General features: G+C 71.3%; 59 protein-coding genes and 4 tRNA genes (1 of these 63 running past the window's edge). 41 read left to right on the top strand and 22 right to left on the bottom strand.

The genetic code is table 11. The features are described from left to right. Positions 1–892: the 5' end (the start) of a C40 family peptidase gene (locus ABD652_RS03105; protein ID WP_344718080.1), read on the bottom strand. The gene continues 2588 nt to the left of window position 1, outside the view; 892 of the gene's 3480 nt are visible here — the first part of the coding sequence; its start codon is at positions 890–892; its stop codon lies beyond the left edge, outside the window. 413 nt (positions 893–1305) lie between these two features. Beyond that, entirely contained in the window at positions 1306–1671 is a 366-nt protein-coding gene (locus ABD652_RS03100) for a metallopeptidase family protein (protein WP_344718078.1), read from the bottom strand. A gap of 126 nt (positions 1672–1797) precedes the next feature. Between ABD652_RS03100 and ABD652_RS03095 the strand changes: the two genes are divergently transcribed. The 3 genes from ABD652_RS03095 (at position 1798) to ABD652_RS03085 (ending at position 2211) form a co-directional block, all read left to right on the top strand. Then, positions 1798–1873, top strand: a tRNA-Glu gene (locus ABD652_RS03095). A gap of 131 nt (positions 1874–2004) precedes the next feature. Next, positions 2005–2078 (top strand) — tRNA-Asp (locus ABD652_RS03090). Between the two features lie 60 nt (positions 2079–2138). Further along, a tRNA-Phe gene (locus ABD652_RS03085) sits at positions 2139–2211 on the top strand. A gap of 88 nt (positions 2212–2299) precedes the next feature. Here ABD652_RS03085 and ABD652_RS03080 read toward each other — a convergent pair. Beyond that, positions 2300–2716: a hypothetical protein gene (locus tag ABD652_RS03080; RefSeq protein WP_344718076.1), complete on the bottom strand. Its 417-nt coding sequence runs from the start codon at positions 2714–2716 to the stop codon at positions 2300–2302. Between the two features lie 210 nt (positions 2717–2926). On the opposite strand from ABD652_RS03080, the gene ABD652_RS03075 reads away from it, so the two are divergent. Next, on the top strand, positions 2927–3403 hold the full coding sequence (locus ABD652_RS03075; protein WP_344718074.1) for a DUF4282 domain-containing protein: 477 nt from the start codon (positions 2927–2929) through the stop codon (positions 3401–3403). Positions 3404–3542: 139 nt separating this feature from the next. Here ABD652_RS03075 and ABD652_RS03070 read toward each other — a convergent pair whose 3' ends face one another. From ABD652_RS03070 to nadE, 4 genes are read right to left on the bottom strand one after another with little or no spacing between them, the layout of a single operon-like run. Continuing rightward, positions 3543–4346 (bottom strand): exodeoxyribonuclease III, encoded by an 804-nt coding sequence (locus ABD652_RS03070; RefSeq protein ID WP_344718071.1) that lies wholly within the window; start codon positions 4344–4346, stop codon positions 3543–3545. Between the two features lie 34 nt (positions 4347–4380). Continuing rightward, positions 4381–4692: a superinfection immunity protein gene (locus ABD652_RS03065; RefSeq protein ID WP_344718069.1), complete on the bottom strand. Its 312-nt coding sequence runs from the start codon at positions 4690–4692 to the stop codon at positions 4381–4383. Positions 4693–4728: 36 nt separating this feature from the next. Then, complete coding sequence (locus ABD652_RS03060) at positions 4729–4932, bottom strand: superinfection immunity protein (RefSeq protein ID WP_344718067.1); 204 nt, start codon at positions 4930–4932, stop codon at positions 4729–4731. 56 nt (positions 4933–4988) lie between these two features. Beyond that, the gene (gene nadE, locus ABD652_RS03055; protein WP_344718065.1) at positions 4989–5813 is read right to left on the bottom strand and encodes an ammonia-dependent NAD(+) synthetase; all 825 of its coding nucleotides are present in this window, start codon (positions 5811–5813) and stop codon (positions 4989–4991) included. A 158-nt stretch (positions 5814–5971) separates the two neighbouring features. Here nadE and pyrE point away from each other — a divergent pair, with 158 nt between their 5' ends. The 3 genes from pyrE to ABD652_RS03040 all read left to right on the top strand — a co-directional run bounded on the left by pyrE (position 5972) and on the right by ABD652_RS03040 (position 9263). Next, the gene (gene pyrE, locus ABD652_RS03050) at positions 5972–6568 is read left to right on the top strand and encodes an orotate phosphoribosyltransferase (RefSeq protein WP_344718063.1); all 597 of its coding nucleotides are present in this window, start codon (positions 5972–5974) and stop codon (positions 6566–6568) included. Between the two features lie 82 nt (positions 6569–6650). After that, positions 6651–8309: a dihydroxyacetone kinase subunit DhaK gene (locus tag ABD652_RS03045; protein ID WP_344718061.1), complete on the top strand. Its 1659-nt coding sequence runs from the start codon at positions 6651–6653 to the stop codon at positions 8307–8309. 39 nt (positions 8310–8348) lie between these two features. Beyond that, positions 8349–9263, top strand: coding sequence for a LysR family transcriptional regulator (locus ABD652_RS03040; RefSeq protein WP_344718059.1), 915 nt, complete (start codon positions 8349–8351; stop codon positions 9261–9263). A 24-nt stretch (positions 9264–9287) separates the two neighbouring features. Here ABD652_RS03040 and ABD652_RS03035 read toward each other — a convergent pair whose 3' ends face one another. Both ABD652_RS03035 and ABD652_RS03030 read right to left on the bottom strand, forming a co-directional pair. After that, the gene (locus ABD652_RS03035; RefSeq protein ID WP_344718057.1) at positions 9288–9485 is read right to left on the bottom strand and encodes a hypothetical protein; all 198 of its coding nucleotides are present in this window, start codon (positions 9483–9485) and stop codon (positions 9288–9290) included. A 309-nt stretch (positions 9486–9794) separates the two neighbouring features. After that, complete coding sequence (locus tag ABD652_RS03030) at positions 9795–10202, bottom strand: MerR family transcriptional regulator (RefSeq protein ID WP_344718055.1); 408 nt, start codon at positions 10200–10202, stop codon at positions 9795–9797. Positions 10203–10413: 211 nt separating this feature from the next. Between ABD652_RS03030 and ABD652_RS03025 the strand changes: the two genes are divergently transcribed. The 3 genes from ABD652_RS03025 (at position 10414) to ABD652_RS03015 (ending at position 13872) form a co-directional block, all read left to right on the top strand. Further along, positions 10414–11925, top strand: coding sequence for a SulP family inorganic anion transporter (locus ABD652_RS03025; RefSeq protein WP_344719021.1), 1512 nt, complete (start codon positions 10414–10416; stop codon positions 11923–11925). A gap of 184 nt (positions 11926–12109) precedes the next feature. After that, the gene (locus ABD652_RS03020) at positions 12110–13039 is read left to right on the top strand and encodes an endonuclease domain-containing protein (RefSeq protein ID WP_344718053.1); all 930 of its coding nucleotides are present in this window, start codon (positions 12110–12112) and stop codon (positions 13037–13039) included. A 125-nt stretch (positions 13040–13164) separates the two neighbouring features. After that, complete coding sequence (locus ABD652_RS03015) at positions 13165–13872, top strand: TrmH family RNA methyltransferase (RefSeq protein WP_344718051.1); 708 nt, start codon at positions 13165–13167, stop codon at positions 13870–13872. A gap of 4 nt (positions 13873–13876) precedes the next feature. Here the strand turns inward: ABD652_RS03015 and ABD652_RS03010 are convergent, their stop codons facing one another. Then, on the bottom strand, positions 13877–14728 hold the full coding sequence (locus ABD652_RS03010; RefSeq protein ID WP_344718049.1) for a hypothetical protein: 852 nt from the start codon (positions 14726–14728) through the stop codon (positions 13877–13879). Between the two features lie 168 nt (positions 14729–14896). Here ABD652_RS03010 and ABD652_RS03005 point away from each other — a divergent pair. Then, positions 14897–14969 (top strand) — tRNA-Ala (locus ABD652_RS03005). A 64-nt stretch (positions 14970–15033) separates the two neighbouring features. Here the strand turns inward: ABD652_RS03005 and ABD652_RS03000 are convergent. Beyond that, entirely contained in the window at positions 15034–15291 is a 258-nt protein-coding gene (locus ABD652_RS03000; protein ID WP_344718047.1) for a glutaredoxin domain-containing protein, read from the bottom strand. A 16-nt stretch (positions 15292–15307) separates the two neighbouring features. Here ABD652_RS03000 and ABD652_RS02995 point away from each other — a divergent pair, with 16 nt between their 5' ends. The 12 genes from ABD652_RS02995 to ABD652_RS02940 all read left to right on the top strand — a co-directional run bounded on the left by ABD652_RS02995 (position 15308) and on the right by ABD652_RS02940 (position 25698). Next, positions 15308–15706, top strand: a complete 399-nt coding sequence (locus ABD652_RS02995) for a helix-turn-helix transcriptional regulator (RefSeq protein ID WP_344718045.1) — start codon at positions 15308–15310, stop codon at positions 15704–15706. Between the two features lie 43 nt (positions 15707–15749). Beyond that, the gene (locus ABD652_RS02990) at positions 15750–16430 is read left to right on the top strand and encodes a TetR/AcrR family transcriptional regulator (protein ID WP_344718043.1); all 681 of its coding nucleotides are present in this window, start codon (positions 15750–15752) and stop codon (positions 16428–16430) included. Between the two features lie 164 nt (positions 16431–16594). Continuing rightward, complete coding sequence (locus tag ABD652_RS02985) at positions 16595–16912, top strand: 4a-hydroxytetrahydrobiopterin dehydratase (protein ID WP_344718041.1); 318 nt, start codon at positions 16595–16597, stop codon at positions 16910–16912. Between the two features lie 286 nt (positions 16913–17198). Then, positions 17199–17606, top strand: coding sequence for a YciI family protein (locus ABD652_RS02980; protein WP_344718039.1), 408 nt, complete (start codon positions 17199–17201; stop codon positions 17604–17606). Beyond that, complete coding sequence (locus ABD652_RS02975) at positions 17603–18811, top strand: RNA polymerase sigma factor (RefSeq protein WP_344718037.1); 1209 nt, start codon at positions 17603–17605, stop codon at positions 18809–18811. Before ABD652_RS02980 ends, ABD652_RS02975 begins: the two co-directional genes overlap by 4 nt. Before the next feature lie 39 nt (positions 18812–18850). After that, on the top strand, positions 18851–21274 hold the full coding sequence (locus ABD652_RS02970; RefSeq protein WP_344718035.1) for an ATP-binding cassette domain-containing protein: 2424 nt from the start codon (positions 18851–18853) through the stop codon (positions 21272–21274). Next, positions 21271–21648: a DUF488 domain-containing protein gene (locus ABD652_RS02965; protein ID WP_344718033.1), complete on the top strand. Its 378-nt coding sequence runs from the start codon at positions 21271–21273 to the stop codon at positions 21646–21648. The genes ABD652_RS02970 and ABD652_RS02965 overlap by 4 nt, the downstream gene beginning before the upstream one ends. A 140-nt stretch (positions 21649–21788) precedes the next feature. Then, entirely contained in the window at positions 21789–22340 is a 552-nt protein-coding gene (locus tag ABD652_RS02960) for a carboxymuconolactone decarboxylase family protein (protein WP_344718031.1), read from the top strand. Positions 22341–22473: 133 nt separating this feature from the next. Continuing rightward, the gene (locus ABD652_RS02955; protein WP_344718029.1) at positions 22474–23697 is read left to right on the top strand and encodes a bifunctional alpha/beta hydrolase/OsmC family protein; all 1224 of its coding nucleotides are present in this window, start codon (positions 22474–22476) and stop codon (positions 23695–23697) included. A 135-nt stretch (positions 23698–23832) separates the two neighbouring features. Continuing rightward, positions 23833–24861 carry a zinc-binding dehydrogenase gene (locus ABD652_RS02950; protein ID WP_344718027.1) on the top strand — a complete coding sequence of 343 codons (1029 nt, stop codon included), beginning with the start codon at positions 23833–23835 and terminating at the stop codon, positions 24859–24861. Positions 24862–25006: 145 nt separating this feature from the next. Then, on the top strand, positions 25007–25321 hold the full coding sequence (locus ABD652_RS02945) for a DMT family transporter (protein WP_344718025.1): 315 nt from the start codon (positions 25007–25009) through the stop codon (positions 25319–25321). Beyond that, the gene (locus tag ABD652_RS02940; protein ID WP_344718023.1) at positions 25321–25698 is read left to right on the top strand and encodes a DMT family transporter; all 378 of its coding nucleotides are present in this window, start codon (positions 25321–25323) and stop codon (positions 25696–25698) included. Before ABD652_RS02945 ends, ABD652_RS02940 begins: the two co-directional genes overlap by 1 nt. Here ABD652_RS02940 and ABD652_RS02935 read toward each other — a convergent pair. The 3 genes from ABD652_RS02935 to ABD652_RS02925 all read right to left on the bottom strand — a co-directional run bounded on the left by ABD652_RS02935 (position 25679) and on the right by ABD652_RS02925 (position 29826). Continuing rightward, on the bottom strand, positions 25679–26860 hold the full coding sequence (locus ABD652_RS02935) for an MFS transporter (RefSeq protein ID WP_425574544.1): 1182 nt from the start codon (positions 26858–26860) through the stop codon (positions 25679–25681). The two genes, ABD652_RS02940 and ABD652_RS02935, sit on opposite strands and share 20 nt — an antisense overlap. Before the next feature lie 282 nt (positions 26861–27142). Then, entirely contained in the window at positions 27143–27631 is a 489-nt protein-coding gene (locus tag ABD652_RS02930; RefSeq protein ID WP_344718021.1) for a MarR family winged helix-turn-helix transcriptional regulator, read from the bottom strand. Positions 27632–27699: 68 nt separating this feature from the next. Beyond that, positions 27700–29826 (bottom strand): heavy metal translocating P-type ATPase, encoded by a 2127-nt coding sequence (locus ABD652_RS02925; RefSeq protein ID WP_344718019.1) that lies wholly within the window; start codon positions 29824–29826, stop codon positions 27700–27702. 209 nt (positions 29827–30035) lie between these two features. On the opposite strand from ABD652_RS02925, the gene ABD652_RS02920 reads away from it, so the two are divergent. After that, positions 30036–31310 (top strand): MFS transporter, encoded by a 1275-nt coding sequence (locus tag ABD652_RS02920; RefSeq protein ID WP_344718017.1) that lies wholly within the window; start codon positions 30036–30038, stop codon positions 31308–31310. 55 nt (positions 31311–31365) lie between these two features. Beyond that, positions 31366–31920, top strand: coding sequence for a dihydrofolate reductase family protein (locus tag ABD652_RS02915; protein WP_344718015.1), 555 nt, complete (start codon positions 31366–31368; stop codon positions 31918–31920). 33 nt (positions 31921–31953) lie between these two features. Here ABD652_RS02915 and ABD652_RS02910 read toward each other — a convergent pair whose 3' ends face one another. After that, positions 31954–32400, bottom strand: coding sequence for an Lrp/AsnC family transcriptional regulator (locus ABD652_RS02910; RefSeq protein WP_344718013.1), 447 nt, complete (start codon positions 32398–32400; stop codon positions 31954–31956). A gap of 80 nt (positions 32401–32480) precedes the next feature. Between ABD652_RS02910 and ABD652_RS02905 the strand changes: the two genes are divergently transcribed. From ABD652_RS02905 to phnE (ABD652_RS02870), 8 genes are all read left to right on the top strand, one after another. Beyond that, on the top strand, positions 32481–33323 hold the full coding sequence (locus ABD652_RS02905; protein ID WP_344718011.1) for an AzlC family ABC transporter permease: 843 nt from the start codon (positions 32481–32483) through the stop codon (positions 33321–33323). Next, positions 33316–33642, top strand: a complete 327-nt coding sequence (locus ABD652_RS02900) for an AzlD domain-containing protein (RefSeq protein ID WP_344718009.1) — start codon at positions 33316–33318, stop codon at positions 33640–33642. The genes ABD652_RS02905 and ABD652_RS02900 overlap by 8 nt, the downstream gene beginning before the upstream one ends. 81 nt (positions 33643–33723) lie before the next feature. After that, complete coding sequence (gene fbaA, locus ABD652_RS02895; RefSeq protein ID WP_344718007.1) at positions 33724–34746, top strand: class II fructose-bisphosphate aldolase; 1023 nt, start codon at positions 33724–33726, stop codon at positions 34744–34746. A 155-nt stretch (positions 34747–34901) separates the two neighbouring features. After that, positions 34902–35690, top strand: a complete 789-nt coding sequence (locus ABD652_RS02890) for an HAD family hydrolase (protein WP_344718005.1) — start codon at positions 34902–34904, stop codon at positions 35688–35690. A 189-nt stretch (positions 35691–35879) separates the two neighbouring features. Beyond that, positions 35880–36938 (top strand): phosphate/phosphite/phosphonate ABC transporter substrate-binding protein, encoded by a 1059-nt coding sequence (locus ABD652_RS02885; RefSeq protein ID WP_344718003.1) that lies wholly within the window; start codon positions 35880–35882, stop codon positions 36936–36938. Positions 36939–37064: 126 nt separating this feature from the next. Beyond that, the gene (gene phnC / locus ABD652_RS02880) at positions 37065–37850 is read left to right on the top strand and encodes a phosphonate ABC transporter ATP-binding protein (protein ID WP_344718001.1); all 786 of its coding nucleotides are present in this window, start codon (positions 37065–37067) and stop codon (positions 37848–37850) included. Then, positions 37847–38920 (top strand): phosphonate ABC transporter, permease protein PhnE, encoded by a 1074-nt coding sequence (gene phnE / locus ABD652_RS02875; protein WP_344717999.1) that lies wholly within the window; start codon positions 37847–37849, stop codon positions 38918–38920. The genes phnC and phnE (ABD652_RS02875) overlap by 4 nt, the downstream gene beginning before the upstream one ends. After that, complete coding sequence (phnE, locus tag ABD652_RS02870) at positions 38917–39873, top strand: phosphonate ABC transporter, permease protein PhnE (RefSeq protein WP_344717997.1); 957 nt, start codon at positions 38917–38919, stop codon at positions 39871–39873. Before phnE (ABD652_RS02875) ends, phnE (ABD652_RS02870) begins: the two co-directional genes overlap by 4 nt. On the opposite strand, the gene ABD652_RS02865 is transcribed toward phnE (ABD652_RS02870), so the two are convergent. Further along, on the bottom strand, positions 39803–40528 hold the full coding sequence (locus ABD652_RS02865) for an ABC transporter ATP-binding protein (protein WP_344717995.1): 726 nt from the start codon (positions 40526–40528) through the stop codon (positions 39803–39805). The genes phnE (ABD652_RS02870) and ABD652_RS02865 overlap by 71 nt on opposite strands. A 49-nt stretch (positions 40529–40577) precedes the next feature. Continuing rightward, on the bottom strand, positions 40578–41687 hold the full coding sequence (locus ABD652_RS02860) for an ABC transporter permease (RefSeq protein ID WP_344717993.1): 1110 nt from the start codon (positions 41685–41687) through the stop codon (positions 40578–40580). 179 nt (positions 41688–41866) lie between these two features. On the opposite strand from ABD652_RS02860, the gene ABD652_RS02855 reads away from it, so the two are divergent. After that, on the top strand, positions 41867–43147 hold the full coding sequence (locus tag ABD652_RS02855) for a sensor histidine kinase (protein WP_344717991.1): 1281 nt from the start codon (positions 41867–41869) through the stop codon (positions 43145–43147). After that, positions 43144–43827 (top strand): response regulator, encoded by a 684-nt coding sequence (locus tag ABD652_RS02850; protein WP_344717989.1) that lies wholly within the window; start codon positions 43144–43146, stop codon positions 43825–43827. The genes ABD652_RS02855 and ABD652_RS02850 overlap by 4 nt, the downstream gene beginning before the upstream one ends. Before the next feature lie 98 nt (positions 43828–43925). On the opposite strand, the gene ABD652_RS02845 is transcribed toward ABD652_RS02850, so the two are convergent. After that, the gene (locus ABD652_RS02845; RefSeq protein ID WP_344717987.1) at positions 43926–44669 is read right to left on the bottom strand and encodes a spermidine synthase; all 744 of its coding nucleotides are present in this window, start codon (positions 44667–44669) and stop codon (positions 43926–43928) included. Positions 44670–44850: 181 nt separating this feature from the next. On the opposite strand from ABD652_RS02845, the gene ABD652_RS02840 reads away from it, so the two are divergent. Next, entirely contained in the window at positions 44851–45276 is a 426-nt protein-coding gene (locus ABD652_RS02840) for a DUF3151 domain-containing protein (RefSeq protein WP_344717985.1), read from the top strand. A gap of 126 nt (positions 45277–45402) precedes the next feature. Here ABD652_RS02840 and ABD652_RS02835 read toward each other — a convergent pair whose 3' ends face one another. Genes ABD652_RS02835 through ABD652_RS02820 form a run of 4 tightly spaced genes read right to left on the bottom strand, consistent with a single transcriptional unit; the run spans position 45403 to position 49091 of the window. Continuing rightward, positions 45403–46824, bottom strand: coding sequence for a hypothetical protein (locus ABD652_RS02835; RefSeq protein WP_344717983.1), 1422 nt, complete (start codon positions 46822–46824; stop codon positions 45403–45405). Further along, positions 46821–47306 carry a hypothetical protein gene (locus ABD652_RS02830; RefSeq protein WP_344717981.1) on the bottom strand — a complete coding sequence of 162 codons (486 nt, stop codon included), beginning with the start codon at positions 47304–47306 and terminating at the stop codon, positions 46821–46823. Before ABD652_RS02830 ends, ABD652_RS02835 begins: the two co-directional genes overlap by 4 nt. Positions 47307–47326: 20 nt before the next feature. Next, entirely contained in the window at positions 47327–48760 is a 1434-nt protein-coding gene (locus tag ABD652_RS02825; protein ID WP_344717979.1) for a hypothetical protein, read from the bottom strand. A gap of 1 nt (position 48761) precedes the next feature. Continuing rightward, the gene (locus ABD652_RS02820; protein ID WP_344717977.1) at positions 48762–49091 is read right to left on the bottom strand and encodes a DUF6507 family protein; all 330 of its coding nucleotides are present in this window, start codon (positions 49089–49091) and stop codon (positions 48762–48764) included. A gap of 228 nt (positions 49092–49319) precedes the next feature. Between ABD652_RS02820 and ABD652_RS02815 the strand changes: the two genes are divergently transcribed. From ABD652_RS02815 to ABD652_RS02795, 5 genes are all read left to right on the top strand, one after another. Continuing rightward, complete coding sequence (locus ABD652_RS02815; protein ID WP_344717975.1) at positions 49320–49964, top strand: thymidine kinase; 645 nt, start codon at positions 49320–49322, stop codon at positions 49962–49964. Between the two features lie 61 nt (positions 49965–50025). Further along, entirely contained in the window at positions 50026–50577 is a 552-nt protein-coding gene (locus tag ABD652_RS02810; RefSeq protein WP_344717973.1) for a DUF421 domain-containing protein, read from the top strand. A 62-nt stretch (positions 50578–50639) separates the two neighbouring features. Beyond that, on the top strand, positions 50640–51185 hold the full coding sequence (locus ABD652_RS02805) for a DUF421 domain-containing protein (RefSeq protein WP_344717970.1): 546 nt from the start codon (positions 50640–50642) through the stop codon (positions 51183–51185). Between the two features lie 189 nt (positions 51186–51374). Then, the gene (locus ABD652_RS02800; protein WP_344717968.1) at positions 51375–52661 is read left to right on the top strand and encodes an adenylosuccinate synthase; all 1287 of its coding nucleotides are present in this window, start codon (positions 51375–51377) and stop codon (positions 52659–52661) included. 379 nt (positions 52662–53040) lie between these two features. Further along, positions 53041–54521, top strand: a 1481-nt coding sequence (locus tag ABD652_RS02795; RefSeq protein ID WP_344717965.1) for a choice-of-anchor G family protein, incomplete at its 3' end; no start/stop codon positions are given.

The following is a 54521-nucleotide window of genomic DNA, read 5'->3' as shown; positions in this document are numbered from 1 at the left end:
CGGACGGCGAAGCTTCCCCTTCTCCGCCGTCCGCCGGATCCTCGGCGTTCTGGTCGCCGGCCGCCTCGGCCGGCTGGTCCTGGGAGACACTCGCCATATCACTGCGGAGGTGGTCGATCCGATACCCGAGCTGAGTCAGGTCGAGTTCGCCGTCCTCGTCGACGAACGCGGAGTTCGCCCGGACCTGCTCCAGTGTGAAGTCGACGTCCCAGTCGTTGAGCTCGGCCAGCTGCGTCACCAGCTCGAGGGCGGTCTCGCCGATCTGGCGGGCTTCGTCGTCGGTGTCCTCGCGAGCGTCCTCGAGCTCGTCCCGCGCCTGCTCGGCGGCCTGGCGCCGCTCCTGGGCCTGCGCGGCCAGGTTCTCGGCCTCGGCGGCCTCCTGCTGGGCCTGCTCGGCCTCCTGCTGAGCCTGCTCGTCGAGCTTCTCGCGGGTCGCGGAGTCGGCCAGCGCGTCCTCGTCCTCGGAGAGGAGCACGTCGCCGGCGCCGGTCTCGCCGTCCTTGTACTGCTCGGCCTGGCTGCGGTCGGCCTTCTCGGAGGCCTCCTGGGCCTCCTCGGCCTTCTGCTCCGCGGCCTCGGCGGTCTGCTCCGCCTCGAGGGCCTCCTGCTGTTCGACCTGCGTGGAGGCCTCCAGCTCGAGAGCTCGCTGGTTGGCCTGGGACAGGCGCTCGGTGATCTCCTCGATCATGCCCTCGCGCGCCTGCGGGGATTCCTGCGCGGCGTCGATCTCCTCGCCGGAGGGGGCGTCGGGCAGCTCGGTCTCGACGATCGAGCCGGCGTCGCCCCGGTCGGGGTTCTGCTGATCGGAATGCGCGGCGCGGTCAGCCAGCAGATCAGGCAGAGTCGTGCCGACCAGAGCAGTCGTCACGACTGCTGCGGTCACAGCTGCCACGCCGAGATTGCGGCGATTCGTCACGGTATGTCCTCACTTCTCACTCACTGGAGCAACGCCACGCACAGGGGCCGGCCGTCCGCCGAGGGAGGGGTGCGGGGCGACGGGGGCCGGGGCCGTCCGGCCGGTCTGCTCGGCGAGTGCCGATCAGGCCGGGCGCGATGGGAATGACGGCGTCCGGGCGTCTGCTCCGCGGCGATGGGAAACACGGCGGCGACCCAGCGGCGTTGCAGACCTCACGGTAATTGCAGGAAGATCACGCGAGCAATGGTCCGTGTCGTTCCTGTGATTCGCCTGTGATCGCCCGATCCGCATGATGCGGGGGATGCGCGGGTCACGAGAAGGTTGCGACAACCTTCAAGTAGGTTGAAGGTTCGATATCCGTGATGCAGGGCCGGTCACGTGGTATGGGGTCAGCCCCACCCGAGACGGTGCAGTGTGGCGTCGTCGATGCCGAAGAAGTGGGCGACCTCGTGGACCACAGTGATCGTCACCTGGTCGACGACCTCGTCGCGCGTCGAGCAGATGTCGAGGATCGCCTCCTTGTAGAGCATGATGCGGTCGGGCATCGCCCAGGGCTCGTTGCCGCGCTCGGTCAGCGGGATCCCCTCGTAGAGACCCAGCAGCACTGTTTTCGGATCCTCGCCCGGTTCCGGCTGATAGCGGTCCTCCACGAAGATCACGACGTTGTCGATCATGTCGCGCAGTCGCTGCGGGATGGAGTCCAGCGCCTCGAAGGCGGCGGCGTCGAACTCCTCGTCGCTCATCGGGAAGGCCATGGCGCCAGTCTACGGGCGCTCTGGGCGCGTGCTCTGCCCGCGCGGGCGCCCATGACGGGGACGATGCCGATTTGCCGGTCTGATCGTGGCGCGATTAGACTTGTCTCGGTCCCCTCGTGGGTTCGCGCCCCCATCGTCTAGCGGCCTAGGACACCGCCCTTTCACGGCGGCGGCACGGGTTCGAATCCCGTTGGGGGTACCAGGCTCGCTGGGCCGTTCGATCGGAAGGATTCTTCCGTCGCTCGGGGAGGCGGGTCGAGGCGCCGAGTTGGTGCTCGCAGGGAAGCTCTGATAGAGTTTTTCTTCGTGCCCGCCCGGCACATAAAAGAACAAGGCCCTGTAGCGCAGTTGGTTAGCGCGCCGCCCTGTCACGGCGGAGGTCGCGGGTTCAAGTCCCGTCAGGGTCGCTCCTCTCTCTGACAGAGAATCTGACCGGAGAGCGGATCATCCCGCGAGGATGATGATCTGGCTCTGTAGCTCAGTAGGTAGAGCGTTCGACTGAAAATCGAAAGGTCACCGGATCGACGCCGGTCGGAGCCACAGTCAAGACCCCCGGGAATCTCCCGGGGGTCTTTCTGCGTCTCGGGGATCCTCGGAGGGCCGGGCGCTGTCCGGGCCGTGAAGGCCGTCAGTGTCCGCGTCGACGGGTGAGGCCACAGGTCGCCCGGATCGCCGCGACGACGACCGAGGCGCCGAGGAGCGTCCCGACGAGGATCAGCACGGCACCGACGAGCGCGAGGCCGGACTGATCGGACGGGACGGCGGTGAGGGCCCAGGCGGCGGCGAAGGCCAGCGGCGCCACAGTGAGCAGGGCCGGCGACGGCACGAGCCGCTCGCCCACGACGACCAGGAGGATCCCGGACGCTGCGCAGCCGATGGCCTGCCACAGCGCATAGGGGCCTGACGTCTCGCCCGTCGCCGGATCATGCTGGTAGCTGTCGTCCCATCCGAACCATCCCCACCACAGCCCTGCCGCGACCAGGGCCAGAACGGCGAGGCGGCCGGTGCGGCCGACGGCGGGCCGGAGGGACGGAGAGCGTTGCATGCCACCAGTCTCACAGGTTCATGCGGTGTCACGGAGCTGGAGGATTCCGGCGGCAGTCACCGGAGGATCCGCCCGACGGCTCCGCCCGACGCGCCCGTCCGACGTCGGCGGCGCACCAACCGTCGACGGAGACAGCCTCCTGCGGCTACTTTATGAGCACCGGCGCCCGGTCGCCGCATGATCACCGCATCGCCGCCCTGAGGAGGACCTATGACGCAGCCACCCGGCACTCCCGATCCGTCGGGCCAGCAGCCTCCGGAAGGTCAGCACCCGCAGCAGGGGTATTACCCGCAGCAGGGCCAGCAGCCTCCGCAGCAGGGGCAGCAGCCGTACCCGCAGCAGTCCCGGCAGCAGTCCAACGCCGCCGAGGCCAAGGGGTTCTTCGGCGCGCTCTTCGACTTCTCCTTCCAGAGCTTCATCACCGTCAAGTTCGCCACGTTGATCTACATGGTGCTGCTGGTGTTCCTGGCGCTGGGCTGGCTGTTCATGATCATCGGCGGATTCGCCACCGACGCCTGGGTCGGCGTGCTGGCCCTGCTGCTGGGCTGGATCCCGGCGGTGATCTACCTGATCCTCATCCGCGTGATGCTGGAGTTCTACATCGCGATGATCCGCACGTCGCAGAACACCGCCGGCACCCGGATGGAGATCGAGGCGCTGCGTCGCGAGATGCACCAGCGGCGCTGAGTCCGTCCGCCGGCACGACGACGGCGCCCGCCCTCGCGTGCTGAGGGCGGGCGCCGTCGTCGGATGACTCGGCGGGACGTGTGGGAATGAGCCCGTATTCCCACACGTCCCGCGGAGTCATCGTCCGGCGGGGAGGGGCTCAGGCGAGGTCGACGACCACCGGGGCGTGGTCGGAGGCTCCCTTGCCCTTGCGCTCCTCGCGGTCGATGAAGGCGCTGTCGACGCGCTGCTCCACCGCCGGGCTGCCGAGGACGAAGTCGATGCGCATGCCCTCCTTCTTGGGGAAGCGCAGCTGCTGGTAGTCCCAGTAGGTGTAGACGCCCGGCCCGGGGGTGTGCGGGCGCACGACGTCGGCGTAGCCGGCCTCGAGGAAGCCGCGGAAGGCCTCCCGCTCCGGCTCGGAGACGTGGGTGAGCCCCTGCTCGCGGAAGTGGTCGATGTCCCAGACGTCCTCGTCCTGCGGGGCGATGTTCCAGTCGCCGGCCAGCGCGATCTGCGCCTCGGGGTTCTCCTGCAGCCAGGAGGCGGCGTGGCCGCGCAGCGTGGCCAGCCAGTCGAGCTTATAGGCCATGTGCTCGTCGTCCAGGGCGCGGCCGTTGGGCACATACAGGCTCCACAGCCGGAGGTCTCCGCAGGTCGCCGCGATCGCGCGGGCCTCCTGGACGGGGTCCTTGCCGTTCTTGCCGAAGGCCGGCTGGTCGGCGAAGGTGCGCTCGACGTCGCGCAGGCCCACCCGGGAGGCGAGGGCCACGCCGTTCCACTGGTTGAAGCCGAAGTGCGCGACGTCGTAGCCGTTCTGCTCGAAGACCTCCCAGGGGAAGTTGTCGTCCTTGCACTTGGTCTCCTGGATCGCCAGGACGTCGACGTCCGAGCGGTCCAGCCAGGCCTCCACCCGGTCGGCCCGGGCGCGCATCGAATTCACATTCCAGGTCGCAATCCGCATGGAGTCCAAGCTATCAGCGCGTTCTGCAGGCGGCTCAGCGCTGCGGCGGGCCCGGCTGCTGCCAGTGCATCTGCTGCGGCGCCGGCTGCTGCCAGCCGGGCGCCTGCTGGACATAGACCTGCGTCGGCTGCGGCTTCGACCAGCAGGCCATGACCAGCGCGGCGACCCAGCCGAGGAACGTCCAGCCGAGCAGCAGGTTCACCAGGAAGACGCCCCCGACGTTGTGTCGCCGCAGCATGGCGATCACTGTGGGGACGAAGTAGAGCGCCAGGGCGACCAGGCCGGCGACGACGAGCATCCCGGCGACGAGCAGGCCGCCTCCGGCGGCGGCATCGGCATCGGTCATGGGTGGATCCCCCTCTGCAACGTGTGGTTCAGCGCCTCACGCTACCGGGGCCGAGGGGGCCGGCTCCACTCGCCCGGCTCCGCCCTGTGGAGAGGTCGCCGTCGGCCCCGGCGGGATCAGCGCGAGGATCATCGCGGCGATCCAGCCGATGACCGTCCAGCCGAGCAGCACGTCGATCAGCACGGCCGGCCAGAGCCTCTCGGAGCCGCGGGCGACCTCGTGGCGCGAGCGTTCCGTCACACCCTATTGAGGTCGATCCGCTCACTCCACCAGCAGGCAGGCGCGCCTCGGCCGCCTCAGTCCCGCCACCACTCGTCCTGCAGGCTCACCGGCATGCTGCGCTTATGCCGTGTGGCGCGGTGCCGGGCCTCGAGCTGCTCGGCGAGCTCGGGGTCGATCTCGCGCCCTTCGAGATAGTCGTCGATGACGTCATAGGTCAGTCCGAGCTCGGCCTCGTCCGGCTGTCCCGGATTCTCGTCGAGCAGATCCGCCGTGGCCGGCTTCGACCAGAGGTGCTCCGGCGCGCCCAGATGCCGCAGGAGCTGACGGACCTGACGCTTGTCCAGCGTGAACAGCGGCAGCACGTCGGCGCCGCCGTCGCCGTGCTTGGTGAAGAAGCCGGTGACCGACTCCGCGGCATGGTCGGTGCCGACCACCAGGCCGCCGTGTTCGCCGGCGATCGCGTACTGCGCGGCCATCCGCACGCGGGCCTTCACGTTGCCGCGGTGGTAATCGCTGAGGGATCCGTCCACGGAGGAGGCGACGGCGGCGCCGAGCGCGGCCACCGGCTCGGCGATATTCACCGTGTGGGCATGGTCCGGGCCGATGAACTCCAGGGCCGCGGCGGCCTCGTCCTCATCCTGCTGCACGCCGTGGGGCAGGCGCACCGCATGGAAGGCGACGTCGTCGCCGTCGGCGCGCATCGCCTCGACGGCCAGCTGACAGAGCCGGCCGGCCAGCGAGGAGTCCACGCCGCCGGAGATGCCCAGCACCAGCGACCGTGCCCCGGTGCGACGCAGATAGTCGGTCAGGAACTCCACTCGGCGGGCGACTTCGGCGGCGGGGTCGATCTCGGGCTGGACGCCCATCTCGTCGATGATGGCGGTCTGCTGCTCACGCATGCCCCGAGTCTAACGGCGCGGCGCTCGCGGCTGCCCCGGAGCCGCCCGTGGCCGTCGTCGGCCCGGCTGTGACTGCCCCGCCGTCGCGCTGATCGGGGGCGTTCAACGAAGGGGAGGGCGGGGATGGTGCGACGGCGCGACGCCAGTAGGATGGCCCCATGATCTCGACGACCACCGGCAGCAGCACCGAGGTGTCCACCCCCAGCGCCGAGCGTCGGCGGCTGAAGAAGCTGATCCAGCGGCTCGCCGTCGTGCACGGAGAGGTGACCCTCTCCTCCGGCGAGACCGCCGACTACTACATCGACCTGCGGCGCATCACGCTGCACCACGAGGCCTCCCGACTGGTCGGACGGGTGATGATGCGCATGCTCGACGACGCCGGCATCGACTACGTCGCCTGCGGCGGGCTGACGATGGGGGCCGACCCGGTCGCCGCCGCGGTCATGCACGCCGCTCAGGAGGAGGGCCGGGCGGTCGACGCCTTCGTCGTCCGCAAGGAGGCGAAGTCCCACGGGATGGGGCGCCAGGTCGAGGGTCCGAGCGTCGAGGGGCGCAAGGTCGTCGTCCTCGAGGACACCTCCACCACCGGCGGCTCGGCGCTGACCGCCGTCGACGGGGTGCGCGCCGCCGGCGGCGAGGTGCAGGCCGTCGCAGTGCTCGTCGACCGCAACACCGGCGCGCGCGAGCACATCGAGGACACCGCACAGGTGCCCTACCTCTACGCCTACTCGAAGATCGACCTCGGCGTGGACTGACCGGCCCGCGCCCCGGCACGTTCCCCGCATCCGGCACATCCGGCACCCGAGGGGCTCCGGCCCCGAGCGACAGGAGAGCAGCGTGGCTCACTTCCATCCATCCCGCGACCAGCTGGTGCCCGAGGTGCTCGAGGCGCTGCTGCGCACCGCCGCCGTCGAGCGTCTGGAGACCTCCGAGGGAGTCGACGTCCTCGTCCGCGCCGACCATGACCCCGCTGCCGGCGTCGCCGTGGTCAGCGGCGGCGGCTCCGGCCACGAGCCGGCCCACGCCGGCTACCTCGGCGAGGGCATGCTCGCCGCCGCGGTGCCCGGCTCGCTCTTCGCCTCCCCGCCGGTCAGCGCCGTGCTCGAGGCGATCCGCGCCGTCACCGGCCCGGCCGGGGCGCTGCTGGTGATCAAGAACTACACCGGCGACCGGCTGAACTTCGGCCTGGCCGCCGAGCGCGCCCGCGAAGAGGGCCTGGACGTGCGCACGGTGCTGATCCGCGACGACGTCGCGCTGCCGGACATCGAGCAGCCGCGCGGGCTGGCCGGCACGGTGCTGGTGCACAAGGTCGCCGGACATCTGGCCGCGCAGGGCGCCGCGCTGGACGACGTCGCCGCCGCGGCCGAGCGCACCGCCGCCGGGATCCGCACGATGGCCCTGGCGCTGACGCCGGCCACGCTGCCGGGCGCCGAGCGGGACGCCTCCCGCGGCGCCGAGCTGGGCCTGGGCATCCACAACGAGCCGGGCGCCCGATCGGTCGAGGTCTCCGGCGCCGACGACGCGATGGCGCTGGTCCTCGAGACGCTCGACGCCCGGTCGCTCGCCGAGGAGCACGGCGCCCGCGGGCTGGTCGCCGTCCTCAACGACCTCGGCGGCTGCTCGCCGCAGGAGGGACTGGTGCTGGCCGGCGAGCTGCTCGGCCAGCTCGGCGCCGAGCCGCTGGCCCGGCTGATCGGCCCCGCGCCGCTGATGACCTCGCTGGACATGCACGGCTTCTCCGTCACCCTGGCCCCGGCCACCGAGGAGCTGCTCTCGGCCGTCGACGCGCCGACGGCGGCGTCGGGCTGGACGCCGGCGACGACGCCGGGGGAGCCCCGGAGCCGTCCGGCCGGCGGGCCGACCGCCGAGGCCGCTCCGGAGGCTGCGGAGCAGGCGCCGACCACTGACGACGGCCGCGTCGAACAGGCCGTGCGCGCCGGGGCGGCGGCCCTGACGGCCGCGACCGAGGAGCTCGACGCGCTCGACCGCGCCGCCGGCGACGCCGACGCCGGCACGACCTTCGCCGCCGGAGCGCGCGCCGTCGACGAGCTCATCAGCTCCGGCGAGCTCGGCTTCGCCGACCCCGCCGCGGCCGTGCGCCGCATCGCGCGCTCGCTGGAGACGGCGATGGGCGGATCCTCCGGCGTGCTGCTGGCGATCTGCTCCACCGCCGTCGCCCGCGCGCTGGAGACCGGGCGCAGCTGGCCCGAGGCGCTGCAGGCCGGCATCGCGGCGATGCAGCATCACGGCGGGGCCGCCGAAGGTGACCGGACGATGCTCGACGCGCTGCTGCCGGCCCAGCGGGCGCTGGCCGAGGGCGGCGGGCTGTCCGAGGCCGCCCGCGCGGCACGACAGGGTGCGGAGGCGACTGCGGCGCTGACGGCGAAGGCCGGACGGGCCGCCTATGTGCCGGAGGCCGCGACCGCCGGGGCCCAGGACGCCGGCGCCGTCGCCGTCGCGCGCTTCCTGGACGCGCTGGCCTCCGCGCTGCGCTGAGCCGCGGCCGGCGAGGAGAGGACTGGGGAGGAGGCCGCGGTGCTGGACGTGCGACGGCTGCAGGTGCTGCGCTCGGTGCTCGCGACCGGCTCGGTGAGCCGGGCCGCCGAGGCGCTGGGCTACACGCCGTCGTCGGTGAGCCAGCAGATGGCCGCCCTGCAGCGCGAGACCGGGCTGACGCTGCTCGAGCATGTCGGCCGGGGCGTGCGGCCCACGGCCGCCGCCCGGCTGCTGGACGAGCGGGCCGGGGCGATCTTCGACCAGATCGACGCGGTCGAGCAGGCGCTGGAGGACTACCGCGACGGCCGCGGCACGCGACTGCGCATGGAGTACTTCACCACCGCCGGGCAGTCGCTGGTCGCCCCGGCGGTCGCGGCCTTCCACCGCCGGAACCCCGGGGCGCGGGTGGAGCTTCTGCTGGAGCCCGCGGGTGATCCGGCGCTGCGCGTCAGCCGCGGCGAGGTCGACGTCGCGCTGATCTCCAGCGAGGTGCCGGCGGGCCTGGACGGCGTCACCGAGACCCACCTCTTCGACGACCCCTTCGACGTCGTGCTGCCGGCGGATCATCGGCTGGCCTCCCAGGAGGCGGTGGCCGTCGCCGATCTGGCCGGCGAGCCGTGGGTGACCCACGAGTGGCCGCTGGGCAGCTGCAGCGAACCGCTGCTGCGGGCCTGCGCGGCGCACGGCTTCCGCCCGGACATCTGCATCGAGTGCAACGACATCGACACCGCCCAGGGACTCATCGCCACCGGGCTGGGGCTGGGCGTCATGCCGCGGCTGGGCCTGGCGGCCCCGCACGACGGCGTGGTGGTGCGCCCGCTGGTGGATCCGGCTCCGCAGCGGCGGATCCGCCTGCTGCGGGTCGCCGAGCCGCATGCCGAGGAGATGGCGCGGGCGATCACCGGCGTCGACGCCGGCGGCGCCGGGGTGGTGCCGCAGGCCCGCCGGGGCTGAGCCGGGACGCGAGCACCTCCCGGCTCAGAGCGGGCGGAAACCGCCGGGCGGGGAGTTCTCCTCCAGCACGCGCAGGCTGCGCCGCAGCGTGGCCAGCCAGCCGGCGAGGCCGAGGCGGCGCCACGGGGTGCGCTCCGCACGGGGCGTTGCCAGGCGACCGATGACGGTGTGGGTGCCCAGGATGATGCCCAGGACTCCGAGGACGATGATGATCCCGATCATGGCGGGTCCTTTCCTCCGGGCCGATGCCGCCGCCGCAGGCGGGCGGCGTCGTGCGGGCCGGATCGTCGTGGGGAACTGCTCGTGCTTCTGAGCGTTCCACCGGCGACCTGGAAGGACCAGCGAATGATTCTGAAGAACTGTGAAGGTGTGCCGAACGGTCTGCAGGGTGCACCCCGGCGCTGAGACTGTGATTCTCCCCACTCTCCGGGGTCGCGCGGCAGGCGGCCGCGGCGCGGAGTCGAGGTCGCGGATCCGGGACCGGGGCGGAGGAATGGAGCGATGCGAGCTCCGGGAATCCTCCCCGGAGCGTCAGGAGTCGGTCAGTGACGCGAGCAGCTCATCGGCCTGCCGCAGGTTCCGGGCGAGCTTCTCCCGGCGTTCGGCGAGGTCGTCGCGCAGCTCCGTCATCCGGGCGCGCGCCGCGGCGTCGTCCGGGCGGGCGGCCGCGTCGTCGATCGCCTCCAGCGCGCGGGTGATCTCCTCCAGCGAGAAGCCCATGGGCTTGAGCGTGCGGATCACCAGCAGCCGTTCGAGGTCGGCTCGGGTGTAGACCCGGAAACCGCCTTCGGTGCGCGAGGCCGGCAGCAGGCCGACGTCGTCGTAGTGCCGGATGGTCCGGTGGGAGAGTCCGGTCTGCTCGGCCAATTCTCCGATGTGCATCGAGGAGTCTCCGGGCGTCGTCGAATCCTCCTGCGAGGCCTGCGACCCATCATTCATGCTGCGCGTCTCCGTCATTCGCCGGTTCAACCTTCACGTCGCGTCAAGGTAGGGTGAGGGGCGGTCCCCATCGCCGTGGGCCGCGCCGCGCGCGCCCGACGACCATCCGGGCGCCGGCCCCTCATCCTCCGCATGCCGTGCAGGGCTCGTGCCTGCCGGCCTGCCTGCACTCGCACTCCATCCTGTGAAGGGACGATCCGTGACACAGTCTATGTCCGACTCCGCCGCGACGCTGACTCCGGAGCGACGCCAGTCCGTCTGGCGCACGCTGCGCTCGCCGCGCCTGCTGAAGACCGAGGTCCTGGCCGGCGTCGTCGTCGCCCTGGCGCTGATCCCGGAGGCCATCGCCTTCTCCATCATCGCCGGCGTCGACCCGCGCCTGGGGCTCTTCGCCTCCTTCACCATGGCGGTGACCATCGCCTTCGTCGGCGGCCGTCCGGCGATGATCTCGGCGGCCACCGGCGCCGTCGCGCTGGTGATCGCCCCGGTGGCCCGCGACTACGGCGTCGACTACTTCATCGCCACCGTCATCCTCGCCGGCATCCTGCAGGTGCTGCTCTCGCTGGTCGGAGTGGCCAAGCTGATGCGCTTCATCCCGCGCTCGGTGATGGTCGGCTTCGTCAACGCGCTGGCCATCCTGATCTTCACCTCCCAGGTGCCGGAGCTGCTCGGCGTGCCGTTCCTGGTCTACCCGCTGGCGCTCGTCGGGCTGCTCATCGTCTTCCTGCTGCCGCGCGTCACCACGGCCGTGCCGGCGCCGCTGGTCGCGATCGTGGTGCTCACGCTGATCACGGTGACCGCCTCGATCGCCGTGCCGACCGTCGGCGACAAGGGCGAGCTGCCCGAGGCGGTGCCGTCGCTGTTCATCCCGGACGTGCCGTTCACGCTCGAGACGCTGCAGATCATCTTCCCCTACGCGCTGGCGATGGCCTTCGTCGGCCTGCTCGAGTCGCTGATGACCGCCAAGCTCGTCGACGACATCACCGACGTCCACTCCGACAAGACCCGCGAGGGCTGGGGCCAGGGCGTGGCGAACATCGTCACCGGCTTCTTCGGCGGCATGGGCGGCTGCGCGATGATCGGCCAGACGATGATCAACGTGAAGGCCTCGCAGGCCCGCACGCGGATCTCGACCTTCTGCGCCGGCCTCTTCCTGCTCATCCTGGTGGTCGCGCTCGGCGACATCGTCGCGCTGATCCCGATGGCCGCGCTGGTCGCAGTGATGATCTTCGTCTCCTGGGCGACCTTCGACTGGCACAGCATCCGCCCCTCGACGCTGAAGGCGATGCCGAAGTCCGAGACCACCGTCATGCTGGTCACCGTGGCCTTCACCGTCTGGACCCACAACCTCGCCGTCGGCGTCGTCTGCGGCGTCATCATGGCGATGGTGCTCTTCGCCCGCCGCGTGGCGCACTTCGTCACCGTCGAGCGGCACGTCGAGGGCGAGGGCGAGGACGCGCTGGCGACCTACACCGTCGACGGCGAGCTGTTCTTCGCCTCCTCGAACGACCTCTACTACCAGTTCTCCTACACGCACGACCCGGTGCGGGTGCGGATCGACATGTCCCAGTCGCATCTGTGGGACGCCTCGACGATCGCCGCGCTGGACTCGGTGACCGAGAAGTACGAGTCCTACGGCAAGTCCGTGGAGGTCGTCGGGCTGAACGAGGCCTCGGCGGCGATGCGCGAGCGACTGGCCGGCAAGCTGCAGTCCGAGGGCTGAGGCCGGGCCTGTTCCGGGCCCAGGTGCGGCTCGGGCCCACCGGCCCGGCGCGGCACCCATCGAGTGGGCGCTTTGTCGAGGTTCTCCCGCCGATCTCGGCGAGAAACCTCGACAAAGCGCCCACTCGATCAGTGCCTGTGGAGATTCGGAGGCGCCGTGCGACGAATCTCGGCACACTGTCGGCATGCACGCACTGCCTCAGGAGCTGGCGGGCCGGGCCTTCACCGCGGCGGCCGCCGCGGAACACGGAGTCTCCCGTGATCGTCTGACGCGATCCGACGTCGTCGCTCTCGGGTCCGGCGTGCATGCCCCGCGGGCGTTCGCTGAGCGGCTCGACGACGTCGCCCTCCTGCGTGCCAAGGCTGCGGCGCTGATCGTCGAGCAGCCGGGCGCCTGGATCTCGCACGCCAGTGCGGCCCGTCTCCACGGGCTGTGGCTGCCCCGCGCGCTGCGGGACGATCCCCGACTGCATCTCTCCCGGCCAGCCGGGCCGGACACCTGGACCCGCAGGCGCGGCGTCAGCGGCCACCGGGTGCAGGTGAGCGACGGCGACGTCGTCCGCGTCGGCGGGGTGCCGATGAGCTCGCCGGCCCGGGCCTGGCTCGACGTCGCCGGCCGGTGCAGCGAGCATCAGTTGATCATCATGGGCGACCAGCTCATCCGCACGCCCTACCTGCGCTATGAAGGGCGCTCGATCCCGTACGCCACGCTTCCGGGGCTGCGCGGGATGCTCGATGACGCCCGCGGCGTGCCGGGACGGCGGCGCTGCCTCGCCGCGTTAGAGCGGATGCGGGTCGGCGCCGACTCGGTCCAGGAGACGCGTCTGCGCCTGGCGCTGGTCGACGCCGGACTTCCCGAGCCGGCGCTGCAGGTTCCCGCGGTGCCCGGAGACCCCTTCTCCCCGCGGGCGGATCTGGGCTATCCGGAGCTGAAGATCGCGATCCAGTACGAGGGCGAGACGCACTTCACCCCGGAGCAGCATCGCGCCGACCAGCGGCGCGACAACGTCTTCTACGGCGAGGGCTGGACGGTCCTCCGGGTCAACGTCGAGGACCATCGAGACGGTTTCGCCGCGATTGTGGCCCAAGTGGCCGCGCTGCTGGCCGCCCGATGAGGGCGCCGCCGCATCGAGTGGGCGATGTGTCGAGGTTTCGGCGCCTGCCTCGGGAGAATTCCTCGACACATCGCCCACTCGATGCATGGGGAGGGTGGCCATGGCGGCGCGATACGCTCGGGCGCATGGCATCTGAGCGTGGAGCAGAGCGGGGCGGGGCGTCCGGCCCGGCGGAGGGCCCCGGCGCCTCCGAGCAGGCTGAGCAGGTCGAGCAGACTGGTCAGGTCGAGCGGGAGGTCGGCGTCGGGCCCTGGGAGGGCCCCTGGCCCGAGGGCGAGCACTACGATCCCGAGCTGCTGGCCCGCGGCGACCGGCGCAACGTGGTCGACGAGTACCGCTACTGGCGGCATGAGGCGATCGTCGCCGACCTCGACGCCCGCCGGCACACTTTCCACGTGGCCATCGAGAACTGGCAGCACGACTTCAACATCGGCACGGTCGTGCGCACCGCCAACGCCTTCCTCGCCGCGGAGGTGCACATCATCGGCCGACGGCGCTGGAACCGGCGCGGAGCAATGGTCACCGACCGGTACCAGCACATCCGCCACCACGCGACGGTGGAAGAGTTCGTCGCCTGGGCCGCCGAGTCCGGGCTGGCCGTGCTCGGCGTCGACCTCTTCCCGGACTCCTCGCCCATCGAGACCTACGCGATGCCGCGCGACTGCGTGCTGGTCTTCGGCCAGGAGGGGCCGGGGCTCAGCGAGGAGGTCCGGCGGACGGCGACGGCGACGCTGTCCATCGCGCAGTTCGGCTCCACGCGGTCGATCAACGCCGGCACCGCCGCCGGCATCGCGATGCACTCTTGGATCCGGCAGCACGCGCGGATCGGCTGAGCGCTCAGCTCAGCGAGCCCGCCCAGCGGCGCAGGAACTCCGCGCCGGCCTCGTCGTGGATCGCCCCGGACTCGGAGGTCAGCACCGGGTAGTCGGTCTGCGGCACGCCGTCGGTCGGGCGGACGTCGACGTGGCGCACCGGGTGGCCGCGCTCGTGCAGCCAGGTGGCCATCGCGTAGTCGGAGCGCGAATCGCCCATGGTGTACCAGGACTGCGGGCGGATGCCGCGGGCGGCCAGCAGCGCGACGGCCTGCTCGGCGCCGAGGTCCTTGCCGACGCGCTCATGCTCGACGTCGGTGGAGATGATCGTCGGATCGATCCGCACGTGGTCCAGGCCCTGAGACTCGAGCATCGCGGCGACGGCGGCGTCGAAGTCCGGCTGAGCGGCCAGGTAGTCCGCCGAGGCGACGTCGACGTGCTGCTCCACCGAGATCATCGAGCGCTTGGTCTCGTCGAAGAACATCAGGTCGCTGAAGCGGTCGGAGACGAGCTGCCGGACCTGCCGGGAGAGTCCGGCCGGCATCGCCAGCTCGGCGTCGACATGGACCTCGCCGAGGCCGGCGGGGGTGACCTCGCTGGAGACTGCGCCCTTCTCGCTGATCGTGTGGACCATCGCGCCGTCGGACAGCCCGGCCGCGCGCAGCGCCGGGACGACCTGCTCGGCGATGAAGGCGTCCGAGCGGCCGGTGTTGAAGATGACCGGGATGCCGGCGGCGGCCATGGCGACCAGGTCGGGCGCGATGGACTCGATCGCCACAGTGCGGGTGACCGGCGAGGCGATGGGGCCGTCGACGTCGAGCAGCAGGGCGAACGGGGGAGCGGCGGCGGTCTCGGGCTGTGCGGCAGTGCTGGTCATCGCTCCATTGTCGCCGACGACGGCGCCGGAGCCCATGGTGCGGGTCACGTCCCGTCGTCGGCCTCGCCGCAGGACTATGCCGATTTTCCCCGATCGGGCCGCGGCGTATATCCTGGTGTGGTCGCTGTGCTCGGACGGATGGTCCGGCGCGGCGGAGAAACTGGACACGGGGCCATAGCTCAGCTGGTAGAGCGCGTCGTTCGCATCGACGAGGTCAGGGGTTCGACTCCCCTTGGCTCCACTTCATACGAGAAGGGCCCGTTCCGCATCTGCGGGACGGGCCCTTCTCGTCATGCGCCGCCGGCTCAGATCATCTCCAGCTCGCGCAGCTTCGCGGAGACGTCGTCGTCGGCCGGCTCCACGTGGTGGGAGCCGTCCGGGTAGACGACCACCGGGATGTTCGTCCGCCCGGAGATGTCTCGGGCGACGTCGGCGGCCTTCGGGTCCTGCTCCAGATCGATGTACACGTAGTCGAGGCCCAGCGTGTCCAGCTGGCGCTTGGTGCGTCGGCAGTCGCCGCACCACTGGGCGCCGAACATGCGGATCGGGGAGGTCGTGCTCATCGGAGGATGTCCTTCCATGCGTGCTTCGGGCCTCTGTGCCAGCGTCCGCGACGCGCGGCGCATTCCCTCCGGCGTCGCGGAGATCACCGGGGTCCTGCTTCAGCGCGCGGCACCGCAGCTGGCCCGACGTCGGCGAGCCCGGGAGCTGGGCTGGTCTCCGCGCACTCTGGCCTGGGCGACGGCCCGGGCTCGCGGCATGACGCCGAAGCAGATCATCGACGAGCGGCTGGTGCTGGAGGCCCGCCGGCTGCTGGCGCATTCCGCGCGTCCGGTCCACCGGGTCGGCGCGGCGCTGGGCTTCGAGGACGCCAGCAACTTCACCGCCTGGTTCCGGCAGCGCACCGGGGCGCTCCCGTCCCGATCCCGCACGGATCAGCGTGTGGTGCAGGGGCAGGACGGTCTCTGCGGGGAGTGATCCACCAGCGCATGGCTCACCGATATGTTGGTACTCTCGCGCTGTGGCTGACTCGCGCACTCCGGACACCCGCACCCGCCTCCTGGAGGCCGCCGCCGGCCTGCTCGCCGCGCGCCCGGGAGAGGATCTCTCGATGCGCGCGGTCTGCGAGGCCGCCGGCGTGAAGATGCCGACGCTGCATCACTTCTTCGGCACCAAGGACGGGCTGCTCGAAGCCCTGGCCGCCCTCGGCGTCGACCGCCTCATGGCGGGCGTGCCGCCGCACGCCGACCAGGATCCGCTGCAGGGCATCCGCGAGCTCTGGGACGCCCATGTGGCCTTCGGGGTGGCCAACCCCGGCTTCTATGCGCTGATGTACGGCCAGCCGGTGCCCGGCAGCCTCGATCCCGCCGAGGACCGGCCCACCCGGGCGCTCACGGAGCTGGCCCGGCAGGCCGACCGGCAGGGGCGGCTGGTCGTCGGCGTCGAGCAGGCCGTGGCACAGGTGATGGCGGCGAGCATCGGGGTGACGCTGCGGCAGATCGTGCTGGACGCGCCCGATCCGGAGCTCTCCGCCTCCGCGCGGGAGGCGACGATCGCGGCCGTCGCCGGCGATGCGGCCGAGGTCGTCCACGGCGGCACACCGAGCGAGGCCTCCCGGCTGCTCGCCGCACTGCCGGAGGTGCCCGAGGGCTTCACCCCGGCGGAGGCGGCGCTGCTTCGCCAGTGGCTCAAGGCGCTCTGAACGGCTGGTCGGCCGGCCTGCTGACCGGCTGAACCGTCCGGCCTCGACGGTGCGGCGCTCAGCCGGCGGCGGCAGGCGGCCGTCGCGGCGAGGGGCCGCTCAGCGGCCTGACGCTCCGGTGTCCGGGGGTAGTCCCCAGCAACTGCAGCGGGCATCATGGCACCATGACTGATCCGAAACGCAAGCTATCGTCCGCTGAGATCGCTGAGGCCCAGCTTCCTGACTGGCATCTGGCCGAGGATGCCCTGGCCGCTCGGTTCAAGACCAAGAACTTCGCCGCCGGACTGGAGCTGGTGAACCGCATCGGTGCCTCCGCCGAGGATCACAATCACCACCCGGATATCACCCTCACCTATCCGGAGGTGTCCGTCACCCTCTCCAGCCACGACGTCGGCGGGATCACCCGCCGTGATATCGACCTGGCCCGGGTCATCACGGGCCACGCCGCGGACCTGGGAGCGGCCGCCCGCCCGGAGGCTTGACCGGCGCCGACTGCGCCTGAGCGCGTCCCGGGGATGGGTGACTCCGTGGCAACTGTGGGAATGGCGCCACATTCCCACACGTCCCGCGGAGCCATCACACGGAGCGATCCCGCGGTCCATCACGCGGGGAGCGTGGCGGGATGCGCTGACGCAGGCCGCGGACTCTCGGTGCCTGTCGAAGAATCTCTCCGTGGGTTGTCGAAGGGATGTCGATAATTGGCGGCCGGCTCCGTCCCCGGGGTGAGAGCGGCCGCACCGGTCGTCTCGGAACGACGGAGGAGACATCATGACCAAGTATCTGCTGCTGAAGCACTATCGCGGCGCGCCGGCGCCGGTGAACGACGTGCCCATGGACCGGTGGGAGCCGGGGGAGATCGCGGCTCACGTGCAGTTCATGGAAGATCTGGCGTCGAAGCTGCGCGCCTCCGGCGAGTTCCTCGACAGTCAGGCGCTGGCGCCGGAGGGGACCTGGGTCCGCCATGACGCTCCGGGACGCCCGCCGGTGACCGACGGGCCCTTCCCCGAGACCAAGGACCTCATCGCCGGATGGATGGCCATCGACGTCGACTCCTGGGACCGGGCGCTGGAGGTGGCCGACGAGCTGTCCTCCGCTCCCGGCGCCGGCGGGGAGCCGATCCACGAGTGGCTCGAGGTCCGCCCCTTCCTGGAGCCCGGGCACGACGCCGGAGCATGAGCCCGACGGCGCGTCCCGGGACGGTCCCGGATCAGCCCCTCGACGAGGAGCTGCTCCGGGGCCTCATCCCGTCCACGACCGGAGTCCTGGTCCGTCGCGGCGTCGACTTCGCCGTCGCCGAGGATGCCGTCCAGGAGGCGCTGCTCGCGGCCCTGCGCCGGTGGCCGGAGGACCCGCCGGAGGACCCGCAGGGCTGGCTGATCACCGCGGCCTGGCGCCGCGCCGTCGACGTCGCCCGTTCCGAGGAGGCGCGGCGACGACGCCAGGAGCGCGTCGAGGCCGAGCCTTCGCCCGGGCCGACGGCGGTGCGGGACGACACGCTGCAGATGTACCTCCTCTGCGCCCACCCGTCGCTGAGCGAGAGCGCGGCGGTGGCGCTGACTCTGCGCGCCGTCGGCGGGCTGACCACGCGGCAGATCGCCGAGGCGCATCTGGTGCCCGAGCCGACGATGGCCCAGCGCATCAGCCGGGCGAAGCGGCGGATCGCCGGGGTGTCCTTCGATCAGCCCGGCGACCTCGCCACTGTGCTGCGCGTGCTGCATCTGGTGTTCACCACCGGTCACTCCGGCGACCTCGACCTGGCCGAGGAGGCGATCCGTCTGGCCCGCCAGCTGGCCGCCGTCGTCGTCGACGAGGAGCTCGCCGGCCTGCTGGCGCTGATGCTGCTCCACCAGGCTCGGCGCCCCGCCCGATTCGCCGCCGACGGCTCCCTGGTCCCGCTGGCCGAGCAGGACCGCGACTTCTGGGATGAAGGGATGATCGCCGAGGGCGTGGGGCTGCTGCAGGCCGCGCTGGCCCGCGACCGGCTCGGCGAATATCAGGCGCAGGCCGCGATCGCGGCGCTGCACGCCGATGCGGTCACCGCCGCGGAGACCGACTGGCCGCAGATCGTGGAGTGGTACGACGAGCTGGTGCGGCTGACCGACAGTCCGCTCGCCCGACTGAATCGTGCGGTCGCCGTCGGCGAAGCCGACGGGGCCGGCGCGGGGCTCGTCGCACTGGCCGCAGTCGAGGAGTCGGTGCCGCGGCGCGTCGCCGCCGAGGCGCATCTGCGCGAGCGGACCGGCGAGCCGGAACGGGCCGCCGAGCTCTACACCGAGGCCGCCCGCCGGGCGACGCAGCTCGGCGAGCGCGACCACCTGCTGCGTCAGGCGGCCCGGCTGAATCGTCGCTCGCCTCTGGGGCCGAGTGACGCCTCGCACTAGACTGCAGCACACCTGTACGCCGCGCACCGAAGGGCCGCCATGCCGGAGCTGACATCGACCGCCGCGGAGGGGGCCGCCTCCTCCGTCCCGCCCGCCGACGCCCATGACGTCATCCGCGTCCGGGGTGCGCGGGAGAACACCCTGAAGTGCGTCGACCTCGACCTGCCCAAGCGCCGGCTGACGGTCTTCACCGGAGTCTCCGGCTCGGGGAAGTCCTCGCTGGTCTTCGGCACCGTCGCCGCGGAGTCCCGTCGGCTCATCGACGAGACCTACTCGACCTTCGTCCAGGGCTTCATGCCGACGCTGCCGCGTCCGGAGGTCGACCGGCTCGAGGGGCTGACCACGGCGATCCTGGTGGACCAGGAGCGGATGGGCGCCAATCCGCGGTCGACGCTGGGCACGGTCACCGATGCGAACGCGATGCTGCGCCAGCTCTTCAGCCGTCTCGGCGATCCGTATATCGGCGGGCCGACGGCGTTCTCCTTCAACATCCCCACCACCACTGTCGGTGGGGCCTCGGTCACCGAGTCGGGGAAGAAGAACGTCATCAAGCAGCAGGTCTATCTCGGCGGGATGTGCCCCGACTGCGAAGGCCGGGGCACCGTCTCCGACCTGGACCTGAGCCGGATCGTCGACGAGTCGGCGTCGCTGGTCGACGGCGCGATCCTGGTGCCGGGCTATAAGGCCGACGGTTGGATGGTCGCGCCGTATAAGACCCAGGTGCCCGCCGACGTGCCGATCCGGGATCTCACCGCCGAGCAGCGCGAGGATCTGCTGTATGCCGAGCCGCGCAAGGTCACGGTCGAGAACATCAACGTCACCTACGAAGGTCTGATCCCGAAGATCCGCAAGTCGATGTTCAGCCGCGACCCGGACTCGCTGCAGCCGCACATCCGACGATTCGTCGACGCCGCCGCAGTCTTCACCACCTGCCCGCGCTGCGCGGGCACCCGGCTCAACGACTCGGCCCGCTCATCGACGATCGACGGCAAGGACATCGGCGAGGTCAGCGCGATGCAGGTGACCGATCTGGCCGCCTGGGTGCGGACTGTCGACACCCCGAGCGTCGCCCCGCTGGTCGAGACGCTGCTGCATCTGCTCGACTCCTTCATCGCCATCGGGCTCGGCTATCTCTCGCTGGACCGCCCGACGGGGACGCTCTCCGGCGGCGAGGCCCAGCGCACCAAGATGGTCCGGCACCTCGGCTCGGCGCTCACCGACGTCACCTACGTCTTCGACGAACCCTCCATCGGTCTGCACCCGCACGACATCGCGCGGATGAACGAGCTGCTCGTCGACCTGCGGGACAAGGGCAACACCGTGCTGGTCGTCGAGCACAAGCCGGAGATGATCGCGATCGCCGACCACGTGGTCGACATGGGGCCGGGCGCCGGCGCCGCCGGCGGCGAGGTGGTCTTCGAGGGCGACGTCGAGGGCCTGCGCGCCGCCGCGACCCGCACCGGGGAGGCGCTGTCCTATAAGGCGGCGCTGAAGGAATCGACGCGCGAGCGCTCAGGGGTGTTCGAGGTGCGCGGCGCTGACACCCACAATCTGGACGCCGTCGACGTCGACATCCCGCTGGGTGTGCTGACTGCTGTCACCGGCGTCGCCGGCTCGGGCAAGAGCTCGCTGATCGGCGGGCACGTCGCCGGCGAGGATGTCATCACCGTCGACCAGGCGCCGATCAAGGGCTCACGGCGCAGCAACCCGGCCACCTACACGGGAGTGCTGGATCCGATCCGCAAGGCCTTCGCCAAGGCCAACGGCGTGAAGCCGGGGCTGTTCAGCGCCAACTCCGACGGCGCCTGCCCGACCTGCTCGGGCTCCGGGGTGATCGTCACCGAGTTCAGCTTCACCGACACGGTCTCCACCCCCTGCGAGGACTGCGGCGGCAAGCGGTATCAGGTCGAGGTGCTCGACCTGCGGCTGGCCGGGAAGAACATCGCCGAGGTGCTGGAGCTCTCCGTCGCCGAGGCCCTGGAGTACTTCGCCGCCGGCGAGGCCCGCACGCCGGCGGCGCTGACGATCCTCCGCCGACTCGACGACGTCGGGCTGGGGTACCTGACGCTGGGGCAGCCGCTGAACACCCTCTCGGGCGGCGAGCGGCAACGGGTCAAGCTCGCGATGAGCATGAAGTCCTCCGGCGGGATCTACGTGCTCGACGAGCCGACGGTCGGGCTGCATCTGGCCGACATCGACCAGCTGCTGGGCCTGCTGGACCGGCTCGTCGACGACGGCAAGACCGTCATCGTCATCGAGCACCACCAGGCGGTGATGGCCCACGCCGACTGGATCATCGACCTCGGCCCCGGCGCCGGGCACGACGGCGGCCGCGTGGTCTTCGAGGGCACGCCCGCCGAGCTGGTCGACGCCCGGTCGACCATCACCGGAGAGCATCTGGCCGAGTACATCGGGGCGCGAGGCGCCATCCGGCGTCATCACGAGGGAAGGAGACGAGCATGAGCATCCCGGAGCTGCGGCTGAAGCGCGTCCACGACGAGCCCTCCGACGACGACGGGCCGCGCGTGCTGGTCGACCGGCTCTGGCCGCGCGGAGTGTCCAAGGAGCGTGCCGCCGTCGGCCTCTGGCCGAAGGACGTCGCGCCCAGTCCCGAGCTGCGGCGCTGGTGGCACCACGACCCGGAGCACTTCGAGGAGTTCGCCGCCGCCTATCGCGCCGAGCTCGACCACGGCGCCGCGGCCGAGGCCCTGGCCGAGCTGCGTGAGCAGCTCGACGGCGAGCCGGTCGCCACGCTGGTCTTCGCGGCGAAGGACCGCGAGATCAACCATGCGGTGGTGCTGGCCGAGGTGCTGGCCGAGGTGCTGGCCGACGGCTGAACGTGCATCGTCCCGCCGTGCGTCGTCGGGCGAGACTGTCACCCTGCGGACAGACTGTTCTCGGGAGGCGGTCTGCGGGTATGGAATGGCCGTGCCTCATCGAAGAGGCACCCGTGAACCCGCTCGAAAGGTGAAGCGACATGCCCCGCATTCCCGTGCACACTGTGGACGACGCCCCCGCCGCGGCCCAGGAGGGCCTCCAGGGGCTGAAGGAGCAGTTCGGCAAAGTGTTGAACATCCACGGCGAGATGGCGCATTCGCCGGCCCTGCTCTCCAGCTACCTCGGCATCCAGTCTGCGCTCGCCGAACACGGCAGCTTCGACGCTCGCACCCGCGAGGCGATCGCGCTCGTCGTCGGGGCGACCAACGACTGCGCCTACTGCCAGGCCGCGCACACCGGCGGCGCCCGGGCGGCTGGCTGGGACGAGGACCAGACGAAGCAGCTGCGCGCAGGGTCGCCGGTGGACACCGACGGCGGTCTGGATGCGCTGCTGGCGGTCGCGCGGCAGATGGTCTCCTCGACCGGGTACGTCGAGGAGGACGTCTGGCAGGCCGCGCTGGACGCCGGATGGAGCACCGAGGAGCTCGGCGAGCTCGTCCCGCATGTGATGGTGAACATGTTCACCAACTACTTCAATCACTACGCTCACACGGAGCTGGATCTGCCGGCCGCTCCGGAGCTCCACGGCTGAGGCGCTGTCGTCGAGTCTCGGCCCGGGTGCCGCGTCCCGCGGGACGCGGCACCCGGGCCGAGGGCCCGGTCCGCGGCGTCATCTACCGGCCGGTCACTGGTGCAGAAGCCTGCGGGAGGGAACAATCCACACCATGGAGACCAGGACCAGACCCATCAGCCGCCGTGTCGAGTTCCCCGGATCCCGCGAGGCGGTGCTCTCCGGCAAGCTCGAGCTGCCGCATGAGACGCCGCGGGCCTACGCGCTCTTCGCCCACTGCTTCACCGGCAGCAAGGACGTCGTCTCCGCCTCGCGGATCGCCCGCGCGCTGACCGACGACGGCATCGCGGTGCTGCGCTTCGACTTCACCGGCCTCGGCGACTCCGAGGGCGACTTCTCCAACACCGACTTCAGCTCCAACGTCGGCGACCTCGTCGCCGCCGCCGACCACCTGCGCGCCGAGCACGAGGCCCCGACCTTCCTCATCGGCCACTCCTTCGGCGGCGCGGCGGTCATCGCCGCCGCCCATCGCGTCCCGGAGGTCACCGCAGTGGCGACGATGGGCGCGCCGGCCGACCCGGCGCATGTGGCCGCCCGGTTCAGCAGCCGCATGGATCAGATCGAGCGCGACGGCGAGGCCGAGGTCTCGATCGGCGGGCGGCCCTTCCGCATCCGGCAGGAGTTCCTGGACGACATCGCCGAGCAGCCGCAGGCCGAGCGCATCGCCGAGCTCGGCGCCGCACTGATGGTCATGCACGCGCCGATGGACGAGATCGTCGGCGTGGACAACTCCCGGCAGATCTTCGAGACCGCCCGGCACCCGAAGTCCTTCGTCTCGCTCGACGGCGCCGACCACCTGCTCACCCGCCGCGGCGACGCCGAGTACGCCGCCGGAGTGCTCGGCGCCTGGGTCCGTCGCTACCTGCCCGCGCGTGAGGAGGAGGCCCCGGCGCTGGACGGCTCGGTCGTCGTCGCCGAGTCCGGCGTGGGCGGCTACGGGCAGGTCGTGGAGTCCGGACGCCACCGCTTCGTCGCCGACGAGCCGGCCCCGGCCGGCGACGACGGCGGTCCCTCACCCTACGATCTGCTCCTCTCCGCGCTGGGCAGCTGCACCTCGATGACGCTGCGGATGTATGCCGAGCGGCACGCGCTGCCGCTGGAGAAGGTCACCGTCGCCCTGCAGCACGACCGCGTCCACGCTGCCGACTGCGAGGACTGCGAGACGCGGACCGGGAAGGTCGACCGGATCGCCCGGCGCATCCACCTGGAGGGCGACCTCGACGACGCGCAGCGCGCGCGTCTGCTGGAGATCGCCGAGAAGTGCCCGGTGCACCGCACGCTGACCTCCGAGGTGCGCATCGAGACCGACGAAGGGTGACGACGCCCGACGCCGTCGTCCTGACGAGGACCGGGGGACGAATGTCACGGAACAACGGCGACCTCCTCGACGCTGGAACGGGGCGGGCCCTGTCCCGGACTTCGTTCCCCACCTGACCCCAGGAGGTCATCGCTCATGCGAGCAGCCCTGATCCACGGCGCCGGCGACGTGCGCGTCGCCGACGTCTCCGATCCCGCCCTCGTCGAGCCCACCGATGCGGTGGTGCGCGTCGTGGTCACCTGCGTCTGCGGCTCGGACCTGCACCCGTACCACTCCAAGCCCGACGCGGAGGAGGGCGACCAGATCGGCCACGAGTTCGTCGGCATCGTCGAGGAGCTCGGCGATCAGGTCGCCGGCGTCTCGGTCGGCGACATGGTCATCGCCCCCTTCGCCTACGCGGACGACGCCTGCGACTACTGCCGGGAGGGGCTGCAGACCTCCTGCCCGAACGGCGGCTTCCACAGCGGCGCCCAGGCGGAGAAGATCCGCGTGCCGCAGGCCTCCGGCTCCCTGGTGGCCGTCCCCGGCGACGTCGACCAGGCGCTGCTGCCCTCGCTGCTGACGCTGACCGACGTCTACCCCACCGGTTGGCACGCCGCGGTGCAGGCCGGCGTCGGCCCGGGCTCCACCGTCACGGTGATCGGCGACGGCGCCGTCGGCCTGCTCGCGGTGCTCTCCGCCAAGCAGCTGGGCGCGACGACGATCATCCTCATGGGCCGCCACACCGCGCGCACCGACCTGGGCCGCGAGTTCGGCGCGACGCACGTCGTCGCCTCCCGCGGCGAGGAGGGCATCGCCGAGGTCCGTGCGATCACCGACGGCGAGGGCACCCACGCGGTGCTCGAGGCCGTCGGCCACATGCCCGCCTACGAGCAGGCGCTCGGCGCGGTGCGCCCCGGCGGCGTGATCAGCCGGGTCGGCGTGCCGCAGTATGAGGAGGCTCCGGTCGGCTTCGGCAGCCTCTTCCGCCACAACATCACGCTGACCGGCGGCCCGGCCCCGGTGCGCGCCTACATCGAGCAGCTGCTGCCCGCCGTGCTGGACGGCACGGTCGAGCCCGGTCGGGTCTTCGACCGGGTGATCGGCCTCAGCGAGGTGCCCGAGGGCTACCGCGCCATGGACGACCGCGAGTCGCTGAAGGTGATGGTCGACCCGACCCGCTGAGGCTCGTCGCCGCTCCGCCGTCGGGCGGGGGATCTCTCGGAGTGTTCGTCGCCGATCCGGCCGGATGACCCCGAGGAATCCCCCGCTCGACGTGCATGGGCGCCGGCGCGTGATCCGTGCGGGCAGGACGATGGAGGGAGGACCCATGGAATGGCTCGTGCTGGCCGTCTCCGGCGGCCTGGAGGCAGTCTGGGCGACGGCGCTCGGCGAATCGGACGGCCTGCGCCGACGGCGCCCGACGCTGCTGTTCATCGCGGCGCTCGCCCTGTCGATGAGCGGGCTGGCCTACGGCATGACCGCCATCCCGGCCGGGACCGCCTATGCGGTCTGGGTGGGGATCGGGGCGGTGCTGACCATCGTGATCGGCGTCGTGCGGCGCAGCGAGACCCTCGACGTCGCGCGGACCGCCCTGCTGACGCTGCTGGTGGTCAGCCTGATCGGACTGAAGGTGGTGAGCTGATGGCCTGGGTCATCCTGGTGTTCAGCGCCGTGATGGAGGCCGTCTGGGCGACGGCGCTGGGGCTGAGCGACGGCTTCTCCCGGCCGGTGCCCGTCGTCGTGTTCTTCCTCGGCCTGCTGGTGAGCATGGTGACCCTCGCCCGGGCGGCGCGCAGCATCCCGATGGGCACCGCCTACGCCGTCTGGGCCGGTCTCGGGGCGACGATCACCGTCGCGGCGAGCATCGCCCTCGGCCAGGAGTCGGTCTCGGTGTGGAAGCTGGTCTTCATGGCCGGGATCGTCGGCAGCATCGTCGGGCTGAAGCTCACCCACGGTGCCGACGACGGCGAGGGGTCGGCCGAGGAGGAGCCGAGGGCGCTCAGGCGTCGCCGCCGGTGATCGCCCAGGCCTCCTCCTCGACGGGTTCGCCGTGCGCGCGGTTGAGCACGCGCAGCGAGCGGGCCCCGACGAGCAGGGCGACGATCGCCAGCACCACTGCCGCGGCGCCGAAGAGGTAGGGTGAGCCGGCTCCGAGCGCGTCGGAGACCTGCCCGGCGACCAGCGGCGCGACGGCGCCTCCCATGAAGCGCACGCCGGAGTACGTCGACGACGCCACCGGCCGCGGCAGGTCGCTGACCTCCATGACGGACTCGGTCAGCACTGTGTTCAGCACTCCGAGGAACAGCCCGGCGACGATGACGCCGGTCGCCAGGCCGGCCAGCGAGTCGACCAGCAGCGCCATGCCCAGCAGGATCGCCGCCAGGCCGGCCAGCGCGGTGATCAGCACCGGACGGCGGCCGAAGCGCCGGGTGAGCGGCGGGGCGACGAAGACTGAGGTGATCGCCAGACAGATGCCCCAGCCGAAGAAGACCAGCCCGAGGCCCATCGCGCCGAAGTTCGTCATTCCGGCCGCGGCGGCGTCCTCCTCCAGCGGGAAGGGGCTGTAGGCGAGCAGGGTGAAGAAGCCGAAGTTGTACAGCAGCGCGGAGACCGCCAATGTGAGCAGTCCGGGGCGGGACAGCGCGCGGAAGGTCGCGGTCAGGCGCACGTGCTGCTCCGGCGTCGGGCGGTCCTGCTTCGGCAGCAGCACCGCGACGGCGATCAGGCCGACGGCCATCAGCGCGGCGGTGCCGAAGAACGGGCCGCGCCAGGAGATCTCGCCGAGCAGCCCGCCCAGCAGCGGGCCGGTGGCGATGCCCAGGCCCAGGGCGGCCTCGTAGAGGATGATCGCCTTCTCCGATCCGCCGGAGGTCGCCCCGACGATCGTCGCCAGCGCGGTGGAGATGAACAGGGCGTTGCCCAGGCCCCAGCCGGCGCGGAAGTCGATGATCTGCCAGACGGTCGCCGAGCCGCCGGCCAGCGCGGCGAAGACGACGACGAGCACCAGCCCGATCAGCAGCGTCGGCTTCGCGCCGATCCGCGAGGAGATCGCGCTGGTTAAGAACATCATCGCCCCGGTGATCAGCAGGTAGCTGGTGAACAGCAGCATCGACTGCGCCGGCGTGGCGTCGAGCTCGGCGGAGATCGCCGGCAGGATCGGGTCCACCAGGCCGATGCCCATGAAGGCGATGACGCAGGCGAAGGCCACCGCCCACACTGCGCGGGGCTGACGGAGGATGGAGCCGGCGTCGTCGGCGGCTCCGGGGGAGCCGGGAGCGCGGGCCGGGCCGGCCGGGGTGGCGGTGCTGGTCGTGCTGGTCGTGCTCGTCGTTCCGGTGTCAGCGTCGGGGCGCGGTGCGGAGGACGTGGGGGACCACCTTCTTCTCTCGGAGGGTCGGGTGCTGGACAGGACGACGCCCCGGGCGGTCGGAACCGGGCCGGGGCGGGGAGCGCGGGCGGCGCGTCAGCGGCGGGCGTCGTCCGGTCGCGCCGAGCGGATGAACGTCTCCACCGAGGCCAGCGAGCGGGCCAGGCCGGCGCGGTCGGCGTCGTCGAGGTCGCGCAGCGCCGGGGCGAGCTGATCGGTGAGCTGGCCGCGGATGGCGGCCAGCCGCCGTCGCCCGTCCTCGGTGAGCGAGAACTCCGCGGCGCGCCGGTCCGCTCCGCTGATGCGGCGGACGACCAGCCCGTCGGCCTCGAGCCGGGCCAGCAGCTTCGTCGCCGCGGGCTGAGAGCACAGATGCTCCGCCGCGAAGCGGCCCACGCGGACCGGCTGCAGCTCGTCGACCACTGAGAGCGCGCGGACTGTGGACGGGTCGGTCTCCTCGCGCGCCAGCCGACGCAGCGTGCGCGTCAGCCGGCCGGAGACGACGACGAGCTCGGCGGCGAGGTCCTCGACGGACTGGTCGTCGCCTGCGGCCGAGGCCGCAGGCTGAGGGGAGGGAGAATCCATCGCCTGAAGTGTATAACGTGGTTATGTTTCAGGCCAGTCGGGAGGGGAGTCGGGCCGACTCTGGCGGCTCAGGCGCTGTCCATCGCCTCCGGTCGCAGGTCCAGCCGCCGCAGCAGCTGCGCGTTGGCCGCGACCAGCACCGTCGACAGCGACATCAGCACCGCCCCGACGCTCATCGGCAGCACGAAGCCCACCGGGGCGAGCACTCCGGCGGCCAGCGGCACCGCGATCAGGTTGTAGCCGGCCGCCCACCACAGGTTCTGCCGCATCTTGGTCCGGGCGGCGTCGGAGAGGCGCAGCGCGGCGAGCACTCCGCGCGGATCGGAGGAGGCCAGGATGATGCCGGCCGAGCCGACGGCGACGTCGGTGCCGGCGCCGATGGCGAGGCCGACGTCGGCCTGGGCCAGGGCCGGAGCGTCGTTGACGCCGTCGCCGACCATCGCGACGCGCCGGCCCTCCTGCTGCAGGCGGGCCACCTCGGCGGACTTGTCCTCCGGCCGGACCCCGGCGATCACCCGATCGATGCCCAGCTGCTCGGCCACTGTCTGCGCCACGGCCTCGGCATCGCCGGTGATCATCGCGACCTCGACGCCGCGGGCGTGCAGCGCCTCGATCGTCTGCCGGGATGCGTCGCGGACGGCGTCGTCGAGCCGCAGCGCTCCGGCGGCGGCGCCGTCGACGACCACGTGCAGGATGATCGCGCCCTCGGCGCGCCAGGGGTCGACGGCGTCCAGCTCGCCCAGGCCGTGCTCCTCGAGCAGCCGCGGGCCGCCGACCTGCACCCGGGCGCCGTCGACAGTCGCCTCCACGCCGACGGCGGGGGAGGAGGAGAAGTTCTCGGCCGCGGGCACCTCGAGCTCGCGCCGACCGGCGGCGGTGCGGATCGCCGCGGCCAGCGGGTGCTCGGAGTCGGACTCGGCGGCCGCGGCCAGGGCCAGCACCTGCTGCGGCTCCCGCCCGGCCGCGGCGGCGACGTCGACGAGCTCCGGCTCGCCGCGGGTCAGCGTGCCGGTCTTGTCGAAGAGGACGGTGTCGACGGCGCGCATCGTCTCCATGGCGACGCGATCGCTGATCAGCACGCCGGCCCGGGCGGCGCGCTCGGAGGCGATGGAGACCACCAGCGGCACCGCCAGGCCGAGGGCATGCGGGCAGGCGATGACCAGCACTGTGATGGTGCGGACCACCGCGTCGTCGGGGCTGCCGGCGAGCAGCCAGGCGGCGGCAGTGGCCGCGGCGGCGGCCAGGGCGAACCAGAACAGCCAGGCCGCGGCGACGTCGGCCAGCCGCTGGGCCCGCGAACTGGAGTTCTGAGCGTCCTCGACGAGCCGACGGATGCCGGCCAGCGCGGTCTCCTCGCCCACGGCGGTGATCTCCACGCGCAGTCCGGAGTCGGTGGCCACGGTGCCGGCGACGACCTGCTCGCCCGCGCCGCGGGTCACCGTCTGCGACTCGCCGGTGATCATCGACTCGTCCATGCTTGCCGTGCCGGAGACGATCCGGCCGTCGGCCGGCACCGAGGCCCCCGGGCGCACGACGACGACGTCGCCGGCGACCAGCTCCTCGGGGGAGACGGCGGTGACGGACTCGCCGTCGACGCGCTCGGCCTCGTCGGGCATCAGCGCGGCCAGCGAGTCCAGCGCCGAGCTGGTCCGGGCGATCGAACGCATCTCCATCCAATGGCCCAGCAGCATGATGACCACCAGCAGGGCCAGCTCCCACCAGAAAGTCAGCCCGGCGTCGACGAGTCCCAGCGTCGCGCCCCAGGAGGAGAGCAGCGCGACGGTCAGCGCCAGAGCGATGAGCAGCATCATGCCGGGGCTGCGCGAACGCAGCTCGGAGAGGCCCCCGGTCAGGAAGGGGCGCCCGCCCCAGACGTACATCACCGTGCCGAGCACCGGCGCGATGCCGCGGAGCCACGGGGTCTCCGGCACCGCGTAGCCCAGCAGCTCGGCGAAGGCCGGATCCAGTGCCGCCGTCGGGATCGCGACGGCGAGCATGATCAGGAAGAGGCGGCGGAACTGGGCGGCATGGTCGCCGTGCCCGGAGTGGCCGGAGTGGCCGCCATGTCCCGCGTGGTCGCCGTGTCCGTCAGGGGAGCTGTGCCCGGTGTGCTCCTCCTCGGCGTCCTCCTCGCCGTGCGCGGGGCTGCGGAGGTGCTGATCGTGGCCGCCGTGGTGCCTGGATTCCGTACTCATGCCTCTGAATGTATACCCCCATGGGGTATCTGTCCAGGGTTGTCCGTCCAGAGAGCTGCCGTTAGACTGAAATGCTGGCCTGGACGGCGTCGCCGCGATCCGGACCACCATTGCCCATCAGATTGTGTATCTACCTGGTGACGCTCGACGACGAGCGCGCTAAGGCGGCACTGTGCTCCACGAGTCCGCTGCAGGAGGTGCGCGCGACGATGACCATCACCGACTCCGAGCGTCCCGCCGAGGCCCACGACGCCTCGGACGCTCGCCACACCACCCTTCTCCCCGCCGTCGGGGCGTCCTTCTTCCCGATCGCCCTGGTGGCCCGCTTCCCCTACGCCATGATGGTCGTGGGCGTGCTGACCCTGGTGGTCGCCGGCCGCGGCTCACTGGGGATCGGCGGGCTGACCTCGGCCATGGTCGGCGTCGGCACGGCGATCTTCGGGCCGCTCATCGGCTCGGCCGCCGACCGCTTCGGCCAGCGGCTGGTCGTGATGCTCGCCGGACTGGCCAGCTCGCTGGCGCTGCTGACCATGTCCTGGGTGGTGTACTCGCCGCTGCCCGACGCGGCAGTGCTGGCCGCCGCCTTCGTCATCGGCGCGACGACGCCGCAGGTCCCGCCGATGTCGCGCAGCCGGCTGGTCGGCATCATCGCCCGGCGCATCGTCCCCGAGCGGCGCACGGCGGTGACCACCAGCACGATGGCCTACGAGTCCGCCGTCGACGAGCTGACCTTCGTCTTCGGGCCGATGATCGTGGGCCTGCTCGCCGCGACGATGAGCCCCGCCGCCCCGGTGATCGGCGCGGCGGTGCTCACGCTGATCTTCGTCACCGCCTTCGCGCTGCACTCCAGCGTCCACGAGGTCCCGTCGAACCGGAGCGCCGGCGTCGTCGCCGCCCCGGCGCGCGAGCTGCTGCGGCCGGGCCTGGTGGTGGTGCTGGTCGGCGTGCTCGGCATCGGGCTGTTCTTCGGCTCGCTGCTCACCGCCCTGACCTCGGCGATGTCCGACGCCGGCCACGCCGAGTCGGCCGGTCTGGTCTACGGCGTGATGGGCATCGGCTCGGCGGCCTTCGCCCTGGGGTCGGCGCTCTTCCCGGCCGGCTTCACGCTGCACGCCCGCTGGATCGTCTTCCCGCTGATCATGGTCGTCGGCACCGCCGCGCTGCTGGTCGTCGAGGCGATGCCGCTGCTGCTGGTGGTGCTGCTGGTCCTGGGCATCGGGCTGGGCCCGACGCTGGTCGTGGTCTACTCGATCGCCTCCGACCGCAGTCCGCGCGGCCGGGGAGCGACGGTGATGACCATGGCGACCACGGGCATCGTCGTCGGCCAGTCCGCGGCCTCGGCGATCAACGGGCACATCGCCGAGACCGCCGGCACCCAGGCGGCGCTGCTGGCCCCGCTGGCGGCGGCCTCGCTGATCACCGTCGCCGGGCTGGTCAACCGTGCCATGGTCGCCCGGGCGAGCTCCGCGGGCGCCGAAGGGTGATCCCGGGGCGCCCCGCGGCGTAGCCTCCTCGGAAGACACGCTGGAGGAGGCGACCATGCGTGACCTCGTCATCACGCAGAACATCACGCTCGACGGCGCCGTGGAGATGCTCGGCGACTGGTTCGATCCGCAGGGCCAGGACGCCGAGGTGCTGGCGGAGCTGCGCCGACAGGACGAGACCTGCGACGCCCTGCTCCTGGGGCGCCGGACGTTCGAGGCGTTCCGCGGGTACTGGCCGGACCAGCTGGGCGAGGATCAGACCGGCGTCGCCGAGCAGCTCGATCGCGTGAGCAAGCATGTGGTGTCCTCGACGCTGACCGACCCGGCCTGGCGGCATTCCACGATCATCTCCGGCGATCCCGTGGACGCCGCCCGTGCGCTGAAGGCGCAGGCCGGACAGGACATCGTGGTCACCGGCAGCATCACGCTCTGCCATGCGCTCATCGAGGCCGATCTGGTGGACGAGTACCGGCAGTTCGTTGTGCCCGTCGTCCAGGGGCGCGGTCGCCGCCTCTTCCCCGAGGGCGTGGAGGTGCCCTCGCTGACGCTGACCGAGAGCCTGTCCTTCTCCAGCGGGATCGTCTGCCTGAAGCACCGTCCGGTCCGCTGACCGGCGAGGCCGCACTCCGGCCTCACCCCGGCTTCACTCCGGGCGCAGCGATTTCAGGATCTTCATCGGGAAGCGCGAGCTGACGTTGGCGATGCCGGGGATCGCCATGACCTTCTCCATGAGGAACTGCTCGTAGGCGGCGAGATCCTGCACGGCCACGCGCACGTGATAGTCCGGCGAGCCGAAGAGCCGATGCAGCTCCAGGACCTCCTCGTAGGTCCCCATGGTCTCCTCGAACTGCCGCGCCAGCGGGCGGCGGAAGCCGTCCAGGTCGACGTCGAGCAGCACCTCGAAGCTGCGCTGCAGCGCCGTCGGGCTGATCTGCGCCCGGTAGCCGAGGATGACGCCGTCGGCCTCCAGCCGCTGCACGCGGCGCAGGCACGGCCCCGGCGTGAGGCCGATGCGCTCGGCCAGCTCCACGTTGGAGATGCGCCCGTCCTTCTCCAGCTCATCGATGATTGCGCGATCCAGCGAGTCCATGAGGCAAGTATTGCACGGTCAGGGGGAGTGCGGAGAAGATCTGAAAGCACATTCTGCGGGTTTCCTGGAATGATCGAAGCATGCAGGAACAGCAGGTCATGGAGCGCGCCGAGCCGGTGGCGACGGTCGGCGCGGAGGGCATCCCGGCCGAGGTCGGCGCGGCGGAGGTCGGCGCGGCTGAGGTTGCTTCGGAGCCGTCGGCGCCGTCGACGACGGCGGGTGCTCGACGTCGTCAGATCGCCGCGGGTCTGCGCGCCTCGCTGGCCGCGGGCATGGGTCTGGTGCCCATCGGCATCGCCTTCGGCATGGTCGTGGTGCAGTCCGGCCTGCCGTGGTGGCTGGCGCCGGTGCTCTCCGGCGTGGTCTTCACCGGTTCGCTGGAGCTGCTGCTGGTGGGCATGATCCTCGCCGCGGCTCCGCTGGCGACTGTCGCGCTGACCACTCTGCTGGTGAACTTCCGCCACGTCTTCTACGCGATCAGCTTCCCGCTGAGCGCGGTGCGCTCGCGGCTCGGACGGCTGTATGCGATGCATGCCCTGGTCGACGAGGCCTATGCGGTCACCGCGGCCTCGCCGCGCGGATGGACCGGCTGGAGCCTGCTGCCGCTGCAGCTGGCCTTCCACACGTACTGGATCGGCGGCGGACTGGCCGGCGTCGCGCTGGCGCATCTGCTGCCCGGGCCGATCGAGGGGCTCGAGTTCGCGCTCTGCGCCCTGTTCATCACGCTGGCGCTGGACAGCTGCCGCTCCGGCCGCGACGTCCCGCAGGCGGTGCTGGGCGGGCTGTGCATCGCCGGCGCGCTGGTCGCCGTTCCCGAGCATGCCCTGCTGGTCGGGATGCTGGCCTTCCTCGCCGCCCTGGCGGTCCGTCATCTCGTCGCCCGCCGGCGGAGCGCCGGGGAGGAGGAGGCCCGCGATGCCTGAGACCGGATACGTCGTCGCCGTGGTCGGCGTCGTCTTCGCCATCACCTTCGGGCTGCGCGCGCTGCCCTTCGCGCTGGTGATGCCGCTGCGCGAATCGGCCTTCCTGCGCTCGCTGGCCGCCTGGATGCCGGCCGGGCTGATGGTCGTCCTCGCCGCGACGACGCTGCGCGACGCCGCCGGGGCGTCGCTCGGGCACCTGCCGCACGCCGGCGTCGCCGTCGCCGTCACCGTCGCGGCGCATCTGGGCTCCGGCCGCAGCACGCTGCTCAGCGTCGGCGCCGGGACGCTGACCTTCGTCGGGCTGGTCCACGTCTTCTGAGGCGCCTCGACCTGTGTGATGCCATCCACGGATAGGATGGGGGCGAGACCGCTCACGACCCCCGACTCGAAGGAGTTCAGCGTGGCCATCGCAACCCCGGACAAGTACGAAGAGATGATCGACGCCGCCAAGGCCGGCGGCTATGCCTACCCGGCGGTCAACGTGACCAGCTCGCAGACGCTGAACGCCGCCATCCGCGGCTTCGCCGAGGCCGAGTCCGACGGCATCATCCAGGTCTCCACCGGCGGCTCCGCCTACTGGTCGGGCGCCTCGATCAAGGACATGGTCGCCGGTTCGCTGGGCTTCGCCGCCTTCGCCAAGCAGGTCGCGAAGAACTACGGCGTCAACATCGCCCTGCACACCGACCACTGCCCGAAGGACAAGCTCGACGGCTTCGTGCTGCCGCTGCTGGAGGCCTCCGAGGCGGAGGTGAAGGCCGGCCGCGACCCGATCTTCAACTCGCACATGTGGGACGGTTCGGCCGAGACGCTGGAGGAGAACCTCCGCATCGCCGCCGACCTGCTGCCCCGCTCGGCGGCGGCCAAGCAGATCCTCGAGGTCGAGATCGGCGCCGTCGGCGGCGAGGAGGACGGCGTCGAGAACGCCATCAACGAGAAGCTCTACACCACCTATGAGGACGCCGTCGCCACGATCGAGGCCCTGGGCCTGGGGGAGAAGGGCCGGTACATCACCGCGCTGACCTTCGGCAACGTGCACGGCGTCTACAAGCCGGGCAACGTGAAGCTGCGCCCGGAGATCCTGAAGGACATCCAGGACCGCACGGCGCAGAAGTACGGCACGGACGCCCCGTTCGACCTGGTCTTCCACGGCGGCTCCGGCTCCACCGAGCAGGAGATCGACGACGCGGTCTCCTACGGCGTCATCAAGATGAACATCGACACCGACACCCAGTACGCCTTCACGCGTCCGGTGGCCGGCCACATGTTCTCCAACTACGACGGCGTGCTGAAGGTCGACGGCGACGTCGGCAACAAGAAGACCTACGACCCGCGCGTCTGGGGCGCCAAGGCCGAGGAGTCCATGGCGGCCCGCGTCGTCGAGGCCTCGCAGCGGCTGGGGTCGGCGGGCAAGTCGGTCAAGTGACCAGCTGAGGGTCGCCCCGCCCCCTTCTTCCATCGAGTGGCGGCTCCCTGCACCATCCGGCCCCGCGACACGGCGTGTCGTCGGGGAGATGCTGCAGGGAGCCGCCACTCGATGTGTCAGGAGCGGGTCGTGGCGCGGCGCATAGAGTGGCGTCCATGACGACGACGCCGGCGGGGAGCCCCGCGACGCCCCGGCAGAAGCTGCTGCTGCTCGACTTCGACGGCACCGTCTGCCTCGGCGACGATCCGGTGCTGCACTATGCCGCCCAGGTCGACGCGCTGCTGGCCGAGCGCGGCAGGACGGCGCACGACGACGGCGGCGTGCGCGCCGTCGTCGCCGGGGCGCTGGCCGCCGGAGATCTGCAGGTCCCCGCGCCGCCGGAGGGGACGCCGGCGCAGGACGGCTATCAGCTCGTCCAGCGGCTCGGCCGCGCCCGCGGGCTCTCGGCGGAGGAGACCGGCGTCGCCTTCCGCGCCGGCCGCGAGGCGCTGCTGGCCGTCGGGCTCCAGCGCTCCGACGTCCACGCCCCCGCCGGGCTGGCCGCCCTGCTCGCCGAGATCCGGCCGGCCGCCGCCGTCGTGCTGGTCACCAACTCCCCGGCGACGGCCTTCGCCCCCTGGCTGGAGGCCCTCGGCCTGACCGGAGCCTTCGACGCCGTCGTCAACGACGCCGGCAAGCCCGCCGGCCTGCCCGCGGCCCTCGAGGCGGCCCTGGAGGAGGCTCGGCGCGGCGCCGGCGTCGAGCACATCGCCGAGACGCAGGTCCTCTCGATCGGCGACATCTGGGAGAACGACCTCGCGCCCGTCGCCGCCCGGGGCGGGACCACAGTGCTCATCGACCGCTTCGCCGCCGGCATCGGATCCCCCGACCATCGCGTGCCGGACCTCGCCGCGGCCGCCCCGATCCTCCGGGACTGGGCGGCCGCTCCTGACGCCGACGTATGAACGCTGCATGACGAGCGGCGGAACAGCGCCGCCAGCTCTTGTCGCCCCAGAACAGGCCTCTCTAGAGTCGTGAAGGCCCGACGCCGCCGTCGGCGCCGGCGGAGGAGACCACGGGACCGCAGCGTCGAGGGGCGCCCGGCGCCCGCCTCCGGTGTTCACACTCGCCCCGTGATGAAGAGGATCCCTGCCATGCAGACCACGACCAAGACCACCGCGCGATCCGCGTTCGCCCTGGCGGGCGTGCTCACTCTGGCCCTGACCGGCTGCGCCGCCGAGGAGTCCGACGTCTCCGGCGACGGCGACGACGGGTCCGAGGGCGCCGCCGAGGCCGCGGCCATCGAGTCCGTCGACGAGCTCGTCATCGGCCTGGTGCCCTCCCAGGAGAACGCCACCGTGGTGGAGAACCAGGAAGCCATCGCCGACCAGGTCTCCGAGGAGCTCGACGGCTTCGACGTCACCGTGGAGGTCTTCGACGACTACCTCGGCGTCATCCAGGGCATGCAGACCGGCGACGTCCACCTGGTGATGTCCGGGCCGGTCGGCATGATCCAGGCCGAGCAGGAGGCCGACGGCACCTCGATCCTGCAGTCGGTGCGCTACGGCTCGGAGTCCTACGTGACCCAGTGGTTCACCGACGACCCGGACACCTACTGCCAGGACGAGCCGGTGGAGGTCGAGCAGGAGGAGGAGGGCGTCGAGCCGTTCCTGTTCTGCAACGGCATCGTCGAGGACGGGGAGAAGGTCGACTACCAGCCGATGGGCGAGGAGGCCCTGGAGCAGATCGAGGACGGCACCACCGTCTCCTTCGTCGACGAGGGCTCGGCCTCCGGCTACTACTACCCGCAGACCCAGCTCAACGAGCTCGGCATCGAGGTCGACGGCCAGTTCGCCGGCGGCCACGACCAGTCGGTGCAGAACGTCTACAGCGGCGACATCGCCATCGGCACCTCCTTCGACGACGCCCGCGAGAACCTCGCCGAGGAGAACCCCGACGTCGGCCAGGAGGTCGTGACCTTCGCCTGGGCCGGCCCGATCCCCAACGACGGCATCGTCGCCTCGGCGGAGCTGACCGAGGAGGAGCAGCAGACCATCACCGACGCCTTCCTGAGCATCGCCGGCGACGGCGACCTCGAGGAGGGCGACCCGCTCTACGACGTCTACGAGATCGAGGGCCTCGTCGAGGCCGACCAGGAGGCCCTGGACGGCGCGCGCACCGTCTACGAGGAGTTCGGCGACCAGGCCGAGTGACGTCGGCCGAGCGGAGTGCCCGGCCGGGCGCCACCGGTACGCTGACCCACACCTGAGTCGCTCGGGGCTCCGGGCCCCTCCCCTCGGGAGGGCGCCCGGCGCCCCGGCTCTGCACGGAGACCTCCCATGATCACCTTCGAACACGTCGACGTCGTCTTCCCCGACGGCTTCAAGGGGCTGAGCGACGTCAGCCTGACCATCGACCGCGGCGAGTTCGTCGCCGTCGTCGGACTGTCCGGGGCGGGCAAGTCCACGCTGATCCGCACGATCAACGGCCTGGTGCCGCACACCGTCGGCACGCTGACCGTCGGCGGCCGGAGGGTGGATCCGCGGAACAAGGCCAAGCTGCGCGCGCTGCGCTCGCAGGTGGGCATGATCTTCCAGTCCTTCAACCTGGTCGACCGGATCAGCGTGCTGAACAACGTGCTCGCCGGCCGCTCGGCCTACACCCCCACCTGGCGCTCGCTGCTGGGGTGGTACCGGCCCGAGGACCGGGAGATCGCCTTCCAGTCGCTGGAGCGGGTGGGGATCGTGGAGAAGGCCTACCAGCGCGCCGCCTCGCTCTCCGGCGGTCAGCAGCAGCGCGTGGCGATCGCCCGCGTGCTCGCCCAGGACCCGGAGGTGATCCTCGCCGACGAGCCGGTGGCCGCCCTCGACCCGCCGACGGCGCACCAGGTGATGCGGGACATGCGCCGCATCCAGCAGGAGCTGGACATCACCTGCATCGTGAACATGCACCATCTCGACGTCGCCCGGGCCTATGCCGACCGGGTGATCGGCATGCGCGGCGGCGAGGTCGTCTTCGACGCCCCGGTGGCCGAGGCCACCGACGCGGCGATCGAGGAGGTCTACCAGCGCTCGCTGACCGCCGAGGACGTCGTCGCCGAGCGCGCCGAGGAGGGCGGGTCGTGAACGCGCCCGCCTGGACGTCCGGCGCGAGGCCGCAGGCGGCGCGGACTTCCCAGCGGGCGACGGAGCAGACGTCGACGGAGCGGCCGACGACGGCGCGGCCCAGCCCGCCGCGGCGTCCGGTGCCGACGTATCTGGGGCTGCTCGGCGTCGCCGTCGTCGCCTTCGCCGTCTTCTGTCTGACCCGCGAGTCGGGCACAGTGCTGTACCTGCCGCTGGGCTCGCTGAGGCTCTGGGCCCCGTTGAACCCGCTGCTGGGGCTGGCGGCGATGCTGGCGGTGCTCGCCCTCTGCTGGAGGATCCGTGCCGGCGCCACGGCGGCGACCGGCGCGCTGGGCTTCATGATCGTCACCTACTGGGCCGGGGCGACGATCGATTTCACGCTCAGCTCCATCTGGGAGCGCTGGAGCAACCTGGAGGGGCAGCTGGCGGCCTTCGTGGACCCGAACTGGGCCTATGTGGTCAGCGTGTGGCCGGACTGGCTGACCACGCTGTGCATGGCGATCGTCGCCACCGGGTTCGGCTGCGCGATCGGGCTGCTGCTGGCATTGCTGGCCTCGCCGGTCTCCAGCCCGAACAACGTGGTCAGCCAGGCGGTCAAGGCGCTCAACTCGGTGGTCCGCTCCATCCCCGACGTCGGCTGGGCGCTGCTCTTCGTCGCGATGATCGGCGGCACCGCCTACGGGCTGGGCCCGCTGGCCGGCGTGCTGGCGCTGCTGATGTTCAACATCGGCATCGTCGCCAAGCTGGTCGGCGAGACCACCGACGGCATCGCCCCCGGTCCGGTGGAGGCCGTCGACGCCGCGGGCGCCCGACTCTGGCAGCGCAACCGGCTCGCGGTGCTGCCGCAGATCCTGCCGGGCTTCGTCTCCTACGGCCTCTACGTCTTCGAGCTCAACATCCGCGCCTCGGCCGCGATCGGCATCGTCGGCGTCGGCGGCATCGGCTCGGAGCTGAACCTGCAGATGAACCGCTTCGCCTGGGAGAACGTCGCCGCGCTGATGTATGCGCTGGTGGCGGTGGTGCTGCTGGTGGACCTGCTGTCGCTGTGGATCCGGAGGAGGCTGCTGTGACCGGACGGAACACCCGCGACGCCGTCGACGCGCCGGACGGCGCCGCCGGACCCGCCCCGCGCTGGACCCCCGACGCGCTGGACCGCCGGCCGGTGAAGCCCTCCCGACTGGGGTACCACCTGGGGCTGGTCGCCGTCGGCATCGTCTTCATCGCCGCCTTCGCCGCGACCGGCATGGATCTGGGGGCGCTGCTGGAGATGCCGGGCCACATCGCCGAGTACGGCCGGCTGATGGCCGGGGGCGTCTTCCAGATCCCCGACGCCGAGGTCCGCAGCTGGTGGGCCGGCTCCTTCGACGCGATGATCGAGTCGGTGGCCATCGCCTGGGTCGGCACGCTCTTCGGCGCGCTGTTCTCGCTGCCCTGCGGGTTCCTGGCGGCCCGGACGCTGAGCCCGCTGCCGGTCTACCTCCCGATGCGCTTCGCGCTGGCCTTCCTGCGCGCGATCCCGGAGATCGTGCTGGCCATCGCGATCATGATCCCGCTCTTCGGCGTGGGCTCGCGCGGCGGAGCGCTGGCCGGGGCCTTCGCGCTCGGACTGGGAGCGATCGGCACGCTGTCGAAGCTGATCTCCGAGGCGGTGGAGTCCGTCGACGAGGGCCCGCTGGAGTCGGCGCGGGCGGCCGGGGCGAACCAGGCGCAGATGATCCGCTGGGCGGTGCTGCCGCAGGTGATGCCCGACATCGTCGCCATCTGGCTCTATCGTTTCGAGGTCAACATCCGCGCCTCGGCGATCCTCGGCACGCTCGGCGCCGGCGGCATCGGCTCGCTGCTGAGCACTGTCTTCGACGTCCGCGCCTGGGATCGGATCGGCATCGCCCTGGTGGTGATCGTGGTGGTGACCATCGCCGTCGACCAGGTCTCGTCGTTCATCCGCCACCGGGTCATCCACGGGGCGTCGTCCCCGCGGGCGGGGAGAGCCGCCCGTCGCGCATGGTCGCCACCGCGTCGGTGAAGGGCACGAACTCGGTCTCATGGGTGACCATGACGGTGGCGACGCGATGCTCGCGGGTCAGCCGGCCGAGCAGTCCCACGATGTCCGCGGAGCGCTCGTGGTCGAGGGCGGCAGTGGGCTCGTCGACCAGCAGGACCGACGGCGAGCCCATCAGCGCCCGCGCGATGTTCACCCGCTGACGCTGCCCGCCCGAGAGCTGGTGGGGGCGCCTCTGTCCGGAGCCGGCCAGTCCGACCTCGTCGAGGAGCTCGTCGGCGCGACGCCCGGCGGCTCGTCGGGACCCGCCGCGCAGGTCCTCGGCGATCACCAGCTGCTCCCGTGCGGTGAGGGCGGGCAGCAGATTCGGCTGCTGGAAGATCATCCCGATCTCCTCGCGGCGGAGGCGGTCGAGGCGTCGGCCGTCCAGCGTCTGGGTCTCGACGCCGGAGATGCGCACTGTGCCGGCGCTCGGGCGCATCAATGTGCCGGCGACGGCCAGCAGGCTGGACTTGCCCGACCCGGACGGCCCCACCAGGGAGAGCATCTGTCCCGGGGGCACCGCCAAGTCCACCGCGTCCAGCGCGAGGAGCACCCCGTCGGCGCCGTCGGGATAGCGCAGCGTGAGGTTCTCGAGGGCCAGGGCGGGTTCGACGGTCGCGGTCTGCAGGGTGGTCATGGAAGCTCCTGTCGGGGCGGGGAGGCGGGAAAGGCTCGGAGGGGCGGTCTCAGCCGCCGCCGAGGGCGAGCATGGGGTCGACTCGGGCGACGCGCCGGACCGCCAGGGCCGCGGCGGCCAGGCCGACGAGCACGACGCCGCCCGCCGGGGCGACGGTGGTGAGCGCGGAGAGGGTGAACGGCGCCGCCTCTCGGGCGAGGAGACCACCGACGAGTCCGGCTGTGCCTCCCAGGGCGGCACCGGCGAGCAGAACCAGCAGCGCCTGGGCGAGGGCGTCGCGGAGGACGTAGCGGGTGGAGGCGCCGAGCGCCTTGAGCACGGCGATGTCGCGGGTGCGCTGGACGGTCCACACGGTGAGGAAGGCCGCGATCACCAGCCCGGAGATCAGGTACAGCATCCCCTGCATCATGGTCAGCGAGCCGTTCTCCGAGGAGTAGGACGGGAGCGCGGAGTAGCTCTCCGCCGGGGATATGCTCTCCGTGTCGGCCGCGGAGTCCGCGGACTCTGCCTCGATCTCCGTGCCGGAGCCTCCCGAGACGGCGAGCACCGTGGCGAAGCTGTCGGGGTCGCCGCGGGCGGCGATGTCCTGCCAGCTCCCGAGACTGGTCCACACCACCGGTGTGTGGCTGTACCACTGGTCGGGCACGACGGCGGCGACGGTCAGCTGTTCGGCGCCGACGGCGACGGTGGCGCCTGCGTCGGCATCGAGCTGCTCGGCGACGTCGGCGGAGAGGACGATCTCCTCGTCGTCCGGGGCGCCCGACGGGGCGCCCGACGGGGCGTCCGCGGGGGCGGCGGAGCTGTCGGGGCCGACGCCGAAGACGGCCACGGACGCGGCGCCGTCGGCCGCTGCGTCGCCGGTCTCGATCTGCGCCTGGGAGATGCCCAGCGCGTCGGCCCGGTCCACGCCGTCGGTCCCGCTCCACACCTCCTGCTGCTCGGCGGTCACCGCTGACTCCGCATAGGAGGGATCGTCCTGCACTGCGCCGAAGACGATCAGATCGGCCGGCAGCTCCTCCAGCGCAGAGGTGTTCTGTCGCGCCAGTCCGGAGGTGAGCCCGGAGAGCATCACCAGCAGCAGGGTGATCAGCGCGACCACGGAACCCATCAGGGCGAAGCGCCCACGGGCGAAGCGGATCTCACGCAGGGCCAGGTACATCGGTCATCACATCCTCGAGAGTGGGTCGGTCGCCCTCGGCGACCGGTACCTGTCCACCGTCCCGCGGGTTCGACGGCGGCACATCGGCCCTCGGAGGTGCTCTGCGCCGCCGCACGGTGGAGAGCGGAGTCAACCATTCGATGGATCCGGGACCGCGGGCGGACGACTACCCTGAGAGCATGATGACGTCCGGGGAGGAGCGCCGTGCCGAGTCCGGCGACGTGATCTTGCGTGCGCTGCGGCTGGGACTGCACGTCAGCGTCGCGGCCATGCTCCTGGTGGGGGTCGGACGCGTCGTCGACGGCGAGGCCGACCTGGTGCGCCGCGTCGGGGTGATGGCGGTCGCGGCGGTCTTCGCCGTCGTCTATCTGGGCGGGACCCTGGTGGAGAAGCGTGCCGCCGAGGGAGCCGTTCGTCCGCCGGGCAGAGGACTCGCGCTGATCTGGCTGGCGACGGTGACCCTCCTCTGGGCGGTGCTGCTGTGTCTGGCCTCGGACTTCGCGTGGCTGGCGTTCCCGCTCTTCTTCCTCCATCTCCATCTGCTCCGGCCCGCGATCGGGGTGCCCGTGATCGCGGTGCTCACCGCCTCCGTGGCGGTCGTCCTCTGGCATCAGCCCGGCGGAGCGCATGCGGCCACTGTGGTGGGCCCGGCGACGGGGGCGGTGTTCGCCGTGCTGATGGCTCAGGCGTACCGGGTCCTGCACCGGGAGAACCGCGCACTGCGCGAGACGCTGGAGGACCTGCGACGCACGCGCGAGCAGCTGGCCGACTCGCAGCGGACCGCCGGGGCGCTCGCCGAGCGGGAGCGTCTGGCGCGCGAGATCCACGACACCCTCGCCCAGGGGCTCTCCAGCATCGTGCTGGTGAGCCGCGCCGCGTCGTCCAGCCTGGAGGCCGGGGCCGTCGGGGACGCCCGGGACCAGGTGGGCACGGTGCGCCGGACCGCCGGAGAGAACCTGCAGGAGGCTCGACGGTTCGTCGCCGCGCTGCAGACCGGGCAGCAGCGGGAGCCGGCGATGCTCGACGAGCTGCGCGGCACGTGCCGCCAGATCGAGGCGCAGGCCGCGGCGAGCGGCGCCGAGCTGGGGTGCAGACTGCATGTGGAGGGGGAGCCGCGGCCGGTCTCCGGCGGGCAGGCGCTCGTGGTGCTGCGTGTCGTGCAGGCCAGCCTGGCCAATGTGCTCGCCCATGCGCAGGCCGTCGAAGCCGTCGTCACGCTCACCTTCGTGGAGGACGAGCTGCTGGTGGACGTCGTCGACGACGGCATCGGCTTCGACGCCGACCGGGCCGCGGCCGACGGCGCGGCGCGGAACGACGGCACCGGATACGGGATGCGATCTCTGCGGGAGCGGGTCGTCGCCCAGGGCGGGACTTTCGCCGTGGAATCGGCCCCCGGCGAGGGGACGACGGTGACGGCGCGCCTCCCGTCGGCTCCGGTCCCGGCGGAGAGGGTCTCGTGACCGGGGCGGCAGGGCCCGACGCGGCGTCGGCGGAGCAGCGGCTGCGCATCGTGCTGGTGGATGACCACCCCGTGGTCCGGGCCGGACTGCGGGCGATGCTCGCCGAGGACGCGGGCATCCGGGTCGTCGACGAGGCGGGCGACGGCCAGGACGCGATCGAGCGCGTCGCGCGGTCCGCGGCCCACGGGGAGCCGGCGGATCTGGTCCTGATGGATCTGCAGCTGGGGGCGGGGATGGACGGCGTCGAGGCGACGCGGCGCCTGCGTGAGCGGCACCCGGACCTGCCGGTGCTGATCCTGACCACCTATGACACTGAAGCCGACATCCTGGCGGCGGTGGACGCGGGCGCCAGCGGGTACATGCTCAAGGACGCCGCGCCCACGGACATCCATCGGGCGATCCGCGACGCCGCCGCCGGCCGCACTGCGGTGGCGCCGGAGGTCGCGGCGCGGCTCATGGGAAGGATGCGGACCGGGGCGACCTCGTTGAGCACCCGGGAAGTGGAACTGATCGAGCTGCTCGCCGCAGGGATGTCCAACAAGGAGATCGCCCGCCGGCTGTTCATCAGCGTCGCGACGGTCAAGACGCATCTGGTGCACATGTACCGGAAGCTCGGCGCGGAGAACAGGACGGCGGCGGTGGCCGAGGCGAGAGCGCGCGGGATCATCCGGAGCGCATAGGGCCGCGGCCCGGACGGCGTCGTCCGGCAGGGGAGGGGCAGGTCACCTGGACGCGGGTCGTCCCGTCCGTCCTGCTCAGGTCCTGGACGGCGGGCCGTTCACCGTGCGAGGTAGACGGTGTTCGACGACTCCCCGCCGGTCAGCGGGTTGTCGAAGGTGACCACCTGAGCGTGCACCGACTCGAAGGTCTGCTCCAGCACGCCCAGGAAGCTCTCCTCGGGCGGATCGTCCGACCACAGCGCGAAGACGCCGCCGGGGGCGAGCAGGCGCTTCAGCCGGGCCAGGCCGGCGGCGCTGTAGAAGCTCGCGTGGCTGGGGTCCAGCACATGCTGCGGGGAGTGGTCGATGTCCAGCAGGATCGCGTCGACGCCGCGCTCCGGGGCATCGTCGCCGAAGCCGGTCTCGTCGCGGACCATGGCGAAGAAGTCGCCCTGCACCAGAGACGTCCGCGGATCGGCGGCCAGCCCGGCGACGTCGGGCAGCAGCTCGCGCTCGTGCCACTCGATCACCTCGGCGAAGGTTTCCACGACGGTCAGCCGCCGCACGCGGGAGTCCTCGAGGGAGGTGCGGGCGGTGTAGCCCAGGCCGAGGCCGCCGACGACGACGTCGAGCCCGTCGCCGTCGTGCGACTCGCCGTCGTGCGCGGCGAGGCCCAGCCGGGCGAGCTCGACCTCCGCGACGGTGAACAGGCTCGACATCAGGTACTCGTCGCCGAGCTTCACCTCGTGGACGTCGACCTTCAGGGACGGCTCGAGGCGACGCCGCAGGCTGAGCTCGCCCATCGGCGTCTCGTGCCAGGCGAGCTCCTGGAATCGCAGGCTCACTCGGAGGTCCTCCTCCATCGGGGGCGTGGGCGGACGGGGTTCATCCTACGCGCCGGCGTCGACCGCCCCGGACCGCCCCGACCGCCCCGACCGCTCATCGAGTGGGCGATGTGTGCAGGTTCTGCGGTCGATTCCGCGCCGAGACCTGCACACATCGCCCACTCGATGCAGAGGGAGGGCTCGCCGGTAGGATGGCGGGATGAGCATCGTCGGACAGAACCTGATGGAGCCGGAGCCCACGCTGCTGCCGGCCGAGCACGAGGTCACCGAGTCGCTGGCCGCTGGCCAGGAACCGGAGGATCTGGCCGCCGCCCACCCCGAGTCGTCGCTGGTCTGGGCGCTGCTGGCCGAGGACGCGCTGTCGCAGGGCCACCGTGTGGAGGGCTACGCCTATGCCCGCGTGGGCTACCACCGCGGACTCGACGCGCTGCGCGGCTCCGGCTGGCGCGGCTCGGGCCCGGTCCCGTGGTCGCATGAGCCCAACCGCGGATTCCTGCGGGCGCTGGCCGCCCTCGGCCAGGCCGCCGCGGCGATCGGCGAGACCGAGGAGGTCCACCGGATCGAGTCCTTCCTCGACGCCTGCGACTCCAGCGCCGCCGAGGAGATCTCCCGCCTGCGGAGCTGAGCCGCCGGTCGTCGATCGGCCGAGGCGCCGCGCGACGGCGCGTGCTGACGGGCCGGGACCCCGCGAGGGTCCCGGCCCGTCTGCGTGCCAGGGGAGCTCGTGCGGCCGGCGGCCACGAGCGCGGGCTCAGCCCAGGATCAGGTCACGATGCTCCCGCACGGCCTGCAGCCGGTCCTCGATCTGCCAGAGCACGACGAAGCCCTGCGTCCGGTGGATCACCTGGTACTCCGGGGCGGCCTCATCCTCGCCGAGACCGGCGATGACATGCGGCCCGGCCCGGCCGGCGCTGAGGATCGGCAGCACCGGCGCGCTGACGCCGTCGGCCTCGACCTGCAGCTGCCAGTGCCACCAGGGCTCGGCGCAGAGCCGCTCCATGGCGGGGTTCGCCTCGTCGGAGGTCGGCGCCGGGTCGCCGGAGGTGCGGCGGGCGACGTCGGCGCTCGGCAGCATCGGCGGGCGGGTGAGCAGGTTCCAGGAGGGTGCGGTCCCGGTCCACTCGAGGATGCGGGTGCTCAGCTCGACCAGCGGCACGATCTCCACCCAGCGGTGGTCCTGATCCGGGGCGTTCCAGGGCGTGAGGCCGTGGTGCTCGGACCAGCCGGGCTGCGCGATCACCAGGGCTCGGTCGTCGTGGACCGCCGCCTGCAGCCAGTGCTCCTGCTGGTATCCGCGGAAAGCTGTGACGCGGACGCTGAGCTGGCTGCCGGTGGTCGCGCGGTGGAAGAAGGCGCCGACGTCGGTGGGGCGTCCCTCGCTGAGCAGGCCGAGGCGCTCGCAGTCGGCGAGGACCTCGTCGGTGAGCGCCTTCGGCCGGAAGATGCGTCGAGTCAGGTTGAAGGGGCCGCCGGGATCCAGGTGCGCGAAAGCGTCGATGGTGCTGACATGGACGAAGGCGCCGTCGCGGGGCAGCGGCCGCTGCGCGGCCCAGGGGTCCAGGGCCTCGACGTCGGCGCCGAGGGCCGCGCTCGCCGCCGCGTCGAGCGGCGGGTCGCCCGCCGAGGTCGCATCGTCGGAGGGTGCGCTGGTGTCGGCGGGGCGCAGCGTCGTGACGCTGTCGACCATGTGGTGGAAGGCGTCGCTGAGCGTCACGCGCTCCTGGATGCTGCAGGTGGTGCTGACCTGGATGGCCCAGCCGTCGCGGAGGAGCAGGTAGTCGACGCCGGAGACCAGCCGCCCGTTCGGCGCCCGATGCACATATTCGAGGCGCCGGTGCCGGAGGCTGGAGGCGTCCTCGACCTCGCCCTGCGGCTGATCGGGATCGACCGGCTGCGGGTCGGGCTCCCAGCCGCCGACGTCGATCATCCGCAGGTCGTCCAGCGTGCCGGTCAGCCCGTCCTGGGCGCGCTGCGAGAACTCGCGGATGCTGCCCGTGAAGGGGTTCACCGTGACGACGACGCTCGGGGTGAACATCGATTCCCCGGGAAGGGTGGCGAAGAGCTCCAGCTCCTCGCGGACGTGCTCGGCCACCCAGCCTGGGGCGGGACGGAAGCTCAGGATGCCCCGCCAGCCGGTGTGTTCGACGGCGGGGGAGGTGGCCTCGTGGGTCATCGGCCGGCGTTCTCCTGTCTCTTCTGGATGCGCTTCCGTGCCTTGGCCTGGCGTTTCGCTCTTTCGTGCTTCTCGATCTCGTGCCATTCAGCGAGTGGCCAGAGGTGCTTGGGATCCAAGCTCTTCCCGCCGGATCTCTTGAGCCATTCCTTGTACCAGGCGGGGGTGATGAACGGAGGCCACCACAAGAAAGTCGCAAGAGTCCCGGCCCAGACCACGGTCAGGACAAGACGTATTGATTGGTCGCCAGGGAGGATCATGTCGAAGTAGCCGTAGAGAACTGTCACCGCCCAAGCCGCGCCGAAGACGCCCAATGGGAATGGCAGGAAGTTCCTGCCTTGGAAGGAGCAGATGTCAGTTCCCATGCCGATAGCCCAGCGGCGATATCGCCCTGTCCAGGCAGACCAGGTGATGATCCACAGGGGGAGAGGCGGAATGAGTGCAAGGCCGATGACGATGATGAGTTCTAAGGTGGTTGTCATAAGTTCAACAGCTTCTGAAGTCAGGTGAACGGATTGAGGGTATCGAGGGTCTCTTCGACACCCTCGGTGACGTCGTTCAGAGTTTCGTGGGCATTCTCCAGGCCGGCATCGATTTCATCGGCCAAGGTTCCACCCAGGTATTCACCTACGGCGCTTCCGGCCACCCCGCCGACGAATCCGCCCACGGCTGCTCCTACTCCTGGGACCGGGATGAGCGTCTGGCCCACAGCTGCTCCGGCGACGCGACCAACCATGGCACCAGCTGTGGCGCCGGCAGTTTCCGCGGCCGTTTTCACGCCAGCGTCGACTCGAGCTTCAGCACGGTGTTCGGCTTCTGTCGCCTGTGGACGTTCGGTGCGGCTCTCGTTGTACTCCTCCCTGTAGTTCCCCACGCCGGACAAGACTGTGCCGAATCCTCCCAGAGTCTTGGACCAGGGACTGTTCCCCACCTTCTCGAGTGTCGAGGCAGCCTTAGCCGCTGTCGTCGGACTCTTCCCCGGATCCGGCGTCGGCATCCCATTACCGTCTGTGAGTGGAGCGTGGAGGCCGAGACGATCGCCGTCGTAGCTGAGTTTGGAGTTCTTCAGGCTCGGCACTGCCCCTACGAGCTTCCCGAGCGGTGTGTTGGTGCCGTCAACTGACTTCAGCATGCGCTGCGTGTCAGTGTTGCTGACTCGTGTGCCGTCGCCGGATGCGGCGTCCGAGAACTTGTCGAGATAGTCCTGGGGGACTCCGGCCTTGCGGTATACGAACTCCGGAAGCTTCGGTCCCCGATGCTTGTGTATGCTTTCGTCAGAGAACTTGTCGCTGTCGAACCCGACAGCGAGCTGTCCATTCTTGTGGTACGGCCGAGTTACCTGCGCGCCGGTGAAGTTCTTGGCGAATTCACGGCCGATTTCACCGGCAGAGACCCCAGCCCCCAGCATGCCCACCGCCGCGCTCGGTTTGCGGTGCCCGCCCGCACCGTTGATCGCGTCCACGCAGGCCTGCACGATCTCGTCGTACCGCGCGCCGAGCGCGAGGACGTGCTCCTGCTGCAGCTGCGCCAGCCGGTGGAAGTTCTCGTCCCGGTCGGCCAGCGGAGTGCTGTTCAGCGTCTCCCCGTCCGTGATCGCCTGCCGGATGACCGGCGCCAGCTCGGCGATGTCGGCGTCGAAGGTGTCCAGCGCGCCGCGGACCGCGCCGGTGACCTCTTCAAGGTCCTCCACATGGGGCAGGACCGTGTCCTGCAGCGCCGTCCGGACCACTTCGCCGTCGGGGACGTCGAGCCGCCCGTCGGAGAGCCCGGACCAGGAGGAGGCGGCGTCGTCGTAGGCGGCGCGCACGCCGGCGGCGTGATCGGTGAGCCCCTGGGCCTCGGCGGAGACGGCGCCCTCGCCGGGAAGGTCGTCGGGCAGGGCCTCGAAGGTGACCCCCGGCAGGGTCTCGGTGCGCGAGGTCAGCGGAGCCAGCATCTCAGAACCCCGTCGCCTCGTCGGCGGTGCCCAGCGCGGAGACCGCCTCCTGCCGCATCTGCTCGTCCCCGGAGAGGATGGTGTCGATGAGGCCGTCGACGTCGTCGCAGACGGACTCGCCGCTGGACTGCGTCTCCGCGACCAGCGGCTTCAGGCGCAGCTCGTGCAGGTCGGCCAGGGCGGCCGCGATCGCGCCGGACTTCGTGGCCGCCCCCGCGCCGGTGATCGCCGACTCCAGATCAGGCGTCACCTGAGAGATGCCCTCCAGCTGCGTGCGGGCGTCGGCGACTGCCGAGCGGCTGCTCTCGGGCTGGATGTCCCACCTCGCCACCTGGTCCTCCTCGGCGCGTCGTCCGGTGCGTCGTTCCGAGCGGGGAGTCTACTGATCCGCGACCCGCTCCGCCTCCGCCGAGCGCCGACTTGTGGAGAACGCCCGCCCTCTCCTCGACAGGCCGATTCGATTCGATTCTCTACACTGGGTCCGGTCGTCGGCGCCGTGCAGGGCCCCGACGGGGACATCGCACCCGCTCCGGCGGTGAACAGAGGGGATCAGACGCCAGTGGCCAAGCTCTACTTCCGCTACGGAGCGATGAACTCCGGCAAGTCCACGGGTCTGCTCCAGGCCGCGTTCAACTATGAGGAGCGCGGCCAGCGGGTGCTGCTCGCCAAGCCCCATCTGGACACCAAGGGTGCCGACGAGATCATCTCCCGCCTCGGAGTCGCCCGCGGTGTGGACTTCCTCATCCCGCACGAGGCCGGACTGCGCGGACTCTTCGCCCGCCATGCCCACGCCGACGCCGAGGGGTCGCTCTTCGACGCCGAGGACGCCGTCCGGCTCGCCCGGGAGGTCCCGCCGGTGGCCTGCCTGCTCATCGACGAGGCGCAGTTCCTCACCGAGGAGCAGGTCGACGACCTGCTGCGCATCGCCGTGGTCGACGACGTCCCCGTGATGGCCTACGGCATCCGCACCGACTTCCGCACCCGCTCCTTCCCCGGATCGGCCCGGCTGATGGACATCGCCCACGCGCTGGAGGAGCTGAAGACGATCTGCCGCTGCGGGCGCAAGGCGGTCTTCAACGCGCGGCTGGTGGGCGAGCGGGTGGTCTTCGACGGCGACCAGGTGGCCATCGACGGCGAGGACGTCCGCTACGAGTCGCTCTGCGCCGACTGCTACCTCCACGTCTCGGGCGGGCGCCTGAGCTGAGCTTCGGTCGGCGTCGACGACGCCCGTGGACAGCGGCCGACGTTCGTGCGAGATTCATCCGATGACACCGACACGACTCTTCGAAAAGGTTCCCAGCGAGTTCTGGAACGGCTGGGACCCCGCTGTCCACACTGTCGTCATGGTTCTGGTGGGCTACTTCGCCCTGACCGTGATGATCCGCATCTCCGGGCCGCGCACTATGGCGCAGATGACCCCGCTGGACTTCGTCATCGCCGTCACCATCGGTTCGACGTTCGGCGGCGCGGTGATCAGCGCGAACGTCCCGGTCGTGCAGGCGGTCCTCGCCCTGGCGATGCTGATCCTGATCCAGTGGCTGCTGGCCTGGGTCCGTCGACGGTCCCCGTGGCTGCGCCGCATCGTCGACGCGCCGCCGGTGCTGGTGTACTACCAGGGCGAATTCCAGCCCCGGGCCATGCGCCGGCACCAGCTGGTCGAGGACGACATCCACACCGCCGCGCGCAAGGCCGGCGGCGGATCGTTGGCCGGGATCAGCGCGGTGATCCTGCAGCAGGACGGCGCGCTGGGCGTCATTCACGAGGAGCGGCTCGACGACGCCTCGAGCATCAACCCCTTCGTGCAGCGACTGGACTGAACGCCTCGGCCGCGGCGCCCGGCTCTCAGCGGGCCGTGCCGCGCGCGGCGTAGCCTCGAAGAATGGACCTTTCATTCTTCTGGCAAGGCTGGTATCCGATCACCCATACTGCGGTCATCCTGATCGCGGGCTATGTGACGCTGGTGCTCATCCTGCGCGTCTCCGGTCCGCGGACGATGACGTCCATGACGCCGGTCGACATCGTCGTCGCGGTCACCATGGGCTCGGCGTTCGGGCGCAGCATCACCGCCTCGGAGGTGCCGCTGTCGCAGGTGGTCTTCGCCCTGGTGCTGCTGGTGCTGATGCAGTGGCTCTTCGCCTGGGTGCGGCGGCGCTCGTCCCGCGCCCGGCGCCTGCTGGACGCCCCGCCGGTGCTGCTCTACTACCGCGGGCAGTTCCAGCGCGGGGCGATGCGCAGCCATCAGGTGGTCGACGACGACATCTACACCGCCGCGCGGCGTTCCGGCCGCGGCGACCTGGCCGACGTCGCGGCGGTGATCCTGCAGCAGGACGGCTCGCTCGGCGTCGTGGCCACCGGTGCGGCCGGCGACGAGACCACCTTCATGCCGTACGTGGGCAAGAAGGACCTGCACCGCAACAGCGGGTGACCGCACGGTCCCGACGTGGTTCCCGGGTGGTCCCGGCCCGGCCCCGAGCGACGCCGGGACGGCGCCGGCGCGACGTCGGCGCCGCCGTCGTCATGCCCGGTTGGTAGACTCTCCCGGGCGTCGCCGGTGCCGTGGCGGCGCCGACGACGACTGCCCGCGCGCTCTGCGCGGCGCACCTGAAGGAGCGACATGCCAGCCATTGTGATCGTCGGTGCCCAGTGGGGCGACGAGGGGAAGGGCAAGGCGACCGATCTGCTCGGCTCGCGCGTGGACTACGTGGTCAAGCCCAACGGGGGCAACAACGCCGGCCACACCGTCGTCGTCGGCGGCGAGAAGTTCGAGCTGAAGCTGCTGCCCGCCGGCATCCTCTCGCCCAACGCGACGCCGGTCATCGGCAACGGCGTGGTGGTCAGCCTCGACGCGCTCTTCCATGAGATCGACGGCCTCGAGGCCCGCGGCGCGGACACTTCGCGGCTGCGGATCTCGGCCAACGCGCATCTGGTCGCCCCGTACCACCAGACGATGGACAAGGTCACCGAGCGCTTCCTGGGCAAGCGTGCCATCGGCACCACCGGCCGCGGCATCGGCCCGGCCTACATGGACAAGGTCGGCCGGCTCGGCATCCGGGTGCAGGACATCTTCGACGAGTCGATCCTGCGGCAGAAGATCGAGGGCGCGCTGCGGCAGAAGAACGAGCTGCTGGTGAAGCTCTACAACCGCCGCGCGGTCGCCGTCGACGAGATCGCCGAGTACTTCCTCTCCTTCGCCGAGCGGCTGCGGCCGATGGTGGTCGACTCCACGCTGCTGCTCAACGACGCGCTGGACCGCGGCGACGTCGTCCTGATGGAGGGCGGCCAGGCGACCTACCTCGACGTCGACCACGGCACCTATCCCTTCGTCACCTCCTCGAATCCGACCGCCGGCGGCGCCTCCGTGGGCGCGGGCATCGGCCCGACCCGGATCAACCGGTCGATCGGCATCGTGAAGGCCTACACCACTCGCGTGGGCGCCGGGCCGTTCCCCACCGAGCTCTTCGACGAGTGGGGCGAGTTCCTGCAGAACACCGGCGGCGAGTTCGGCGTGAACACGGGCCGCCCGCGCCGCTGCGGCTGGTACGACGCCGTGATGGCCCGTCATGCCTCGCGCATCAACGGCTTCACCGACTACTTCCTGACCAAGCTCGACGTGCTCACCGGCATCGAGCAGATTCCGGTCTGCGTGGCCTACGACGTCGACGGCGTCCGGCACGACGAGATGCCGATGACCCAGACCGAGTTCCACCACGCGAAGCCGATCGTCGAGCACTTCCCGGGATGGACCGAGGACATTTCGGATGCGCGAAATCTGGATGACCTGCCGGAGAACGCGCGGAACTATGTGCTGGCCCTGGAGCGGATGTCGGGCACGCGGATCTCCGGAATCGGCGTCGGCCCGGGGCGCGATGAAGTCGTCACGGTGCATGACCTGATCGACTGATCGCCCACCGTCCCGGAGTGACCTGGGGCGATGGTGACATTTCATGACGTGCGGCGCGCGGCGGGCTGAGGCCCGGCCGCGCGCCGCATGTCGTTTCGACGGGGTGCGACAGGCCTGAACATGAGCTGTAAGAATCCCGTTCCGGCCCTGTGGGGCGTGATACGTTGCGGTGTGGATGCGTGACAGTAGTCACGACGTCTCACTATGAAATGCCTGAGCGCATGGCCCGCAGGGGACGGACCGAGCACGTGTAGTCCGGGCTGCTTTCCGGGGGCCTGTGCGAGGGGAAAGCGCTCACACAGGGAGGGGAGCTTCCATGAGGGAGCAGAAGACCGCCCGTGGGCCAGGGGCAGCGCCCGACACGCCGCACGGCGGCTTGTTGAAACGCTGCATCGCCTTCGCTTCGACGGCGATCCTGGCCACCGGGCTGACCATCGGCGGGGCCGCGCCGGCCCAAGCCGCGCCGTCTGACGTCTCCGAGGGGCTCGGCAAGTTCCTCGGCGGCGAGGCAGCCGGCATCGATCTCGACGACGTCGCCGAAGTCTCCGGCGCATATGCGGAGAATCCGAGCGGCGAGAACCCGGTCGTCGCCAACCCGCTGGGCGCCGAGGTGCTCAACGCTTTGAACGTGGACCTCGGCAACTCGCTGCAGCTGCTGGGCGACAACGGGCTGATCCAGCTCGGAGCCGTCAATCAGTACGGCGAGGCGCAGGACAACGGCGACGCGCGCGCCGCCTCGGGCGCCGTCAGCGACCAGGGGGCGATCTCTGTCGGGGGCTCGCAGCAGTTCCCGTCCGACGCGTCGATCACCCTCAACCCGCTGCTCTCCGGAGTCGGCGCGGAAGGACTGGTCAGCGACCTGAGCCTCGACCTCGGCGCCGTGTCCTCGAGCATCGAGCAGATCGAGGGCGGCGAAGCGGCGTCGAGCTACGACGTCGCCGGCGCGACGCTGAACTTCGAGAGCCCGGCAGTCGGCGGGGTCTATGACAACCTGCTGACCACTGTCGACGGCGTGCAGACCTCGCTCGACGGGCTGAGCGGTTCGATCTCCGAGACGCTGAACGCGAACCTCAATCTGGGCATCGTCAGTGCGGAGACGAGTGTCGATTTCACGCCGCCCAACCTCTCCGAGACGCTGCCGGACAGCGTCGTCGGCGAGAGCAGCGGTGTGACCGTGGATCTGACGACCGGTGCGGTGACCGTCGACCTGGAGGCTCTCCTTGCGGCGAACCCGGACCTGCCGAACCTGAACCAGATGCCCGCGAACTCCGAGCTGCTCAGCGGCCCGGTCGTCGCGGCCATCTCCGACGGGATCACCCAGGCCATCACTGACGCGGTGACCGAGGTCGTCCAGAACCTGCGGGACACGATCTCCAGCACGGGGCTGACAGTGACGACAACGCTGGATGCCACCGCCCTGGGCAGTGCGACGGTCACTCTCGACGGCACCCTCGGCGAGATCCTCGAGGGGTCCAACCCGGACCTGGTGACTGTGGACAGCGATGGCGCCATCGGCGGCATCCTGGAGGTTCTGGGGCTGGACAGTGTCGACCAGCTGGGCACACAGGTGCTCAACACTGTCGGCGGGCTGCTCGGCGACTCGCTGACCTTCCTGACCGATGACCTGGAGAGCACAGTCGACGGCATCACCGGCAACCTCTCCGAGGACGTCGTCGGCCCGGTGCTGGACATTGTGAACCAGGTCGTGACCGTGCTGGTCAACGTCCAGCCGGGGACCGGCGACCTGGGCGAGGGATCCTCCACCGTGCGCGCCGTGCAGGTCCAGGTGCTGCCCAGCGACCCGCTGGCCACGGTCAACCTGGCCTCCTCGACGGTGCGCGGTACGCAGGTTGCGCCGGT

The organism is Nesterenkonia halobia, from assembly GCF_039536005.1.
GTDB classification, from domain to species: Bacteria; Actinomycetota; Actinomycetes; order Actinomycetales; family Micrococcaceae; genus Nesterenkonia; species Nesterenkonia halobia.
Note: the sequence above shows the minus strand (reverse complement) of the source record. Positions and strands in the feature narration are given on the sequence as shown.

Bases quoted from the DNA above. Each gene is read 5' to 3' on its own strand.
- ABD652_RS03100 (WP_344718078.1), bottom strand. From the start codon at position 1,671: ATGGCCTTCCCGATGAGCGACGAGGAGTTCGACGCCGCCGCCTTCGAG.
- ABD652_RS03080 (WP_344718076.1), bottom strand. From the start codon at position 2,716: ATGCAACGCTCTCCGTCCCTCCGGCCCGCCGTCGGCCGCACCGGCCGC.
- ABD652_RS03075 (WP_344718074.1), top strand. From the start codon at position 2,927: ATGACGCAGCCACCCGGCACTCCCGATCCGTCGGGCCAGCAGCCTCCG.
- ABD652_RS03070 (WP_344718071.1), bottom strand. From the start codon at position 4,346: ATGCGGATTGCGACCTGGAATGTGAATTCGATGCGCGCCCGGGCCGAC.
- ABD652_RS03065 (WP_344718069.1), bottom strand. From the start codon at position 4,692: ATGACCGATGCCGATGCCGCCGCCGGAGGCGGCCTGCTCGTCGCCGGG.
- nadE (WP_344718065.1), bottom strand. From the start codon at position 5,813: ATGCGTGAGCAGCAGACCGCCATCATCGACGAGATGGGCGTCCAGCCC.
- pyrE (WP_344718063.1), top strand. From the start codon at position 5,972: ATGATCTCGACGACCACCGGCAGCAGCACCGAGGTGTCCACCCCCAGC.
- ABD652_RS03035 (WP_344718057.1), bottom strand. From the start codon at position 9,485: ATGATCGGGATCATCATCGTCCTCGGAGTCCTGGGCATCATCCTGGGC.
- ABD652_RS03030 (WP_344718055.1), bottom strand. From the start codon at position 10,202: ATGAATGATGGGTCGCAGGCCTCGCAGGAGGATTCGACGACGCCCGGA.
- ABD652_RS03025 (WP_344719021.1), top strand. From the start codon at position 10,414: ATGTCCGACTCCGCCGCGACGCTGACTCCGGAGCGACGCCAGTCCGTC.
- ABD652_RS03020 (WP_344718053.1), top strand. From the start codon at position 12,110: ATGCACGCACTGCCTCAGGAGCTGGCGGGCCGGGCCTTCACCGCGGCG.
- ABD652_RS03015 (WP_344718051.1), top strand. From the start codon at position 13,165: ATGGCATCTGAGCGTGGAGCAGAGCGGGGCGGGGCGTCCGGCCCGGCG.
- ABD652_RS03010 (WP_344718049.1), bottom strand. From the start codon at position 14,728: ATGACCAGCACTGCCGCACAGCCCGAGACCGCCGCCGCTCCCCCGTTC.
- ABD652_RS03000 (WP_344718047.1), bottom strand. From the start codon at position 15,291: ATGAGCACGACCTCCCCGATCCGCATGTTCGGCGCCCAGTGGTGCGGC.
- ABD652_RS02995 (WP_344718045.1), top strand. From the start codon at position 15,308: ATGCGTGCTTCGGGCCTCTGTGCCAGCGTCCGCGACGCGCGGCGCATT.
- ABD652_RS02985 (WP_344718041.1), top strand. From the start codon at position 16,595: ATGACTGATCCGAAACGCAAGCTATCGTCCGCTGAGATCGCTGAGGCC.
- ABD652_RS02980 (WP_344718039.1), top strand. From the start codon at position 17,199: ATGACCAAGTATCTGCTGCTGAAGCACTATCGCGGCGCGCCGGCGCCG.
- ABD652_RS02975 (WP_344718037.1), top strand. From the start codon at position 17,603: ATGAGCCCGACGGCGCGTCCCGGGACGGTCCCGGATCAGCCCCTCGAC.
- ABD652_RS02970 (WP_344718035.1), top strand. From the start codon at position 18,851: ATGCCGGAGCTGACATCGACCGCCGCGGAGGGGGCCGCCTCCTCCGTC.
- ABD652_RS02965 (WP_344718033.1), top strand. From the start codon at position 21,271: ATGAGCATCCCGGAGCTGCGGCTGAAGCGCGTCCACGACGAGCCCTCC.
- ABD652_RS02960 (WP_344718031.1), top strand. From the start codon at position 21,789: ATGCCCCGCATTCCCGTGCACACTGTGGACGACGCCCCCGCCGCGGCC.
- ABD652_RS02955 (WP_344718029.1), top strand. From the start codon at position 22,474: ATGGAGACCAGGACCAGACCCATCAGCCGCCGTGTCGAGTTCCCCGGA.
- ABD652_RS02950 (WP_344718027.1), top strand. From the start codon at position 23,833: ATGCGAGCAGCCCTGATCCACGGCGCCGGCGACGTGCGCGTCGCCGAC.
- ABD652_RS02945 (WP_344718025.1), top strand. From the start codon at position 25,007: ATGGAATGGCTCGTGCTGGCCGTCTCCGGCGGCCTGGAGGCAGTCTGG.
- ABD652_RS02940 (WP_344718023.1), top strand. From the start codon at position 25,321: ATGGCCTGGGTCATCCTGGTGTTCAGCGCCGTGATGGAGGCCGTCTGG.
- ABD652_RS02935 (WP_425574544.1), bottom strand. From the start codon at position 26,860: ATGGGCATCGGCCTGGTGGACCCGATCCTGCCGGCGATCTCCGCCGAG.
- ABD652_RS02930 (WP_344718021.1), bottom strand. From the start codon at position 27,631: ATGGATTCTCCCTCCCCTCAGCCTGCGGCCTCGGCCGCAGGCGACGAC.
- ABD652_RS02925 (WP_344718019.1), bottom strand. From the start codon at position 29,826: ATGAGTACGGAATCCAGGCACCACGGCGGCCACGATCAGCACCTCCGC.
- ABD652_RS02920 (WP_344718017.1), top strand. From the start codon at position 30,036: ATGACCATCACCGACTCCGAGCGTCCCGCCGAGGCCCACGACGCCTCG.
- ABD652_RS02915 (WP_344718015.1), top strand. From the start codon at position 31,366: ATGCGTGACCTCGTCATCACGCAGAACATCACGCTCGACGGCGCCGTG.
- ABD652_RS02910 (WP_344718013.1), bottom strand. From the start codon at position 32,400: ATGGACTCGCTGGATCGCGCAATCATCGATGAGCTGGAGAAGGACGGG.
- ABD652_RS02905 (WP_344718011.1), top strand. From the start codon at position 32,481: ATGCAGGAACAGCAGGTCATGGAGCGCGCCGAGCCGGTGGCGACGGTC.
- ABD652_RS02900 (WP_344718009.1), top strand. From the start codon at position 33,316: ATGCCTGAGACCGGATACGTCGTCGCCGTGGTCGGCGTCGTCTTCGCC.
- ABD652_RS02890 (WP_344718005.1), top strand. From the start codon at position 34,902: ATGACGACGACGCCGGCGGGGAGCCCCGCGACGCCCCGGCAGAAGCTG.
- ABD652_RS02885 (WP_344718003.1), top strand. From the start codon at position 35,880: ATGCAGACCACGACCAAGACCACCGCGCGATCCGCGTTCGCCCTGGCG.
- phnC (WP_344718001.1), top strand. From the start codon at position 37,065: ATGATCACCTTCGAACACGTCGACGTCGTCTTCCCCGACGGCTTCAAG.
- ABD652_RS02865 (WP_344717995.1), bottom strand. From the start codon at position 40,528: ATGACCACCCTGCAGACCGCGACCGTCGAACCCGCCCTGGCCCTCGAG.
- ABD652_RS02860 (WP_344717993.1), bottom strand. From the start codon at position 41,687: ATGTACCTGGCCCTGCGTGAGATCCGCTTCGCCCGTGGGCGCTTCGCC.
- ABD652_RS02855 (WP_344717991.1), top strand. From the start codon at position 41,867: ATGATGACGTCCGGGGAGGAGCGCCGTGCCGAGTCCGGCGACGTGATC.
- ABD652_RS02845 (WP_344717987.1), bottom strand. From the start codon at position 44,669: ATGGAGGAGGACCTCCGAGTGAGCCTGCGATTCCAGGAGCTCGCCTGG.
- ABD652_RS02840 (WP_344717985.1), top strand. From the start codon at position 44,851: ATGAGCATCGTCGGACAGAACCTGATGGAGCCGGAGCCCACGCTGCTG.
- ABD652_RS02835 (WP_344717983.1), bottom strand. From the start codon at position 46,824: ATGACCCACGAGGCCACCTCCCCCGCCGTCGAACACACCGGCTGGCGG.
- ABD652_RS02830 (WP_344717981.1), bottom strand. From the start codon at position 47,306: ATGACAACCACCTTAGAACTCATCATCGTCATCGGCCTTGCACTCATT.
- ABD652_RS02825 (WP_344717979.1), bottom strand. From the start codon at position 48,760: ATGCTGGCTCCGCTGACCTCGCGCACCGAGACCCTGCCGGGGGTCACC.
- ABD652_RS02810 (WP_344717973.1), top strand. From the start codon at position 50,026: ATGACACCGACACGACTCTTCGAAAAGGTTCCCAGCGAGTTCTGGAAC.
- ABD652_RS02805 (WP_344717970.1), top strand. From the start codon at position 50,640: ATGGACCTTTCATTCTTCTGGCAAGGCTGGTATCCGATCACCCATACT.
- ABD652_RS02800 (WP_344717968.1), top strand. From the start codon at position 51,375: ATGCCAGCCATTGTGATCGTCGGTGCCCAGTGGGGCGACGAGGGGAAG.